Annotated in this window: 53 protein-coding genes and 1 pseudogene (2 of these 54 running past the window's edge); 18 read left to right on the forward strand and 36 right to left on the reverse strand. The window is 74.5% G+C overall.

The features are described 5' to 3' along the window. Nucleotides 1-4527: the 5' portion of a glutamate synthase large subunit gene (gene gltB, locus ABD284_RS20100; RefSeq protein WP_344145776.1), read on the reverse strand. It extends 39 nt beyond the left edge of the window; only the first 4527 of its 4566 coding nucleotides appear in the window; its start codon is at nucleotides 4525-4527; its stop codon lies beyond the left edge, outside the window. A 699-nt stretch (nucleotides 4528-5226) separates the two neighbouring features. Between gltB and ABD284_RS20105 the strand changes: the two genes are divergently transcribed. Further along, a complete protein-coding gene (locus ABD284_RS20105) occupies nucleotides 5227-6996 on the forward strand; it encodes a bis-aminopropyl spermidine synthase family protein (protein WP_344145779.1) in 1770 nt (589 codons plus the stop codon). A 91-nt stretch (nucleotides 6997-7087) separates the two neighbouring features. Here ABD284_RS20105 and ABD284_RS20110 read toward each other — a convergent pair whose 3' ends face one another. From ABD284_RS20110 to hisI, 13 genes are all read right to left on the reverse strand, one after another. Further along, nucleotides 7088-7984, reverse strand: a complete 897-nt coding sequence (locus ABD284_RS20110) for a hypothetical protein (protein ID WP_344145782.1) — start codon at nucleotides 7982-7984, stop codon at nucleotides 7088-7090. 207 nt (nucleotides 7985-8191) lie between these two features. Further along, on the reverse strand, nucleotides 8192-9316 hold the full coding sequence (locus ABD284_RS20115; RefSeq protein ID WP_344145785.1) for a hypothetical protein: 1125 nt from the start codon (nucleotides 9314-9316) through the stop codon (nucleotides 8192-8194). 9 nt (nucleotides 9317-9325) lie between these two features. Next, on the reverse strand, nucleotides 9326-10402 hold the full coding sequence (lgt, locus tag ABD284_RS20120) for a prolipoprotein diacylglyceryl transferase (protein ID WP_344145788.1): 1077 nt from the start codon (nucleotides 10400-10402) through the stop codon (nucleotides 9326-9328). 20 nt (nucleotides 10403-10422) lie between these two features. After that, a complete protein-coding gene (locus ABD284_RS20125) occupies nucleotides 10423-11439 on the reverse strand; it encodes a thioredoxin domain-containing protein (RefSeq protein ID WP_344145791.1) in 1017 nt (338 codons plus the stop codon). A 148-nt stretch (nucleotides 11440-11587) separates the two neighbouring features. Then, nucleotides 11588-12103 carry a MauE/DoxX family redox-associated membrane protein gene (locus tag ABD284_RS20130; RefSeq protein ID WP_344145794.1) on the reverse strand — a complete coding sequence of 172 codons (516 nt, stop codon included), beginning with the start codon at nucleotides 12101-12103 and terminating at the stop codon, nucleotides 11588-11590. A 273-nt stretch (nucleotides 12104-12376) separates the two neighbouring features. Continuing rightward, the gene (gene trpA, locus ABD284_RS20135; RefSeq protein ID WP_344145797.1) at nucleotides 12377-13195 is read right to left on the reverse strand and encodes a tryptophan synthase subunit alpha; all 819 of its coding nucleotides are present in this window, start codon (nucleotides 13193-13195) and stop codon (nucleotides 12377-12379) included. A gap of 59 nt (nucleotides 13196-13254) precedes the next feature. Continuing rightward, nucleotides 13255-14490: a tryptophan synthase subunit beta gene (trpB, locus tag ABD284_RS20140; protein WP_344145800.1), complete on the reverse strand. Its 1236-nt coding sequence runs from the start codon at nucleotides 14488-14490 to the stop codon at nucleotides 13255-13257. 189 nt (nucleotides 14491-14679) lie between these two features. Next, on the reverse strand, nucleotides 14680-15486 hold the full coding sequence (gene trpC / locus ABD284_RS20145) for an indole-3-glycerol phosphate synthase TrpC (protein WP_344145986.1): 807 nt from the start codon (nucleotides 15484-15486) through the stop codon (nucleotides 14680-14682). 260 nt (nucleotides 15487-15746) lie between these two features. Next, a complete protein-coding gene (locus tag ABD284_RS20150; RefSeq protein ID WP_344145803.1) occupies nucleotides 15747-16187 on the reverse strand; it encodes a DUF2752 domain-containing protein in 441 nt (146 codons plus the stop codon). After that, nucleotides 16187-16543, reverse strand: coding sequence for a CD225/dispanin family protein (locus tag ABD284_RS20155; protein ID WP_344145806.1), 357 nt, complete (start codon nucleotides 16541-16543; stop codon nucleotides 16187-16189). The genes ABD284_RS20150 and ABD284_RS20155 overlap by 1 nt, the downstream gene beginning before the upstream one ends. Nucleotides 16544-16667: 124 nt before the next feature. After that, nucleotides 16668-17027: an HGxxPAAW family protein gene (locus tag ABD284_RS20160; protein WP_344145809.1), complete on the reverse strand. Its 360-nt coding sequence runs from the start codon at nucleotides 17025-17027 to the stop codon at nucleotides 16668-16670. Continuing rightward, nucleotides 17027-17701: a Trp biosynthesis-associated membrane protein gene (locus tag ABD284_RS20165; protein WP_344145812.1), complete on the reverse strand. Its 675-nt coding sequence runs from the start codon at nucleotides 17699-17701 to the stop codon at nucleotides 17027-17029. The genes ABD284_RS20160 and ABD284_RS20165 overlap by 1 nt, the downstream gene beginning before the upstream one ends. Continuing rightward, on the reverse strand, nucleotides 17698-18099 hold the full coding sequence (gene hisI, locus ABD284_RS20170; protein WP_344145815.1) for a phosphoribosyl-AMP cyclohydrolase: 402 nt from the start codon (nucleotides 18097-18099) through the stop codon (nucleotides 17698-17700). The genes ABD284_RS20165 and hisI overlap by 4 nt, the downstream gene beginning before the upstream one ends. 161 nt (nucleotides 18100-18260) lie before the next feature. Here hisI and ABD284_RS20175 point away from each other — a divergent pair, with 161 nt between their 5' ends. Continuing rightward, the gene (locus ABD284_RS20175; protein ID WP_344145818.1) at nucleotides 18261-19256 is read left to right on the forward strand and encodes an SIS domain-containing protein; all 996 of its coding nucleotides are present in this window, start codon (nucleotides 18261-18263) and stop codon (nucleotides 19254-19256) included. Nucleotides 19257-19277: 21 nt separating this feature from the next. Here the strand turns inward: ABD284_RS20175 and ABD284_RS20180 are convergent, their stop codons facing one another. Both ABD284_RS20180 and ABD284_RS20185 read right to left on the reverse strand, forming a co-directional pair. Next, nucleotides 19278-21125: an ABC transporter ATP-binding protein gene (locus ABD284_RS20180; protein WP_344145821.1), complete on the reverse strand. Its 1848-nt coding sequence runs from the start codon at nucleotides 21123-21125 to the stop codon at nucleotides 19278-19280. Then, nucleotides 21122-23089, reverse strand: a complete 1968-nt coding sequence (locus tag ABD284_RS20185) for an ABC transporter ATP-binding protein (protein ID WP_344145824.1) — start codon at nucleotides 23087-23089, stop codon at nucleotides 21122-21124. The genes ABD284_RS20180 and ABD284_RS20185 overlap by 4 nt, the downstream gene beginning before the upstream one ends. A gap of 240 nt (nucleotides 23090-23329) precedes the next feature. Between ABD284_RS20185 and ABD284_RS20190 the strand changes: the two genes are divergently transcribed. Beyond that, a complete protein-coding gene (locus ABD284_RS20190; protein WP_344145827.1) occupies nucleotides 23330-24139 on the forward strand; it encodes a maleylpyruvate isomerase family mycothiol-dependent enzyme in 810 nt (269 codons plus the stop codon). A gap of 22 nt (nucleotides 24140-24161) precedes the next feature. On the opposite strand, the gene ABD284_RS20195 is transcribed toward ABD284_RS20190, so the two are convergent. From ABD284_RS20195 to hisD, 10 genes are all read right to left on the reverse strand, one after another. Continuing rightward, on the reverse strand, nucleotides 24162-24821 hold the full coding sequence (locus ABD284_RS20195) for a response regulator (RefSeq protein ID WP_344145830.1): 660 nt from the start codon (nucleotides 24819-24821) through the stop codon (nucleotides 24162-24164). Further along, nucleotides 24818-25972 carry a sensor histidine kinase gene (locus ABD284_RS20200; protein WP_344145989.1) on the reverse strand — a complete coding sequence of 385 codons (1155 nt, stop codon included), beginning with the start codon at nucleotides 25970-25972 and terminating at the stop codon, nucleotides 24818-24820. Before ABD284_RS20200 ends, ABD284_RS20195 begins: the two co-directional genes overlap by 4 nt. Nucleotides 25973-25986: 14 nt before the next feature. After that, a complete protein-coding gene (locus ABD284_RS20205; RefSeq protein WP_344145833.1) occupies nucleotides 25987-26817 on the reverse strand; it encodes a CPBP family intramembrane glutamic endopeptidase in 831 nt (276 codons plus the stop codon). A 488-nt stretch (nucleotides 26818-27305) separates the two neighbouring features. Then, nucleotides 27306-28076 (reverse strand): imidazole glycerol phosphate synthase subunit HisF, encoded by a 771-nt coding sequence (hisF, locus tag ABD284_RS20210; RefSeq protein ID WP_344145836.1) that lies wholly within the window; start codon nucleotides 28074-28076, stop codon nucleotides 27306-27308. Then, nucleotides 28073-28804 carry a bifunctional 1-(5-phosphoribosyl)-5-((5-phosphoribosylamino)methylideneamino)imidazole-4-carboxamide isomerase/phosphoribosylanthranilate isomerase PriA gene (priA, locus tag ABD284_RS20215; protein WP_344145839.1) on the reverse strand — a complete coding sequence of 244 codons (732 nt, stop codon included), beginning with the start codon at nucleotides 28802-28804 and terminating at the stop codon, nucleotides 28073-28075. Before priA ends, hisF begins: the two co-directional genes overlap by 4 nt. 67 nt (nucleotides 28805-28871) lie before the next feature. Further along, nucleotides 28872-29507, reverse strand: coding sequence for an imidazole glycerol phosphate synthase subunit HisH (hisH, locus tag ABD284_RS20220; RefSeq protein WP_344145842.1), 636 nt, complete (start codon nucleotides 29505-29507; stop codon nucleotides 28872-28874). A gap of 58 nt (nucleotides 29508-29565) precedes the next feature. Continuing rightward, nucleotides 29566-29721 (reverse strand): hypothetical protein, encoded by a 156-nt coding sequence (locus ABD284_RS20225; protein ID WP_344146007.1) that lies wholly within the window; start codon nucleotides 29719-29721, stop codon nucleotides 29566-29568. Nucleotides 29722-29729: 8 nt separating this feature from the next. Next, nucleotides 29730-30323: an imidazoleglycerol-phosphate dehydratase HisB gene (hisB, locus tag ABD284_RS20230; protein WP_344145845.1), complete on the reverse strand. Its 594-nt coding sequence runs from the start codon at nucleotides 30321-30323 to the stop codon at nucleotides 29730-29732. 100 nt (nucleotides 30324-30423) lie between these two features. Further along, nucleotides 30424-31503: a histidinol-phosphate transaminase gene (locus ABD284_RS20235; RefSeq protein ID WP_344145992.1), complete on the reverse strand. Its 1080-nt coding sequence runs from the start codon at nucleotides 31501-31503 to the stop codon at nucleotides 30424-30426. A 38-nt stretch (nucleotides 31504-31541) separates the two neighbouring features. Beyond that, nucleotides 31542-32852: a histidinol dehydrogenase gene (gene hisD, locus ABD284_RS20240; RefSeq protein WP_344145847.1), complete on the reverse strand. Its 1311-nt coding sequence runs from the start codon at nucleotides 32850-32852 to the stop codon at nucleotides 31542-31544. A gap of 234 nt (nucleotides 32853-33086) precedes the next feature. On the opposite strand from hisD, the gene ABD284_RS20245 reads away from it, so the two are divergent. From ABD284_RS20245 to ABD284_RS25835, 5 genes and pseudogenes are all read left to right on the forward strand, one after another. Further along, a complete protein-coding gene (locus ABD284_RS20245; protein WP_344145850.1) occupies nucleotides 33087-33647 on the forward strand; it encodes a ferritin in 561 nt (186 codons plus the stop codon). Between the two features lie 88 nt (nucleotides 33648-33735). Next, a complete protein-coding gene (locus ABD284_RS20250) occupies nucleotides 33736-34413 on the forward strand; it encodes an LON peptidase substrate-binding domain-containing protein (RefSeq protein ID WP_344145853.1) in 678 nt (225 codons plus the stop codon). Between the two features lie 98 nt (nucleotides 34414-34511). After that, complete coding sequence (ybaK, locus tag ABD284_RS20255; RefSeq protein ID WP_344145856.1) at nucleotides 34512-35000, forward strand: Cys-tRNA(Pro) deacylase; 489 nt, start codon at nucleotides 34512-34514, stop codon at nucleotides 34998-35000. A 298-nt stretch (nucleotides 35001-35298) separates the two neighbouring features. Next, nucleotides 35299-36435, forward strand: a complete 1137-nt coding sequence (locus tag ABD284_RS20260; RefSeq protein WP_344145859.1) for a TIGR04222 domain-containing membrane protein — start codon at nucleotides 35299-35301, stop codon at nucleotides 36433-36435. Nucleotides 36436-36496: 61 nt separating this feature from the next. Beyond that, nucleotides 36497-36729: pseudogene (locus tag ABD284_RS25835) on the forward strand (hypothetical protein); the annotation flags it as partial. Nucleotides 36730-36808: 79 nt separating this feature from the next. Here the strand turns inward: ABD284_RS25835 and ABD284_RS20265 are convergent. Continuing rightward, nucleotides 36809-37723 carry an NADP-dependent oxidoreductase gene (locus ABD284_RS20265; protein WP_344145862.1) on the reverse strand — a complete coding sequence of 305 codons (915 nt, stop codon included), beginning with the start codon at nucleotides 37721-37723 and terminating at the stop codon, nucleotides 36809-36811. 228 nt (nucleotides 37724-37951) lie between these two features. Then, on the reverse strand, nucleotides 37952-38581 hold the full coding sequence (locus ABD284_RS20270) for a hypothetical protein (RefSeq protein ID WP_344145865.1): 630 nt from the start codon (nucleotides 38579-38581) through the stop codon (nucleotides 37952-37954). A gap of 216 nt (nucleotides 38582-38797) precedes the next feature. Here ABD284_RS20270 and ABD284_RS20275 point away from each other — a divergent pair, with 216 nt between their 5' ends. Continuing rightward, entirely contained in the window at nucleotides 38798-39253 is a 456-nt protein-coding gene (locus tag ABD284_RS20275; protein ID WP_344145868.1) for a DinB family protein, read from the forward strand. Between the two features lie 588 nt (nucleotides 39254-39841). Here the strand turns inward: ABD284_RS20275 and ABD284_RS20280 are convergent. Beyond that, nucleotides 39842-40738: a PadR family transcriptional regulator gene (locus ABD284_RS20280; RefSeq protein WP_344145871.1), complete on the reverse strand. Its 897-nt coding sequence runs from the start codon at nucleotides 40736-40738 to the stop codon at nucleotides 39842-39844. A gap of 259 nt (nucleotides 40739-40997) precedes the next feature. Between ABD284_RS20280 and ABD284_RS20285 the strand changes: the two genes are divergently transcribed. From ABD284_RS20285 to ligD, 3 genes are all read left to right on the forward strand, one after another. Next, a complete protein-coding gene (locus ABD284_RS20285) occupies nucleotides 40998-42257 on the forward strand; it encodes an endonuclease/exonuclease/phosphatase family protein (RefSeq protein WP_344145875.1) in 1260 nt (419 codons plus the stop codon). 133 nt (nucleotides 42258-42390) lie between these two features. Beyond that, nucleotides 42391-43086: a DNA polymerase ligase N-terminal domain-containing protein gene (locus tag ABD284_RS20290; protein ID WP_344145878.1), complete on the forward strand. Its 696-nt coding sequence runs from the start codon at nucleotides 42391-42393 to the stop codon at nucleotides 43084-43086. Then, nucleotides 43083-44030 (forward strand): non-homologous end-joining DNA ligase, encoded by a 948-nt coding sequence (gene ligD / locus ABD284_RS20295; RefSeq protein WP_344145881.1) that lies wholly within the window; start codon nucleotides 43083-43085, stop codon nucleotides 44028-44030. The genes ABD284_RS20290 and ligD overlap by 4 nt, the downstream gene beginning before the upstream one ends. 94 nt (nucleotides 44031-44124) lie before the next feature. Here the strand turns inward: ligD and ABD284_RS20300 are convergent, their stop codons facing one another. Continuing rightward, nucleotides 44125-45630: a peroxidase family protein gene (locus tag ABD284_RS20300; RefSeq protein WP_344145884.1), complete on the reverse strand. Its 1506-nt coding sequence runs from the start codon at nucleotides 45628-45630 to the stop codon at nucleotides 44125-44127. Nucleotides 45631-46520: 890 nt separating this feature from the next. Between ABD284_RS20300 and ABD284_RS20305 the strand changes: the two genes are divergently transcribed. Further along, a complete protein-coding gene (locus tag ABD284_RS20305) occupies nucleotides 46521-46808 on the forward strand; it encodes a hypothetical protein (protein WP_344145887.1) in 288 nt (95 codons plus the stop codon). Nucleotides 46809-46900: 92 nt separating this feature from the next. Here the strand turns inward: ABD284_RS20305 and ABD284_RS20310 are convergent, their stop codons facing one another. Together ABD284_RS20310 and ABD284_RS20315 are read right to left on the reverse strand one after the other, a co-directional pair. Then, nucleotides 46901-47578 carry a PaaI family thioesterase gene (locus ABD284_RS20310; RefSeq protein ID WP_344145890.1) on the reverse strand — a complete coding sequence of 226 codons (678 nt, stop codon included), beginning with the start codon at nucleotides 47576-47578 and terminating at the stop codon, nucleotides 46901-46903. 353 nt (nucleotides 47579-47931) lie between these two features. Beyond that, nucleotides 47932-48360, reverse strand: coding sequence for a GNAT family N-acetyltransferase (locus ABD284_RS20315; RefSeq protein ID WP_344145893.1), 429 nt, complete (start codon nucleotides 48358-48360; stop codon nucleotides 47932-47934). 107 nt (nucleotides 48361-48467) lie between these two features. On the opposite strand from ABD284_RS20315, the gene ABD284_RS20320 reads away from it, so the two are divergent. The 4 genes from ABD284_RS20320 (at nucleotide 48468) to ABD284_RS20335 (ending at nucleotide 52359) form a co-directional block, all read left to right on the forward strand. After that, nucleotides 48468-49313, forward strand: coding sequence for an AraC family transcriptional regulator (locus ABD284_RS20320; protein WP_344145896.1), 846 nt, complete (start codon nucleotides 48468-48470; stop codon nucleotides 49311-49313). A gap of 128 nt (nucleotides 49314-49441) precedes the next feature. Further along, on the forward strand, nucleotides 49442-50155 hold the full coding sequence (locus tag ABD284_RS20325) for an AzlC family ABC transporter permease (RefSeq protein WP_344145995.1): 714 nt from the start codon (nucleotides 49442-49444) through the stop codon (nucleotides 50153-50155). Beyond that, nucleotides 50152-50466, forward strand: coding sequence for an AzlD domain-containing protein (locus tag ABD284_RS20330; RefSeq protein WP_344145899.1), 315 nt, complete (start codon nucleotides 50152-50154; stop codon nucleotides 50464-50466). Before ABD284_RS20325 ends, ABD284_RS20330 begins: the two co-directional genes overlap by 4 nt. Nucleotides 50467-50613: 147 nt before the next feature. After that, nucleotides 50614-52359 carry a thiamine pyrophosphate-dependent enzyme gene (locus tag ABD284_RS20335; protein ID WP_344145902.1) on the forward strand — a complete coding sequence of 582 codons (1746 nt, stop codon included), beginning with the start codon at nucleotides 50614-50616 and terminating at the stop codon, nucleotides 52357-52359. 60 nt (nucleotides 52360-52419) lie between these two features. On the opposite strand, the gene ABD284_RS20340 is transcribed toward ABD284_RS20335, so the two are convergent. From ABD284_RS20340 to ABD284_RS20355, 4 genes are all read right to left on the reverse strand, one after another. Then, nucleotides 52420-53328: an RluA family pseudouridine synthase gene (locus ABD284_RS20340; RefSeq protein ID WP_344145998.1), complete on the reverse strand. Its 909-nt coding sequence runs from the start codon at nucleotides 53326-53328 to the stop codon at nucleotides 52420-52422. Nucleotides 53329-53360: 32 nt separating this feature from the next. Next, a complete protein-coding gene (lspA, locus tag ABD284_RS20345) occupies nucleotides 53361-54053 on the reverse strand; it encodes a signal peptidase II (RefSeq protein WP_344145905.1) in 693 nt (230 codons plus the stop codon). A gap of 35 nt (nucleotides 54054-54088) precedes the next feature. After that, nucleotides 54089-54499: a TraR/DksA family transcriptional regulator gene (locus ABD284_RS20350; protein WP_344145908.1), complete on the reverse strand. Its 411-nt coding sequence runs from the start codon at nucleotides 54497-54499 to the stop codon at nucleotides 54089-54091. A gap of 325 nt (nucleotides 54500-54824) precedes the next feature. After that, entirely contained in the window at nucleotides 54825-55088 is a 264-nt protein-coding gene (locus tag ABD284_RS20355) for a hypothetical protein (RefSeq protein ID WP_344145911.1), read from the reverse strand. A 458-nt stretch (nucleotides 55089-55546) separates the two neighbouring features. Between ABD284_RS20355 and ileS the strand changes: the two genes are divergently transcribed. Beyond that, nucleotides 55547-56244, forward strand: partial view of an isoleucine--tRNA ligase gene (ileS, locus tag ABD284_RS20360; RefSeq protein WP_344145914.1) — the 5' portion only. 2479 nt of this gene lie beyond the right edge of the window; the window shows 698 of its 3177 coding nt (coding positions 1-698); the start codon lies at nucleotides 55547-55549; its stop codon lies beyond the right edge, outside the window.

Raw genomic sequence — 56244 nt, forward strand, 5'->3', positions numbered from 1 at the left:
GCGGCCGGCGCGCTCGGCCTCGGCCTGGGCGGCCAGCACCCGCTTGTAGTCGCGCGGCATGACCTTGCCGAACCGTGCGAGCGAGCGGTCGAAGTCGGCCAGCAGCTCGGCGGCGATGCCCGATCCGGTGGCCTCGCGGTGGCGGTCCAGCACGTCGCGCAGGAACTCCCGGTCGGCGTCGTCGAGGGGGTCGAGGTCGACCATCTCGCCGTTCACCCGCTCGGGGTCGAGGTCCAGCACGTAGGCGATGCCCCCGGACATGCCCGCGGCGAAGTTGCGCCCGGTGGTGCCCAGGATGACGGCGCGCCCGCCGGTCATGTACTCGCACCCGTGGTCGCCCACGCCCTCGGCGACGGCCAGCGCGCCGGAGTTGCGCACGCAGAACCGCTCGCCGACGACGCCGCGCAGGAACACCTCGCCGGAGGTCGCACCGTAGGCGATGACGTTGCCGGCGATGATGTGGCGCTCGGGCGCGAAGGGCACGTCCTCGGGCGGGCGGACGGCGATCCGGCCGCCGGAGAGCCCCTTGCCCACGTAGTCGTTGGCGTCGCCGACCAGCCGCAGGGTGACCCCCCGCGGCACGAACGCGCCGAAGGACTGGCCGGCCGAGCCGGTGAACGTGACGTCGACGGTGTCGTCGGGCAAGCCCTCGGCGCCGTAGCGCTTGGTGATCTCGTGGCCCAGCATGGTCCCCACGGTGCGGTTGACGTTGCGCACCGGCAGGTCCAGCTTCAGCGGCTCACCGAACTCCAGAGCGCCCTCGGCCAGCTGGATCAGCGTGTTGTCCAGCGCCTTCTCCAGCCCGTGGTCCTGGCCGCGCACCCGGTGGCGGTGGTCGCCGTCCCAGGGGTCCACGTCGTGCAGGACGGGCGAGAGGTCGAGTCCGGAGGCCTTCCAGTGGTCCACGGCGTCGGCGGTGTCGAGCAGGCCGACGGCGCCGATGGCCTCGTCCAGGCTGCGGAAGCCCAGCGCGGCCAGGTACTCGCGGACCTCCTGGGCGACGAACTCGAAGAAGTTCACGACGAAGTCGGCCTGGCCGGAGTAGCGCTTGCGCAGCTCCGGGTTCTGCGTCGCCACGCCCACCGGGCAGGTGTCCAGGTGGCACACGCGCATCATGACGCACCCCGAGACCACCAGGGGCGCTGTGGCGAAGCCGTACTCCTCGGCACCCAGCAGCGCCGCCACGACGACGTCGCGGCCGGTCTTCATCTGCCCGTCGGCCTGCACGACGATGCGGTCGCGCAGCCCGTTGCGCAGCAGGGTCTGCTGGGTCTCGGCCAGCCCCAGCTCCCAGGGCGTGCCCGCGTGCTTGAGCGAGGTCAGCGGCGAGGCGCCGGTGCCGCCGTCGTGGCCGGAGATCAGCACGACGTCGGCGTGGGCCTTGGACACCCCCGCGGCCACGGTGCCGACGCCCGCCTCCGAGACCAGCTTGACGTGGACCCGCGCGCCGGGGTTGGCGTTCTTCAGGTCGTGGATCAGCTGGGCGAGGTCCTCGATGGAGTAGATGTCGTGGTGGGGCGGCGGCGAGATCAGTCCGACACCGGGCGTGGAGTGCCGGGTGCCGGCGATCCACGGGTAGACCTTGTGGCCGGGCAGCTGGCCGCCCTCGCCGGGCTTGGCGCCCTGGGCCATCTTGATCTGGATGTCGTCGGAGTTGCTGAGGTAGTGCGAGGTCACGCCGAAGCGGCCCGACGCGACCTGCTTGATGGCGCTTCGCCGCAGGTCGCCGTTCTCGTCGGGGGTGAAGCGGTCGGCGTCCTCGCCGCCCTCGCCGGTGTTGGACTTGCCGCCCAGCCGGTTCATGGCCACGGCCAGGGTCTCGTGCGCCTCGGCCGAGATGGAGCCGTAGGACATGGCGCCGGTGGAGAACCGCTTGACGATCTCGGAGACCGGCTCGACCTCCTCGACCGGCACGGGCTCGCGCGCGCCCTCCCTGAGGCGGAACAGCCCGCGCAGCGTCATCAGCGTGCTCGCCTGGTCGTCGATCGCGGAGGTGTACTCCTTGAAGATCTCGTAGCGCCGGGAGCGCGTGGCGTGCTGCAGCTTGAAGACGGTCTCGGGGTTGAACAGGTGCGGCTCGCCCTCGCGGCGCCACTGGTACTCGCCGCCGATCGCCAGCCGCCGGTGGTCGGCGGGGTTGGCCGCGAACGCGGTGGCGTGGCGGACGGCGACCTCCTCGGCCAGCACGCCGAAGCCGACGCCGCCCAGCGGTGAGGGTGTGCCGGTGAAGCACCGGTCGACGACCTCGGGACCCAGCCCCAGCGCCTCGAAGATCTGGGCACCGGTGTAGGAGCTGACCGTGGAGACGCCCATCTTGGACATGATCTTCAGGACGCCCTTGCCGAAGGCCTTGACGGTGTTGCGCACGGCCTCGTCGGCGCCGATGCCGCCGATGACGCCGCGCTCGACCATGTCGCGCACCGTCGCCAGCGCCATGTAGGGCACGACCGCCGAGGCGCCGTAGCCCAGCAGCAGCGCGATGTGGTGGCACTCGCGGGCGTCGCCGGACTCGACCACCAGGCCGACCTCGGTGCGGGTCTTCTCGCGCACCAGGTGGTGGTGGACGGCGCCGGTCAAAAGCAGCGAGGGCACCGGCGCGCGGTCGGGGCCGGCGCCGCGGTCGGAGAGCACGACGATGTGCGCGCCGGCGGCGATGGCCGCCGACACCTCGGCGCAGATCTCGTCCAGGCGGGCCGACAGCGCGGCTCCGCCGCCGGCGGCGTCGTAGGTGCCGTTGGCGACGAAGGTGCGGAAGGCGGGGTCGGCGTCCTCGGCCGTCCCGGCACGCACGATCGCGGCCAGGCCGCCCTCGTCGAGGACCGGGGTGGGCAGCACGATGCGCCGGCAGTCCTCGGGGTCGGGCGAAAGGACGTTCTCCTCGGCGCCCAGCGCGGTGTGCAGGCTGGTGACCAGCTCCTCGCGGATGGCGTCCAGCGGCGGGTTGGTCACCTGCGCGAAGCCCTGCGAGAAGTAGTCGAAGAGCTGTCGGGAGCGGGCCGACAGGGCCGCCACCGGCGTGTCGGTGCCCATGGAACCGATCGGCTCGGCGCCGGTGCGCGCCATCGGCTGGAGGATGATGCGCAGCTCCTCCTCGGTGTAGCCGAAGACCTGCTGCTGGCGCACGAGGTCGCCGACGGGCTCGGCCTCGCCCGGTTCCAGGTCCGACAGCGCCACCACGCCGCGCTCCAGCCACTCGCCGTAGGGGTGCTCGGCCGCGAGCTCGGACTTGATCTCCTCGTCCTCGATGATGCGGCCCTGCTCGGTGTCGACGACGAAGATCCGTCCGGGCTGCAGGCGCCCCTTGCGCACGATGCGCGAGGACTCGACGTCGAGCACGCCGGCCTCGCTGGCCAGCACGACCGTGCCGTCGTCGGTGACCCAGTAGCGGCCGGGGCGCAGGCCGTTGCGGTCCAGGACGGCGCCGATGACCGAGCCGTCGGTGAAGGACACCGACGCGGGGCCGTCCCAGGGCTCCATGAGCATGGAGTGGAACTCGTAGAAGGCCCGCACACGCGGGTCCATCTCGGTGTGGTTCTCCCAGGGCTCGGGGATCATCATCAGCACCGCGTGCGGCAGCGAGCGCCCGCCCAGGTGCAGCAGCTCCAGGGCGGCGTCGAAGGACGCGGTGTCGGAGTCGTCCGGGTCGACGATGGGGAACACGCGCGCGATGTCGCCGGGCAGCAGGTCGCTGCCGAGCGTGGCCTCGCGGGCCCGCATCATGTTCCGGTTGCCCTTGACGGTGTTGATCTCGCCGTTGTGGGCCACGTAGCGGAAGGGGTGGGCCAGCGGCCACGACGGGAAGGTGTTGGTGGAGAACCGCGAGTGCACCAGGGCCAGGCCGCTGGAGTAGCGCCGGTCGGACAGGTCGGCGTAGAACGGCTCCAGCTGGGGCGTGGTGAGCATCCCCTTGTAGGTGATCGTGCGCGGGGACAGGCTCGGGAAGTACACGCCGGTCTCGTGCTGGGCGCGCTTGCGCAGGCAGTAGGCGTAGCGCTCCAGGTCGATGCCGCCGAGGCCCTCCGCTGCGGTGCCCTCCGCGCCCGCGACGAACAGCTGGGCGAAGTGCGGCATGGCCTCGCGGGCCGCGGGGCCGCAGAAGTCCGGGTCGACCGGTACCTCGCGCCAGCCGAGCACGCGCAGGCTCTCTTCGGCGGCGACGGCCTCGATCGCGGCCACGGCGATGGAGCGCTCGCCGGTGTCGGCGGGCAGGAAGGCGATGCCGGCGGCGTAGCGGCCCGCCTCGGGCAGCTCGAAGCCGCAGACCTCGCGGTAGAGGGCGTCGGGGACCTGGGTGATGATCCCGGCGCCGTCACCGTCCTCGGGATCGGCGCCGGCGGCGCCCCGGTGGTCGAGGTTGCGCAGCACCGTCAGCGCCTTCTCGACGATCGCGTGACTGCGACGGCCGGAGAGGTCGGCTACGAACCCGACGCCGCAGGCGTCGTGCTCGTAGGCGCTGTCGTACAGGCCCTCGCGGGTGGAATCGGCGTTCGGTCGGACGGACGAACGCTGCACCTGGCCAGCAGGCATCTACCCTCCTGTCGTCGTACGTATGGGCTTTCGGACAAAAGCGCATCCGGGACGACATTGGCCCTGCTGCGTCAGCATGCGAAGGCGGCCCCTCCTGGCACCGGCTTCCACGGTCGGCGCCGAGCGCCGAATCCGCGTCACGTCCTCGTGGTAACCGGTGTCGCCCCAGGTCGGCGGCCACACTCGCGAGTAGTCAGTTATACAGCGGTCCAGCCCCGACGTGAAATCGGAGGTCTAGACCGCGCACCGCCACAGTGCGGTCAGGCCCGAGGGCCCGCTCGGTGCGGGTGGGTCGGCGTCGACCCGCCCTTCGGGGCTAGCCGGGATCTTTCCAGGTCCGACTCCCCCGCAAACATCCCTTTCGCCCCGATCTTCACAGAGCGCGGCAAAGTAAGCGCTAGAACCGTATCCCGCCCCCGATCCGGCGGTGTGCACCGGGGTGAGCCGCGGTTCACACTCAGCGTACCCGCAGGCAACAGACAGGACATAAAGCCGCAGTGAGATTCGCCTGCGACCCGCGCCACACCCGCCCGAACGACGGTGAGGCCGGCGGCACCCGCGTCCGCCGGCCCGCCGCGCACTCCGGAGCACGCACCGGGATCGGCGCCGCACGCGGAGCCGGCCGCCGCCCGGCTGCACGGGCGCGGGCGCGCGCAGGCGGCGGCGAGGGCAGCGCGGCGGATACGCGATGATCGGAGGGTGCACGACGACACCGCCGCCGACCGCTCCGGCCGCCCCCACCCGCCGTCCTTTCCCGGCCCCCCGCCCGCCCGCTCCGCACCGCCCCCCGGACCCGACGGGCTCCTGGAGGGCCGCGGAGGCGGCCCGGCGCGGGCGCACCGGGTACCGGCCGCCCTCGCCGAAGGGGGCTGGTGGTCGCCGCGCGAGCTGGTGCGCCGAACGGCTGTGGCCCACCGGACGGTCCAGGGCGTGCTCGACGCGCTCGCCGGCGAGGTCGAGTGGGACGCCGACGGCGCCCGCGTACGGCTCGTGCGTCCCGGCGACTACGCCGACTACGACCGGCCCCAGACCGCCGACCCCGTGGCCCACCTGCGCGGCGGCCACGAGGAGGCCGCCGCCGAGCTCCGCCGCCTCGTGGACGGGGCTCCCGCGCCCCGCACCGACCTGGACCACGTCTCCGCCACCGCCGACACCGCGCTGCGCCGCGGCCTGATGCTGCAGGCGCGCTTCCACGCGGCCGGCACGCGGCTGCTGTGCGTCGGCGACCACGACCTCACCGCGCTCGCCGCGGCCCTCGTCTGCCCCGGGCTGCAGGCCGTCGCGGTCGACATCGACGAGCGGATGCTCGCCTACATCGACGACGCCGCCTCCCGGCTCGGCCTGCCCGTGCACTGCCACTTCGCCGACCTGCGGCTGGGCCTTCCCGACGCGGTGCGCGGCGGAGCGGACGCGGTCTTCACCGACCCGCCCTACACCCCCGAGGGGGTGGAGCTGTTCGTGCGCCGCGGTCTGGAGGGCCTCGCCGACCCCCGGCACGGCCGGGTGCTGCTGGCCTACGGCGCCAGCGAGACCACACCGGCGCTGACAGCCGGAACACAGGCGCGGCTGAGCGGACTGGGCCTGGTCACCGAGGCGCTGTGGCCCGACTTCAACCGCTATCTGGGCGCCGAGGCCATCGGCGCGGCCAGCGACCTGTACGTGCTGCGGCCCACCGGCCGCACGCCCCGGCAGGGCCGCGGCGGCACCGGTGTCCGGGCCCGCGTCTACAGCCGCGGCGCCAACGCCGCCGAGGCGGCGGGCGCGCTCGGGGAGGCCGAGGCGCGCGCCGTGGTGGAGCGTGTCGCCGCCGAGTCCGCCGTCGGCGAGTGGCCCGACGGCGCGCTGGAGCCCGTGTCCGGGCCCGGCGGCGGGGAGCCCCGCACGCCGCGCCGCGTCCTGCTCGGCACGTGGCTGCAGAGCCCGGTCGAGGCCGGGCGCGCCGCCGTGAACCTGACCGGAGGCTGGGAGGACCTGCTGGCGCGCGCCCTGCTGGCCGCACCGGGCCCCGAGGCGGCCGCCGTCGTGCCCGCCTCCCACCCGCAGGTCCGCGACCGGGCGGGCCAGCAGGAGCTGATCGGCCTGCTGGAGCCGCGCTGGAGCGTGCGCTTTCTGCGCGGGACTCCGGGGCCGCGGCTGACCACGGTGTACACCACGCAGCGCCCGGTCGGCGGCGACCCGGCCGAGCGGCTGCTGCTGCACTGCCAGCGCCGTGCCCACGGCAGGCTGGCCGCCACGCTGCGCGAGGGGCTGGTGCGGGTGGCCGCCGAGGCCGGCACCCCGGTCAACAAGCGCACGGCCCGCCACGCGGTGGCCGAGGCCGCACCCTGGCTCAGCGGACACACGCTGCTCGACCTGCCGGCGCACCGCATGCCCCTGCTGCGCGCGGCGGCCGCGGAGCTGGCCGCACGGGCGGCCACCGCGGCCGCCGGGCCGTCCAACGAAGACGCCAGGGACGGCCGGCGGGAGTGATCGCGGCGCTCCGGGGACCCGGTTCCGCCGGCGGTCCGCCGGACCCTCGGTCCGCCCGACCCGGCCGCGACCCGGCGGCGCCGCCCCGGCATCAGGACACCGCGGTGGTCCCCTGCTGGTTCTCCTGGTTTTCTTCGAAGGTCTCCAGCTGGACCTCGCGGTTGTACAGCGGGTCGCGGAAGCTGTTCAGCGCGATCAGCGGCGAGACGAGGCTCTCGCGCGCCGCCGGGTCGTCGGACTCGATGGACTGCACCCACAGCACGGTCAGGTAGTGGCCGCTGACGGTGGCCTCCGCGGCGCTGTAGCCGGCGCCCAGGCTGGAGAACGGGTCCTCCTCGGGGGTGGGCACGGAGATGAACCCGGTCTGCTTCGACTGCGTGTCCTTGGGCGGCTGGAGCGCCGTCGCCACGGCCTGCGCGGCCTCGGCGTCCTTGAGGTTGAACATCGCGACCGCGCCGACGTAGTCGGCGGAGGTGTAGCCCGCCCGCGCCGCCTGGGTGCAGTCGGCATCGGCCAGCGCGCTGCGCACCGCCTCGCCCCACACCGCCGAGGCGCAGTCCTCGACCAGCGAGGAGGTCTGCAGCTCGAAGGAGATGCCCTGGCTCTCGCTCTCGATCGTCTTGGCGTCCTCGCCGAACAGCTCGCCCTTGTTCAGGGGGCGCGAGTCGACCTCCCGCGTGGCCAGCACCTCGCTGCCCGAGTCGTGGATCTCGAACGCGGCGGGCACCGGGTCCTCCGGGGCCTGGGCACCGCCGCCGACGAACTGCAGGACGAGCACCACGGCCAGCGCCACCACGGCGACTCCGAGGGCACCGAGCAGGAGAGGCAGCAGTTTCGTGCCGGGCGCCTTGGCGCGGGAGGAGCGCCTGCGCCTGCGCCGGGCTCCTTTGCGGCGATCGGGAGGTGCGGCCAGACCCTCGATGGAGTCGGCTTCGTCGGGTTTCCTCCGCCGGCCGGGGGTACCGGAAACAGACGACTTAGAAGACACCAGAACCTCTCGGACGGTCGCGGGGGCTGTGATTCATGTAGCGGGAGGGGCGGCGGAGCCGCGGGTGACCATGCCGCCGGTCCGCAAATCCTAGCTTGCGGGCGGAACCGGGCGATCCCGGCCGCCCGCGAGCCGCCGGCCGCCGGGCCTCCGCGTCCCGGTCCCGGCGCAGGGCGCAGCCGGCGCGGCGCCCGGGCCGGCCCGGTCCTACTGCTCGGCCTCGCCGACCTGGCGGTAGACCCACGTCGAGGCGTTCATCGCCGCCACGTTCAAGGTGGAGAGGGTCTCGCCGTCGCCGGGCTGCTCGCCGTCGGTCCGCGCCACCCAGTACACCGCCAGGTAGTGTCCCATGACCTGTGCGGTGGCCTGGCTGTAGCCCTTGTGCAGGCCCTCCACGCCGTCCTTCTGGGGCAGCAGGAATCCCGGGGCCGTCGAGGAGTCGCCGGGGTCGAGCGCCGTGGACACGGCGTCGGCCGAGTCGGCGTCGGCCAGGTCGAAGAGCGTGAACTGGGCGACGTACTCGCCGTCGCCGTCCAGGTAGACGGCGCTGGCGGCGGAGGTGCACTCGCCGTCGACCAGCGCCTGTGCGGCCTCCTCGCCCCAGACCAGGGAGGTGCAGGTGTCGGTCACCCCGGTCTCGTCCCGGACGAGCTTGTGGCCGTCCAGCTCCAGCTTCTCGGTGTCGGAGCCGAAGACCTTGTCCTTTGGGATTTGACCGGAGCCGTCGCCCCGCTCGGCGATGGGGTCGAACGCCTCGTCCTGGGGCTGGGCCTGGTACAGGTCGGGCACCAGGGTGGAGTGCCCCTCGGGGGGCGCCACGATGGAGCTGCTGTCGCCGCTGCCGGGGGTGTCGCCGGACTCGGTGGCCAACTGGTAGGCGAGTACGCCCAGCAGCGCCACCAGCGCGACGACGCACAGGACGAGCAGCGTGGCCAGGAACGCGGTACCGCGCTTGCGCATGCTCTGCTCGGCGAGGGTGTAGACGACCTGGCTGGGCCGGTCGCCCAGGACGCTCACGCGCCGCAGCGCGGAGGCGGAGAACTTGGAGACGGGGTCGACGGAGGGCGCCGAGCGGCCCGAGCGGCGGCCGCGGTTCTGGGCGGTCCGGCGGCCGCCGCGCTCGGCCCGCTCGCTCTGGCCGGTGTCCTCGGTGGCGCGCGGGGCGGTGGCGGTTGCGGTGCGGCCGCCCCGGCGCGAGCCGCCCGTGTCAGCGGCGCCGCCGCGGTCGTCGTAGCCGTCGTCGGCCGCGTAGCGCTCGCGGGGCGCGCGGGCCGGCGCGTCCCGGCGCGAGCGCTTTCGGCCTGCTCGTCCGGTGGAGTCGGATTTGCTCACGTGGTCAACTCATCCATCCTCGGACGGCGCGGTGCCCCTGCCCTTCGGCCGTCCGGCTGTTCCTGTCTCCGGGTCCGCGGCTTCGGAACCGCCTTCGGATCCGGTGTCGCCGCCGTCCTGGGACGTGGCGGGGTCGGTGTCGAAGACCTCGGTCCCGACGTCGTGGCCCGCGGGGACCACCCGGCTGGAGAATGCGTCCAGGCGCCGCCCGGCCCACACGAAGTAGGCGAGTGCGGCGGCGAGCACCAGTACCGAGGTCCAGTTGTTCAGCCGCAGGCCCAGAATCTCGTGCGCAGGATCGACGCGCAGGTACTCGATCCAGAACCGTCCCACACAGTAGCCCATGATATAGACCGCGAAGAGCCGCCCGCCGTCCAGCCGGTCGCCGTAACGCCTGCCCAGCCAGGCGAGCAGCACCGCGAGTGCGAGACACCACAGCGACTCGTAGAGGAACGTGGGGTGGTAGGTGCTGTAGTACTCCGTGCTGCTTCCCGGCAGCGGCTGCATCCCCGGCCGCGGGGCGCCCTCGGAGTTGTAGGTGTAGTCCAGCGAGATGTGCACGGCCCAGGGCAGGTCGGTGGGCTTGCCGAACAGCTCCTGGTTGAAGTAGTTGCCCCAGCGGCCCAGGGCCTGGGCCAGCGGGATCGTCGGGGCGATGGCGAAGGACAGCTTGGACAGCGAGATCCCGCGGCGCCGGGCCACCCACCAGACGCCCACCGCTCCCAGCGGGATGGCGCCCCAGATGCCCAGCCCGCCGTTCCAGATGTAGAGCGCCTCGACCGGGTTGCGGCCGGGGCCGAAGTACAGCTGGTAGTCGCTGATGACGTGGTAGAGGCGGCCGCCGACCAGCCCCAGCAGCACCGCGGGCACCGCGAGGTCGACGATGGTGCCCTTCTCGCCGCCCATGGCCGCCCAGCGGCGCTCGCTCCAGAACACGGCGGCGACGACCCCGGCGAGGATGCACAGCGCGTAGAAGTGGATGGTCACCGGCCCAAGTGAGATCGAACTCACCTCGGGGCTGGGGATGGCCGCGAGGGCGCGGCCGGTCGCGGCCGCGCCCTCGGGGGCGATCAGCGAATTCGTCATCGCGCGGATCTGTCCTTGGGTCAGGGGGAGACTTCTGGCTCGGGCGAGGCTCCTGCGGACGCGCCGGCGTCCGCGGCGAGCGGTTCGGTGCTCACCTCGCCGGGCCCGGCCTGCTTCACCGCTTCGCGGACGCCGTCGCCGGAGAAGGCGGCGTCGCCCATCTTGTCGCCGTTGACGTAGACCGACGGGGTCCCGTTGAACGCGTTCGCTCCGGAAGAGTACCGGTCCTTGACCGCCGACGTGGCATCGAGGACCTCCTTGACGTAGGTGTCCTGGAGGAACGAGCTGTCGACGCCGTGCTCGTCGCCCCACTCCATGAGGCCGCCCACGCCCATCTTCTGGATCTCGTCGCCGCTCAGCCGGTTCTGCGCCTTCCGGGTCAGCTCGGGCAGGTACTCGCCGGTGAAGGTGTCGACCACCGTGCTCTCGGCCTCGACCCGCTTGGCGAAGTCGGGGTCGTCGATGCCGAGGTCGGTGCCCCACTGCTTGAGGTCCGCGGTGGAGAAGCCCTTCGACCCCTCGGCGGGCTGGTTCTCGAACAGCCGGTCGTTGTACTGGACGAACTTGCCGTAGTCGGCGGCCGCCCGCGCCGCGGCCGCGCCGCGCAGCGAGTTGTCGCTGATCGGGGACTGCGCCTGGGCGAAGATGCTGACCGGGCGGTAGTGCACGACGGCCTCGCCCTCGGCGGCCAACTGCTGCAGGGTCGGGCCGCTGGCGTCCTCGAACTGCTTGCAGGCCGGGCACTGGAAGTCGGCGTAGACTTCGACCACGGGCGCTTCGGTGCCCTTGTCGCCCAGCACGACGCTGCCGTCCTCCTGCAGCGTCTGTGCGGGCAGGTCCTCGTAGCGCTGCGCGAACGCCTGCTCCTGCGCCCGCTGCTGGGTGAAGAAGAAGTAGCCGCCGCCGACCACGATCAGCACCACCGCGAGCGCGGCGCCGCCGACGCCGAGCATCCTGTTCCGCGCGGCGCGCTTCTTCGCCTGCTCCCGTTCCCGCTTCAGTCGTTCGCGGGACGCCTCCCGCGCAGCCTTGCCCATCAGCCGATCACCGTGATCCGTAGTCTGTTCTGTCTCTTCGCGGATGTGGCCGCCGTCGCCCGGCGGGCGGCCGGTTCGTGAGCACGCCGGGAGCACGCCGCGTCCGCCCGATAGGGGCGGGGCCTCGCCGCGGCTCCCGGCGGTCTGTTCAGCGGTAGAGGCCGAACAGCCGGTCCAGCGCCAGGGGCGAGCGCGGCCAGATCGTGACGACCGCGGCCAGAGCGAGGAAGCCGAGGTCGCGCGCGATGTCGAGCCCGTAGCGGGTCTCGCCCTCGGCGACCTGGCCGCCGGTGCCGAAGCATCCGCAGTCGATGTTCAGCCCGCGCGCCCACGCCGAGGCGATGCCCGCGATGAACACCAGCATCAGCAGTCCCGAGGCGGCGCCGACGTAGCGCGTGGCCATGCCGACGACCAGCAGCAGTGCCAGAGCGAGCTCCAGCAGCGGCAGCGTGAAGCCGATGAAGCGGCTCAGCTCGGGCGAGAAGAGCTGGTAGGCCTCGACGGACTGCACCGACAGCGCCGGCGGCAGCTTGCTCACGGCGGCGAACGCCAGCACCCCGGCCAGACCCAGGCGCGCCAGCAGCGTCGCCCAGGGCTGGACCGCCGACCAGCGGCGGGCCGCGGTGGAGCTGGTCGCTGGCGCCGAATCGTGTGTTGTGTCCAATGAAGGGTTCCCGGGGGCGAGGCGGTCACTTCGGCGAGGGCACCGGTTCTTCCGGCGCGCACCGTGCGCATACTACTCTAGGTCAGCGCGACGGCACGCGCAGTCCGCTGCGGCCGCGGCCGCCGGGCGTCCTCGCCGAACTGTAACCGCGCACCCCCGCCCGGGCATGCCCGCCCAAGGCGCCGGAGGGGGCAATCTCACGGAACTCTTACCTGTCTTACCCGGCTTTACCTCCACGCCGGCGGGCGGCGGCCCGGTCGTTCGCCTGCCTGGTCAGGACCGGCCGGCGCGTACGCCCAGAGCGAGCTCCTCGGCGAAGGCGCGCACCGCGCCCGTGCCGGTCTCCAGGTCGGGTGCGTCCAGCACCCGCTGGCAGAACCCGGCTCCGGCGATGACGCCGTCGGCGTAGGCGGCCACCTCGGCGGCCTGGGACCGGTTGGAGATGCCCAGTCCCACGCACACGGAGAGCCCGGAGCCGCCGATCGCGGCGCGGGTGCGGGCGACCAGCTTCTCCGCGGTGCCCGAGACCTGCGCCCGGGTGCCGGTGACACCCATCAGCGAGGCGGCGTAGACGAACCCGCGCGAGGCCCGGGCGGTCAGCCGCAGCCGCTCGTCGGTCGAGGAGGGCGCGACCAGGAAGATCCGGTCCAGGCCCGCGGCGTCGGTGGCCGCGAACCACTCGTCGGCCTCCTCGGGGATGAGGTCGGGGGTGATCACGCCGGCGCCGCCCGCCGCGGCCAGGTCGGCGCAGAAGCGCTCCGGGCCGTAGCGCTCGACGGGGTTCCAGTAGGTCATGACCAGCGCCGCGGCCCCGGTGGCGGCGGTGGCCTCGACCACACGCAGGACGTCGGGCGGGGTGGTGCCCGCCGCCAGGGCGGTGTCGGCGGCCCGCTGGATGGTGGGGCCGTCCATCGTCGGGTCGGAGTAGGGCAGCCCGACCTCGACGACGTCGCAGCCGCCCTGGACCATCGCCTCGATGATCGCGATGGAGGAGTCGGGGTCGGGAAACCCCGCCGGCAGGTAGCCGATGAGGGCGGCCCGCCCCTCGTCCGCGGCCCGGGCCAGCGCGGCCTGCAGTGTGGTCTGGCTCATCGTCCCTCGCTCGTCTCGCCCGCCGGGCCGTGCGCCCGCGCTGCCGCTCGTCCGCCCGTTCACGCCGACTCCTCGCCGTCGACGAGGCCGAAGTAGGACGCGGCGGTGTCGACGTCCTTGTCGCCGCGGCCGGAGAGGTTGACCACGACGACGCCCTCGGGCCCCAGCTCGGTGCCGACCCGCCGCACCCCGGCCAGCGCGTGGGCGCTCTCGATCGCCGGGATGATGCCCTCGGTCCGGCTCAGCAGCCGGAACGCCTCCATCGCCTCGGCGTCGGTGACGGCCCGGTAGGTGACCCGTCCGGCGTCGGCCAGCCACGCGTGCTCGGGGCCCACGGCCGGATAGTCCAGTCCGGCCGAGATGGAGTGGCTGGGCAGGGTCTGGCCGTAGTCGTCCTGGAGCACGTAGGTGCGGGCGCCGTGGAACACGCCGGGGGCGCCGCCGGAGATCGCGGCGGCGTGGCGGTCGGTGGCGACGCCGTCCCCGCCGGCCTCGAAGCCGTACAGGGCGACCCCGGTGTCGGGGAGGAACGCGGCGAAGATGCCCATGGCGTTGGAGCCGCCGCCCACGCAGGCCGCCACCGCGTCGGGCAGCCGCCCGGTCAGGTCGAGCACCTGGGAGCGGGCCTCCTCGCCGATGACGTAGTGCAGGTCGCGCACCAGCGCCGGGAACGGGTGCGGCCCGGCCACGGTGCCGAAGAGGTAGTGGGTGGAGTCGACGTTGGCCACCCAGTCGCGGAACGCCTCGTTGATGGCGTCCTTGAGGGTGCGGCTGCCCACGGAGACCGGGACGACCTCGGCGCCCAGCAGCCGCATGCGGGCGACGTTGAGGGCCTGGCGGCGGGTGTCCTCCTCGCCCATGTAGATGACGCAGTCGAGCCCCATCAGGGCGCAGGCGGTGGCGGTGGCCACGCCGTGCTGGCCCGCGCCGGTCTCGGCGATCACCCGGGTCTTGCCCATGCGCTTGGTCAGCAGCGCCTGGCCGAGCACGTTGTTGATCTTGTGGGAGCCGGTGTGGTTGAGGTCCTCGCGCTTGAGCAGCACGCGGGCGCCGCCGCAGTGCCGGGCGAAGCGCGGCGCCTCGGTCAGCAGGCTGGGGCGTCCGGTGTAGTCGCGCAGCAGGGCGTCGAGCTCGGCGCGGAAGCCGGGGTCGCTCTTGGCCTTCTCCCACTCCTGGGCGACCTGGTCGAGCGCGGCGATCAGGGCCTCGGGGCTGAACCGGCCGCCGTAGCGGCCGTAGTGCCCGCGTTCGTCGGGCCGGCGGGAGCCGCCGGGGTCAGGTGTCGGGGATGCCATGTGGTTCTCCATGTCGGCGCGCGGCGCGCGCCCTCGGCTGTCGGAGGCCGGCGCGCCGGGCAACAGCCCCGGTCGCCGGCCGGCTGGAGGTCAGCGCGGCTGCGGGGGCCGTCGCGCGGCGGCGCGAGGGCCCCTAGGGCCATCGCGCGCAGGCGGCCGGCAGGGCCGGGGGCCGCGGCGCCTGCACGGTCAGCCCCGGTCCCGCAGCGCGGGGTGCGCGCCCGCCGTCACGAGGTCGGCGACGGCGTCGCGCGGGTGGCGGCCGCGGACCAGGCTCTCGCCCACGAGCACCGCGTCGGCGCCGTGGCCCGCGTAGGCGAGCAGGTCGTGGGGCCCGCGCACGCCGGACTCGGCGACGCGGACGCGGTCGGAGGGGATCAGCGGCGCCAGGCGGGCGAAGGTGTCGCGGTCGACCTGCAGCGTCTTCAGATCGCGGGCGTTGACGCCGACGACGGTGGCCCCGGCGTCCAGTGCGCGCCCGACCTCGTCCTCGGTGTGCACCTCCACCAGCGGCGTCAGGCCCAGCGAGTGCGCCCGCTCCACCAGGGAGACCAGCGCCTCCTGCTCCAGCGCGGCGACGATCAGCAGCACGGCGTCGGCGCCGTGCACGCGCGCCTCCCACAGCTGGTAGGAGCTGACGATGAAGTCCTTGCGCAGCAGCGGGGTGGGCACCGCGGCGCGGACTGCGTCGAGGTCGGCCAGGCTCCCGTTGAAGCGCCGCTGCTCGGTCAGCACGCTGATGAGGGCGGCGCCGCCGTCGGCGTAGTCGCGGGCGAGGGCGGCGGGGTCGGTGATGGTGGCGAGCTCGCCCTTCGACGGGCTGGAGCGCTTGACTTCGGCGACGACCTGCACGCCGGGGCGGCGCAGCGCGGCGGCCGCGTCCCGGGGCCGCGGCGCGGACTCAGCCAGCTCCTTGAGCCGCTCCAGGGGTGTGTGCGCCTGCCGATCGGCGAGATCGGCGCGCACTCCCCCGACAATCTCGTCGAGCACGCTCACGTGGGACTGCCCCCTCATATCGCCGGTGGTGCGGATCCGGACCATCCCCGCGCGCAACGGGTAGCACCGGGGTCGTCGGGTTCCCGCGGCCGAAGCGGTCGCGGCGTGGCGGGCCGGGCGCGCCCGCCGCGGTAGCGCGCCGGGGCCGGGCACCGGACCGCGGGGACCGCCTCGCGTTCGGGTACTACCGATCGTATCGAGTCCGAGTGCCGCCGTGGCCACGTCCCCCGGTTTGGCGCGCCCGGAGTCCGAGCGGTCGGCTATCCGGGTGCGAGGAACTGGCCGAAGGGCAGGTTGCGCACCACCCAGAACGCCATCAGCACGCCCAGGAACAGGTACAGCCAGCCGGGGTGCACGGCCTTCGCAGGAGCCGTGCGCGGGGGCGCCGGCCGGAAGGACCGATACAGCCAGCGGAGATAGCTGTAGGCGATGAACGGCGCGACCGCCAGCAGCAGGGCGTTCATCTGCAGGGCGCCGACGACGTCCAGTTCGGTCAGCGCGTGCACCGCCCGCATCGCACCGCACCCGGGGCACCACGTGCCGGTGACCAGCAGCCACGGGCAGGTGGGATAGTGCCCGGCCTCGTTGGGGTCCACGAAGTGCAGCAGCGTGGCGCCGGCGATCCCGGCCGCGCCCAGCAGCAGCGGCGCCGCCCCGGGATGCAGGCGGCGCCGCGGCGCTCCGGTGGTGCCGGGTGCCATCAGTACGTGGTGGTGGGCGTGTTGCTGACCACGGCGGCGATGATGCCGAAGTAGCCCACGGTCGAGAGCACGTAGACGACCACGCCGACAACCACGGCGATGATCGTGAACTTCTTGGCCCGGGCGGCGCGCTCCTGGGCTCCGGTGTAGTCGCCGAGGTTCCACTGGGCGTTGACCTTGGCCGCCGAGAGGATGGCCGGGATCGCCAGGGGCCAGCAGCAGAACATCGACAGGATGGCCGGGACCAGGAAGTCGTTGGGCGGGTCGGCGCGGGCGCCGGGAGGATAGCCGCCGGAGCCGCCGGGCGGAGGGTTGTAGTTTCCGGGGGGCGGACCGGGCGGGGTACCGTAGCTCATTTTCGGTGCGGCTTCCTGGGTCGGGGATTCTGGAGGCGGCACCGCAGCTCCAGCGCGGCGCCGTGCGAGCAGTGTGCCACGGAAGCCTACTCCGCTGCGGGGGGCGGGGCCGCGCCCTCCGCGATCAGCGGGCCGCGGCCTTCTCGCCGGACGCCTCCTCGGACGCGTGGGACTGCGCGTCCGCCTCCTCCGCCTCGTCCGACGCCGCGGTGCCGGCGTCCGCGCCGGAGCGCTGCGCCTCCCACTCCTCGCGGGTCAGCGGCGTGGGGCGCGGGTGCCTGCGGCCCAGCCCGACCTTCTTCATGATGCCGGCGACGGCGGCGCAGACGATGCTGAGCCCCAGGGCGACGGTGGACCACAGCACCACGTCCTGGTCGATCAACATGATCATCAGCGCGGCCGCGGTCCACACGACGATCCAGGACAGGGTCAGAAACCACCCCGCGAGGGTGTTGCCGTGGTCCTCGTGGTGTTCGTCGGCCATCAAGGCTCCTTCGGGTTCTCGTGGTCGGTGGGGGCGGCGGGCCGCCCCGATGCGGCGCGGCCGCTCACGGCCGCCGCCCCGGTCTCCTCGGCGGATCCGGGGTCGAGAGTAGGGTCGGCACCGCTGTCGAGCGACTTCCACAGCTCGGCGGGGTCGCTGGAGCGGGCCGCGCTCGGGGCGCTGTGGCGATCGTACCTGCTGCCCATGGCGGGCCAGGCGGCACCCCGGACCAGTGTGTAGGCGCCGGCGGCCGCCAGCAGGACGGCGCCGGCCGCCGCCAACCCGGGCCACTGCGCGACCAGGTGCAGGCCGTCGACGGCCCCGCTGGCGGTGGCGCGGTCGGCGGCGGCCTCCTGCAGGGCCGCCGTGCGGGTGCCGCGCCACACCCCGACCAGCGCGGCGAGGCCGAACAGGGCGACGACTCCGCCCAGCGCCCGCCGAAGGGGGCCGCGCGTGGCCAGCACGGCGGCCAGCGCCGCGAGTCCGGCAAGGCCCATCGCGAAGGCGGTGGGCGCGACGTCGTCGCCGGTCAGCTCGACCGGTGCGGCGGCCACCGGGCCGCCGACGTCCACTTGGGCGCGGGCCCAGGTGCGCCCGGCGGCCCCGGCGAGGGCCCCCGCACCCGCCGCCACGGCGCACAGGGCGACCGCGAACTCGGCGCGGTGCGCGGTCACCGCGCCTCCCGGCCGCGGGCGCCGGCGCCGAGGGGCAGTGCGCCCTCGTCGAAGCACGTGCGGGCACCGGTGTGGCAGGCGGCGCCGGTCTGGTCCACCCTGATCAGCAGGGTGTCGCCGTCGCAGTCCAGCGCGGCGCCCACGACCCGCTGCACGTTGCCCGAGGTGGCGCCCTTGACCCAGTACTCGCGGCGGCTGCGCGACCAGTAGGTGGCGCTGCCGGTCTGCAGGGTGCGGCGCAGCGCCTCGTCGTCCATCCAGGCCAGCATGAGCACCTCGCCGGTGTCGTACTGCTGGACGACGGCGGGCAGCAGGCCGTCGGGGTTGCGCGTGAGCCGCGCGGCGATCTCCGGTGCGAGCCGCTGTTCGGCGGCGCCTGCGGGAGGGGTGGTGCTCATGGTCCCAGCCTAGGGGCCCGCTGCGGGAGGTAGCGGCGGGGCCGGCTCCGCGCCGCCGCGCTCCCCCGCCGCCCCGCCCTGCGCTTGTGCCGGCCGGTGACCCCGTAAGGTTTCTGACGCCGCACCCGCCCCGCGCAGAGGCCTCAGACGTCAGGAGTGCTGTGTCCGCCGAGCTGCTCACCGCCGATCTGGCCGGCAAACCCGACGCGCTCGCCGCGCTCGCCGACCGGCTCTCGCGCCGGGACCCCTACCGGGCGCTGCCGGCGCTGCTGGACGACGAGCCCGCCGGAATCCTGCTGCTGGGGGTGGGGGCGGCTCGCCATGCGTGCGCGGCGGCGGCCGCGCGGATGCGGATGACCGGGCTCGGCGCGGTCGCCGAGTACGCCTCGGCGGAGCGCTCGCTGCCGCCGGGGCCGGACACGCTGGTGGTCGCCGTCGAGGCGGGCGGCGGCGCGCGGGAGCTGTGCACGGCGCTGGACGCCTACGTCGAGCAGTCGGCGGTCGTGGTGCTCACCGACGCACTGGACGGGCCGGTGGCGCGCTACGCCGACATCCTGGTGCCGCTGTCGGCGGGCGAGGAGCGCAGCGGGCTCGCCTGCCGCGCCTTCCAGCACGCGCTGGCGCTGTTGCTGCTGCTGGGCTACCGGCTGGGCTCGCCGGGCGTGGGCGGCGACGTGACCGTGAGCCTGCGGCGCTGCGCCAACGCCACGGCGGGGCTGCTGGAGCAGGCGCGGGAGTGGGTCCCGCGAGCGGCCGCGGCGCTGCGCTCGCCCGACGGGCTGCACCTGGCGGCGCCGGCGGAGCGGCTGAGCTCGGCCCAGCAGGGTGCGCTGGCGCTGCGCCGGGGGCCGGTCGTGCCCGCCCACGCGGTGGAGTCGGGCGAGTGGTCGCACACCGACCGCTACCTGGCCGCGGTCGGCGACTACCGGGCGCTGCTGTTCGCGGGCTCGCACTACGACGAGCGCACCATGGACCACCTGCTCCAGCTGCGCGGCCGGGCGGTGGCCGTCGGCGGCGACGTGCCGGGCGCGGCGATGTCGGTGCGCTACCCGGGCGACGGCGACCCCGACGTCAGCCTGCTGACCGAGCCGGTGGTCGCCGAGCTGCTGGCCGCGCACTGGTGGGCCGAGCGCGAGCGGTCGCGCGCCGCCGGCTGAGCGGCCCGCGGGCGCGGGTCCTCAGGCGGAGCTGCGCACCCAGGAGGCGTACAGGTCGGCGTAGACGCCGGGGCGGGCGGCCAGTTCGTCGTGGCTGCCCCGCTGGACGACGCGGCCGGCGTCGAAGACGAGGACCTCGTCGGCGGCCTCGGCGGTGGAGAGCCGGTGGGCGATGGCCACGGACGTGCGCCCGCGGGTGAGCCGGTCCAGCGCCCGCTGGATGCGGACCTCGGTGTCGGGGTCGACGGCCGAGGTGGCCTCGTCCAGCACCAGCAGGTCGGGGTCGGCGACGTAGGCGCGCACCAGCGCCACCAGCTGGCGCTCGCCGGCCGAGAGCGACTCGCCGCGCTGGCCGACGGGGGTGTCCAGGCCGTGGGCCAGGCCGCGGAGCCACTCGGAGAGGCCGAGCTCGCCGACGGCCGCCTCCAGCTCGGCGTCGGTGGCCTCGGGACGGGCGAAGCGGATGTTGGCGCCCAGCGAGCTGTCGAAGAGGAAGCCCTCCTGGGGAACCATCACCATCCGGGCGCGCAGCGACGAGAAGGCCACCTCGCGCAGGTCGGTGCCGTCGACGAGGACCCGGCCCTCGACGGGGTCCATCAGCCGGGTGAGCAGCTTGACGAACGTGGTCTTTCCCGATCCGGTCTCGCCGACCACGGCCAGGCGGGTGCCGGGCGCGATCCGCTCGTCGACGGAGTCGAGGACAGTGGGGCCGCCCGGGTAGGCGTAGGACACGTCCTCGAAGCCCACCGCCACCGGGCCGCGCGGCAGCTCGGCGCCGGCCTCGCCGGGGTCGGCGATGTCGGGCACGGTGTCGAGGATGCCCAGGACGCGGCGCCAGCCCGCAATGGCGTTCTGGGCCTCGTTGAAGATCTCGGTCGCCATCATCATGGGCTGGATGAACAGTGTCATCAGGAACAGGAACGCCACCAGCTCGCCCGCGGAGATCTCGCCGCCGATGCCCAGCAGCACCCCGGCCACGACCACGGCCGCGTTGCCCACGGCCGCGATGATCTCGGCGAAGGGCGAGACGGCCATCGACAGCCGCTGGGCCTTGACCTGGGCGGTGCGGGTCGCCAGCACGGTGGTGTCGACACGGCGGGCGGTGCGCTCCTCGGTGGCGTGGGCGCGGATGACCGACGCGCCCATGACGGTCTCGCCGATGGCGCCGAGCATGTCGCCGGTGCGTTCGCGGACCTTGAGGTAGGCGCGGGAGAGCCGTTTCTGCAGCCAGCGCGCGCCCAACAGCAGAGGGATGAAGCACACCCACACCAGCAGGGCGAGCTCCCAGGAGTAGACGGCCATGAGCGCGGTGGCCACGACCAGCTGGCCGATGCTCACGAGCAGCTGCAGGCCGCCCCACTGCATGAAGGTGCTGATCTGGTCGACGTCGGCGGTGACACGGGCGACCAGCGCACCCTTGCGCTCGCTGTTCTGGGTGAGCACGGACAGGTCGTGGACGTGGCGGAAGGCTTTGCGGCGCAGGGTGGCCAGCGCCGACTCGGTGGCGCGGTAGAGCCGCACGTTCATGACGTAGGCGCTGGCCATGGTGGCGACGAGCGTGAGCGCGCACAGCGCCACGGTCGTGATCACGAAGTCCATGTCGGGGCGGCCGGTGCCGGTGTCCATGCCGCGGTCGATGATCTGCTGGACGGCGATGGGCACGATGACCTTGCCGGCCGTGGCCACCACGGCCAGCAGCAGGGTCAGCCACAGGCCGCGGGCGAACTCCGGCGAGAGCTGCAGGCCGCGCCGGATGGTGGCGAGGGCGCCGTCGCCGCTGCGCTGCAGCCCGCTCTGGGGCGAGGCCTCGCCGGGGGCGTCCTCGTCGGCGGGTGCGCGGCTCGCGGAGTCGGCGGCGGGGGCTGTCAACGTACTGTCTCCCTGGTCTCGTCGGTCTGCTCGTCGCCGCCGGCCCCGCCCGGGGCCCGAGCGGGGCGCAGGCCGCGGGGTTCGGGGCCGCCCTCGTCCGGCTCGGGCTCGCCGGCCCGCTCCGCGGCGGCGCGCTCGTAGGCGGTGACGAGGCTCCGGTAGCCGGTGGAGCGCTCCAGCAGCTCGGTGTGGGTGCCGCGGTCGCGCACGGTCCCCTGCTCCAGGTAGACGACCTCGTCGGCGAGCTCGATCGTCGCGCGACGGTAGGCGACCACCAGCACCGTCGCGGCCAGGTCGGTCTCGCGCAGCCCGGCGAGGATCTGCGCCTCGACCTGCGGGTCGACCGCCGAGGTGGCGTCGTCCATGATGAGCAGCCGGGGCTTGCGCACCACCGCGCGGGCCAGGGCGAGCCGCTGGCGCTGGCCGCCGGAGAGGCTGGTTCCGCGCTCTCCCAAGCTGGTGTCGAGGCCCTCGGGCAGGGCCGCGATGAAGGAGTCGGCGCGGGCCAGCCGCAGGGCGGCCCACACGTCGGCGTCGTCGATGTCGGCGCCCAGGGTGATGTTGCCGCGGACGGTGTCCTCGAAGACGAACGTCGACTGCGGCACGAGCGCGGCGGCGCGCGCGATCTCGCCCCGGTCCAGCTCGCGCACGTCGGTGCCGTCGAGGTAGACGGCTCCGGTGTCGGGGTCGACCAGGCGCGTGAGCACGGTGGTCAGCGTGGACTTTCCCGCGCCGGTGGGGCCCACGAGCGCCACGGTGCGCCCGGGCGCGATGTCGAGGTCGACGTTGTGCAGCACGGTGCTGCGCTGGGCGGCGACGGTGTCCGGGGCGTCGGAGAGGTCGCGCATGCCGCCGGTGAAGGCGTCCTCGTAGGAGAAGCCGACGCCGCGGGCGGCGAGCCCGACGCCGCAGCTGCCGCGGGGGACGCGCCGCTCGCCGTAGGGCATCGAGCCCTCGGCGGTGAGGACGGCCTGGACGCGGTCCCAGGCCACCACGGTGCGGGGCAGGTCGCCCAGCAGCCAGCCGAAGGACCGGATGGGCAGGCTCAGCAGGGTGAACAGGTAGGCGACCTGCACCAGCTCGCCGGCCGTGATCGCGCCGGTGGACAGCCGCCACATGCCGACCAGGAGCACCGCCAGGATGCCGAAGTTGGGCAGGTGCTCCATGACGGGGTCGAAGGCGGCGCGCATCCGGCCGACGCGGATCTGGGCGTCGCGCAGCCGGTGCGCGGCCTCGGTGAAGCGCTCGGTCTCGGTGTCTTCGCGGCCCAGGCTCTTGACGACGAGGGCGCCGTCGAAGGACTCGTGGGCGACCTCGCTGACCTCGGCCCGCAGCGCCTGGGCGCGGGTCGCGGCCGGCGACACGCGCCGCTGGAAGACGACGTTGGCCACGGCCAGCGCCGGGAACACCACGAACGCGATCGTCGCCAGGACCGGGTCGGTGACCACCATCGCGGCGGCGGCGATGAGGAGCATGGCGACGCTGCCGATCGCCATGGGCAGCGGGGCGAGGGGCCGCCAGGCCTCCTCGACGTCGGCGTTGGCGTTGGACAGCAGTTGCCCGGTGGCGTGGCGGTGGTGCCAGGCCAGCGGCAGGCGCAGGTAGGTGCGCGAGACGCTGCGCCGGTAGCGGGCCTGCATGCGGAACTGCATCAGCCCGGCGAACAGCCGCCGGGCGGCCAGGCCGATCGCCTTGGCGAGGCCGACGCCCAGCAGCAGCGCCGCGGCCGCCGACAGGGCGGCGGCCGTGGTGGAGCGGTTCTCGAAGGCGGGCAGCACGACCCGGTCGGTGATCCCGCCCATGACGTCGGCCGAGGCGACGCTGACGGCGGCGTGCAGGCCGGCACCGACGACCGCGACGAGGAAGACGGCGGGCTCGGTGCGGATGGCGACCCACAGCACGTGCAATCCGCGTCTGAACACCGCCCGGTGCTGTGTGCGGCTGCTCGTACTGTCGTGCGGCATAGGTCCCCCTGCCCGTAGGCCCGAATTCGCAGCGGTCGCCGGGTGCCGTCCGATGACCCGACGGCACCGCCGCTACAACCTACTCCGGCGTGCCGGAAAGGCCGTAGCCGATTAGGTTCAGCGGACGGCGCACACGGACTATTCCGCCTCACACCGGGCGCCGGCGCGTCGTGTCCGGATCCGGACGCACGGCCGCGCGGCGGCGCCCGAACGTCTCACCCCCGGTCTAGCGTCGGCCCCATGCCCATGGACCACGACCGCCTCTGCGACCGCCTGGTGGAGCAGACCCGGCTTCTCGCGGCGCACCTCGACGGCGCCGACCTGACTCTCCCCGTTCCCACATGCCCCGGCTGGACACTGCGCAACCTGGTGCGCCACCTGTGGGGCGGGCACCGCTGGGCCGAGGAGACCGTGCGCACCCGCGCGTCCGAGCCCCTGCCGGCGGGCATCCTGCGCGACGTGGAGGACGCCTCCGCCGACCCCTCCCCCGCCGGCGCCGGAGACGGCGCGGCGGCGGGCGCCTGGCTGGTCGAGGGGGCCGAGCGTCTGGCGGCGACCCTGCGCGCGGCCGGGCCGGGCGCCCGGGTGTGGACTCCGGTGCCGGGCGCCCGGTCCGGCTTCTACGCCCGCAGGTTCGCCCACGAGAGCGCGGTGCACCGGGCCGACGCCGCCCGCGCGCTGGGGATCGGCTTCACGCTGGAGCGGGCTTCGGCGATCGACGCCGTCGACGAGTGGATGGAGCTGGAGTCGCTGCCGATGATGCTCGACGTTCAACCGCGCAAGCGCGAGCTGCGGGGTCCCGGGCGTGTACTGGCGTTCGAGGCCGACGGCACGGCGCCGGCGGAGCGCCCGCGCTGGGTGGTGGACCTGACGGGCGACGCGCTGGCGTGCGGGCGCGGGACGGGGCCCGCGGCGGTGACCGTGACCGGACCTCCCGCGGAGCTCCTGCTCGTGCTGATGCGGCGGCGCCCCGCCGAGGGTGCGGGAGTGGCGGTCGAGGGCGACCGCGCGCTGCTGGACTTCTGGCTGGAGCGCGTGGCCTGGTCCTGACCGGCGCCGCCCGCACGGGGCGTCAGGTCGCCAGACCGTGGCGGTAGGCGTAGACGACCGCTTGGACGCGGTCGCGGAGGTCGAGCTTGGTCAGGATGCGCGACACGAACGTCTTGACGGTCTCCGGGCTGAGCACCAGGGCCGCGGCGATCTCGCCGTTGGAGAGGCCGTCGGCGACCAGGCGCAGGACCTCCAGTTCACGGGGGGTCAGCGGGGTGTCCTTCCCGGAGCGCTCGGCGGGCCGGATCCGGGTGGCGTACCTGCCCACGAGCCGGCGCGTCACCTCGGGGTCCAGCAGCGCGGCGCCCGTGGCCACGGTCCGGATCCCGTGCAGCAGCTGGGCGGGCGGCGCATCCTTGAGCAGGAAGCCGCTCGCACCGGCGCGCAGCGCCTCGTAGACGTACTCGTCCAGGTTGAACGTCGTCACCACGAGCACCTTGACGGGACCGTCCACCCCCGCGCCGGCCAGCAGGCGGGTCGCCTCGATCCCGTCGAGCACCGGCATGCGCACGTCCATCACCACGACGTCCGGGCGCAGCCGGGCGGCGAGGTCGACCGCGGCCCGCCCGTCGCCGCACTCGGCCGCCACCTCCATGTCGGGTTGGGCGTCGACGACCGTCACCAGCCCGGTGCGAACCAGCACCTGGTCGTCGCAGACCAGTACCCGGATCGGCGCGGTCACGCCGCGCCGCCCGCGGGTATCCGCGCCCGCACGAGGAAGCCGCCGCCCGGCCGGCGCTCCGCGCTGAACTCGCCGCCCACGACGTCGACCCGCTCGCGCAGGCCGGCCAGGCCCCGCCCGCTTCCGCCGGGGGTCTCGGCCCCCGAGCCGGAGCCCTCTGTGCCGACCTCCACCGTGATCTCCCTTTCGCCGTGGTGCACACGGACCGATGTGGGCCTGCCGGCGGCGTACTTGAGGGCGTTCGTCAGCCCTTCCTGTACGACCCGGTAGGCCACGAGGTCGGCGCTGCCGGTCGACTCCGCCGGCGTGCCCTCTTCGGCGAACTCCACCGGCTGCCCTGCCCGGCGCGTCTGGTCCACGAGGGTGAGCAGCCGGCCGGCGGGCGGTGTCCTGGTCCCGGTGCCGTGGTCGGGGTTGAGCAGGTCGAGCAGGTGCCGCAGGTCGGTGGTCGCCCGCCGACCCGTGTCGCTGACGGCGGTCAGCGCCTGGTCGAGGCGCTCGGGCGCCGCGGTCAGATACCGCGCGGCCTCGGCTTGGACGACCATCGCCGTCACGTGGTGGGTCACGACGTCGTGCAGTTCGCGGGCGATGCTCGTGCGTTCGGCGGTGCGGGTCTGCTCGGCCACGCGGCGGCGGTGCTCGGCTTCGGCGGCCCGGGTGGAGCGCAGCCACGCCCCCATGCCCCACGGGATGACCAGCGCCAGGTAGAACGTGGCGAACTCGACGAACGTCTCGCCGGGGTCGATCCGGTCCAACGCGATCGAGAACGGCACATAGGCCGCCGACAGCAGCAGCACGGCCGAGCGCCGGTACCGCTCCAGATGGGCGCCCGAGCTCAGCAGCGCGATGGCCAGCCCGGTGCCCGCGACCAGGTGGTAGCCGCGCAGCTGGTCGACGGCGAAGCCGAGCACCACCAGGGCCAGGCACAGCGCCGGCCACCTCCGGCGCACGGCCAGCGGCAGGCACTGGAGGAGGACCGCCGCGACGGCCAGGGCGTCGAACGGGCGGTCCGGCAGGCTGCCGATCTGCGTACCCAGGCCGTGCAGCGACGGCACGAACGAGGCCGCCAGAAGCAGCAGGGCCGCCGGGAGGTCGCGCACCGTGACGTCGAGCCGGTGCCAGAACCGGAGGAGCCGCCGAGTCGGGATCACCGGGGGAAGAGCGGTCACCGGGGCAGCTTAGCGCCGGTGCCGGACCGGTCGTCGCGACGCACGGGCACCACGCGTCCGCGGCGGTGGGCCGTCCACAGGAACACCAGCGCGGCCAGCAGGCAGAAGGCGAGCGAGTACAGGCTGCCCTCCGGCCCGAACCCGCCGCCGGTGATCAGGGTCGGGCCCGACAGTTCGGCGTCCAGGAGCCCGCGGGTGGCGCCGTTGCCCGAGACCTCGGTGCTGAAGATGCCGCCGGCGGCGAAGTTCCAGCCGAAGTGCAGGCCGATCGGCAGCCACAGGTTGCGGGTGGCGGCGTAGGCGGCGGCGATCATGGCCCCGGCCACGCCCGCCACGACGAGGCCCATCGCGGTGGCGTTCTCGTTGGGCATGTGCCACAGGCAGAACAGCACGCTCGTCACAACCAGCGAGATCCAGGTGCCGGTCTTCTCCTCGATGATGCGGTACAGCACACCGCGGAACAGCACCTCCTCCGTCACCGCGGCGGCGGCCATGAAGCCGACGAGCCCCACGGCGCCGACGACCGAGCCCACCCCTTCGACCTCGTAGAACCCCAGGAAGTAGATGTTCAGGACGACCAGTGCGAAGAGGGCGGCGCCCATCAGCGTCCCCAGCGCGGTCTGGGGCACCAGGCCCGCCGGGGCGACCTCCGCGACGGCGCGCTTCTCGGTGCGCCGCACCACCCACGCGTAGACCAGTACGGTCAGCGCGGCTGTCAGAAGGCCGACCGCGAGGGTGAGCCACGGGTCGCCCTCCACCAGCATCACGACGTTGCCTCCGACGAGGCCGACGGCCACGACGGCCAGGAGCTGCCAGACCACTCTCATGATTCTCTCCTTCTCGACTCCCCGCGGCCGGACCGCCGCGGACGCCGAGAACGCTACGGAGGGGGCGGGTCCCGAATCGTCACCGTGCGGTGGACACCTGCGTGTAGCTCGCACGGGGGACAGATCGGCGGGCGGCATCGCCGCTGCGCCCGGCCGCGGGAGGCGGCGGCCCGCCCCGGGGCGCCGCGCACCGCGCCGCACGAGGCGTCGGCGGCTCACGCGGGAACCGGCGGACGGGCGGGTGCCTTCCCCGCACGGCCTCCCCCGCGGCCGCCTTCTTCGCGTACAGGCCGATCGCACGACCGCGCCGCCCGCTCGCGGACGAGCGGACGGCGCGGGTCCACGGACGGCGCGGGTCGGCGGAACGGGCGCCCGGCCCGTTCGCGGCCGCCCAGATGCCGCCGATGACCGGCGCGCGGAAGGTCAGCGGACCGACGCAGCCGTCATCGGCCAGGCAGCCGCCCGCGCCGTTGCGACGAAGCGGGGGGTCAGCGCACCGGGTTGCCGTGGGCGCGCAGCTCGGACTTGACGTCGGCGACGGTGAACTCGCCGAAGTGGAACACGCTGGCGGCCAGCACCGCGTCGGCGCCGGCGTCGACCGCCGGGGGGAAGTGGCCGACCTCGCCGGCTCCGCCGCTGGCGATCACCGGGATCCCCACCACCGCGCGCACGGCTCGGATCAGCTCCAGGTCGAAGCCCGCGCGGGTGCCGTCGGCGTCCATGGAGTTCAGCAGCAGCTCGCCGGCGCCCAGCTCGGCGCCGCGGGCGGCCCATTCGACGGCGTCGATGCCGGTTCCGCGCCGACCGCCGTGCGTGGTGACCTCGAACCCGCTGGGGGTGGTGTGCTCACCCGCGGTGCGGCGCACGTCAGCGGACAGGACCAGGACCTGGCTGCCGAAGCGCTCGGCGATCTCCCGGATCAGCTCGGGGCGGGCGACGGCGGCCGTGTTGACGCCCACCTTGTCGGCGCCGGCGCGCAGCAGCCGGTCGACGTCTTCGGGGGTGCGCACTCCCCCGCCCACGGTCAGCGGGATGAAGACCTGCTCGGCGGTGCGGCGCACCACGTCGTAGGTGGTCTCGCGGTCGCCGCTGGAGGCCGTGACGTCCAGGAAGGTCAGCTCGTCGGCGCCCTCGGCGTCGTAGCGGCCGGCCAGCTCGACCGGGTCGCCGGCGTCGCGCAGGTTCTGGAAGTTGACGCCCTTGACCACCCGCCCGGCGTCGACGTCGAGGCAGGGGATGACGCGTACCGCGAGTGTCATGCCGCGCGCACCGCCTTCAGGGCCTCCTGCAGGGTGAAGGCGCCCTCGTAGAGTGCGGTGCCCATGATGGCCCCCTCCACTCCCTCGGATGTCAGCGCCGCGATGGCCGTCAGGTCGTCGAGCGTCGCGATGCCGCCGCTGGCGACCACGGGCTTGTCCGTGCGCCGGGCGACGGTGCGCAGCAGTTCCAGGTTGGGGCCCTTGAGCGTGCCGTCCTTGGTGACGTCGGTGACGACGTAGCGGGCGCAGCCCTCGGACTCCAGGCGGTCGAGGGTGGCGTCCAGGTCGCCGCCGTCGCGGGTCCAGCCGCGGGCGGCCAGGGTGGTGCCCCGCACGTCCAGGCCGATGGCGATGCGGTCGCCGTGCTCGGCGATGATGCGCGCGCACCAGTCGGGGTTCTCCAGCGCGGCGGTTCCGATGTTGACGCGCGTGCAGCCGGTGGCGAGAGCGGCGCCGAGCGACTCGTCGTCGCGGATGCCGCCGGAGAGCTCGACGCGGATGTCGACGCGGTCGACGATGCCGGCCAGCAGGTCGCGGTTGTGGCCGCGGCCGAACGCGGCGTCGAGGTCGACGAGGTGGATCCACTCCGCCCCGGCCCTCTGCCAGCCCAGCGCCGCCTGGAGGGGGTCGCCGTACTGGCCGCCGGAGCCGGCCTTGCCCTGGACGAGCTGGACGGCCTGCCCGCCCGCCACGTCGACGGCGGGCAGCAGTTCAAGGGTGGAGGACATGGGTGGCCTTACTCGTGGGTTGCGGTCGAAGGGCGGTGCGGGCCGGTCCGGGCGCCGCGGAGCCCCGTCACAGCGTGCCGACCCAGTTGGCCAGCACCCGGGCGCCGGCGTCGCCGGACTTCTCGGGGTGGAACTGGGTGGCCGCCAGCGGGCCGTTCTCCACGGCCGCCACGAAGGGGGTGCCGTGGGTGCTCCAGGTCACCAGGGGCGGCGCGATGTGCGGGGAGGCCGGCTCCAGCGTCCACTCCAGAACACCGTAGGAGTGCACGAAGTAGAAGCGCTCGTCGGCGCCGAGGCCGTCGAACAGCCGGCTTCCCTCGGGCGCCCGCAGGGTGTTCCAGCCCATGTGCGGCACGATGGGCGCCCGCAGCCGCTCCACCGTCCCGGGCCATTCGGCACAGCCCCGGCTGGCCACTCCGTGCTCGACGCCGCGGTCGAAGAGCACCTGCATGCCGACGCAGATCCCCAGCACCGGCCGGCCGCCGGCCAGTCGCTTGCCGATGACGCGGTCGCCGCCGGCGGCGCGCAGTCCCTCGCTGCACGCGGCGAAGGCGCCGACTCCGGGCACGACGAGGCCGTCGGCCTCCAGGGCGGCGTGCGGGTCGCCGGTGACGGCGACCTCGGCGCCGGTGCGTTCGACTGCGCGCTGGGCCGAGCGCAGGTTGCCCGAGCCGTAGTCGAGGATGACGACTCGCTTGCTCACGTTGCTCCCGCCTTTCCTCGGGTCGCGGTCGCCGGGGGCCCGGCGGCGGACGCCGGCCTCACCCGCCGAAGTAGCCCAGGCGCAGGACCCCGGCCGCCACCGCCAGCAGCGCGCACACCGCGAGCGCGACCGCCAGGACCCGGTTGATCCTCCACATCGGAACCGTTCCCCCGGCCAGCAGCCCGCCCAGCGCAATGAGCAGAACGCCCCACACCGCGGTCACTACAGCGCGCCCTTGGTCGAGGGCACGCCGCTGACGCGGGGGTCGGGCTCGCAGGCCTGGCGCAGCGCCCGCGCGAGCGCCTTGAACTGGCACTCGACGATGTGGTGGGCGTTGCGCCCGTAGGGGACGTGGACGTGCAGGGCCACGCGGGCCTGGGCCACGAACGACTCCAGGATGTGGCGGGTCATCGTGGTGTCGTAGTCGCGGCCGATCACCGGCGCCATGCCCTCGGGCTCGCTGTGCACCAGGTAGGGCCGCCCCGAGACGTCCACGGTGACCTCGGCCAGCGCCTCGTCGAGTGGCACCTTGGCGTCGGCGAAGCGGCGGATGCCCGCCTTGTCGCCGAGGGCCTGGCCGAAGGCGGCGCCCAGCGCCAGCGCGGTGTCCTCCATCGTGTGGTGGGAGTCGATGTGCAGGTCGCCCTCGGTGCGCACGGTCAGGTCGAACAGGCCGTGCTTGGCGAGCTGGTCGAGCATGTGGTCGAAGAAGCCGACGCCGGTGGAGACGTCGGCGACCCCGCTGCCGTCCAGATCGATCTCAACGGCGACCTTGGTCTCCTTGGTTGCGCGCTCGACGCGGCCGGTGCGGCTCATGGCTTGCGGTCTCTCCTGCGGATCTGGGCGGGCGGGGCGGGACGGCGGGTGGGACGGCCGGTCGCGGCGGGCGGGGGCCCGATACCGCGCGCTCGCCCGCTCACCTCGCGGTCACTTCGAGCAACGCTGTGCGGAACGCCGACATTTCCTCGGGGGTGCCGACGGTGACGCGCAGCGTGTGCGGCGGCCCGACCTCGCGTACGAGCACGCCGCGCTCCAGCATCCCCCGCCACACCGCGGAGCGGTCGGCGAAGTCGCCGAAGAGAACGAAGTTGGCGTCGGATGCGGCCACGGCGAAGCCGTGCCCGCGCAGCCACTCCACCAGCGAGTCGCGCTCCTGTCGCAGCTGCTTGACCTGGCCCAGCAGCTCGTCGGCGAACTCAAGGGCGGTGGCGGCCACCACCTGGGTGATCGCGGAGAGATGGTAGGGCAGGCGCACCAGCTGCAGCGCGTCGACGACGGCGGGGTGAGCGGCCAGGTAGCCCACGCGGGCACCGGCCAGCGCGAAGGCCTTGGACATGGTGCGCGAGACGATCAGCCGGGGGTGCTCGGCGAGCAGCGTCAGCGCGCTGGGCGTGCCCTCGCGGCGGAACTCGGCGTAGGCCTCGTCGACGACGACCATGCCCGGGGCGGCCGCGGCCACCGCGGCGACGGTCTCCAGCGGCAGCGAGGCGCCGGTCGGGTTGTTCGGCGATGTCAAGAACACCACGTCGGGCCGGTGGCGGCGCACGGCGTCGACGGCGGCGCCGGCGTCGAGGCCGAAGTCGGTGCCGGTGCGGTCGACGGGGACCCAGTCGGTGCAGGTGACCCGGGAGATGACCGGGTGCATCGAGTAGGAGGGTTCGAACCCCAGGGCGGTGCGTCCGGGGCCGCCGAAGGCCTGCAGGATCTGCTGCAGGACCTCGTTGGACCCGTTGGCGGCCCAGACGCGGCCCGGGTCGAGCCCGTGGCCGAGGTAGTCGGCCAGGGCCGCGCGCAGGCGGGTGGCATCGCGGTCGGGGTAGCGGTTGAGCCCCGCGGCGGTCTGCTCGACGTTGCGGGCCAGTGCCGCCGCCAGCTCCGGCGAGGGGGCGTAGGGGTTCTCGTTGGTGTTCAGCGCGACGGGAACGTCCAGCTGCGGCGCGCCGTAGGGGCTGCGTCCGCGCAGGTCCTCGCGTAGCGGCAGGTCCTCCACGCCGATCCGATCCCGGTCGCCGCCGCCCTGGGGGCCGGCGGCGCTCACGTCTGCGCCTCCTGCCCGGCGCCGACGCGCACGGCCACCGCCTCGCCGTGGGCCGGGAGGTCCTCGGCCTCGGCCAGCGCACGCACATGCGCGGCGGAGGCGGCCAGCGCCTCGCGCCCGTACTCGACGACGTGCACCCCGCGCAGGAAGGTCTGCACGCTCAGACCGGCGGTGTGCGCGGCGCTGCCGCCGGTGGGCAGCACGTGGTTGGAGCCCGCCAGGTAGTCGCCCAGGGAGACCGGCGAGTAGTGGCCCACGAAGACGGCGCCGGCGTTGCGCACGGCGGCGGCGTGGCCGGCGGAGTCGGCGGTCATGACCTCCAGGTGCTCGGCGGCGTAGGCGTCGACGACGGCCAGGCCGTGAGCGATGTCCTCGACCAGCACGATCCCCGACTGCGGTCCGCCCAGCGCCTCGGCGACGCGGTCGCTGTGGCGTGTGGCGGCCACGCGCGCGCCCAGCTCGGCCTCGACCTTGCCCGCCAGTTCCTCTGAGGGCGTGACCAGGACGGACGCGGCGACCACGTCGTGCTCGGCCTGGCTGACGAGGTCGGCGGCGACGTAGGCGGGGTCGGCGGTGTCGTCGGCCAGGACGGCGATCTCGGTGGGCCCGGCCTCGGCGTCGATGCCGATGACGCCCTTGAGCAGGCGCTTGGCGGCGGCCACCCAGATGTTGCCGGGGCCGGTGACCATGTCGGCGCGCTCGCACTCGCCGGCGCCGTAGGCGAACATCGCCACGGCCTGGGCTCCCCCGACGGCGTAGACCTCGTCGACGCCCAGCAGCGCGCAGGCGGCGAGGACCACGGGGTGCGGCAGGCCGCCGAACTCGGCCCGGGGCGGCGAGGTGACCGCCAGCGAGCCGACGCCGGCCTCCTGGGCCGGCACCACGTTCATCACGACGCTGGAGGGGTAGGCGGCCCGGCCGCCCGGGACGTAGAGGCCCACCCGGTTCACCGGCACCCAGCGCTCGGTGACGGTGCCTCCGGGCACCACGCTGGTGGTGGTGTCGGCGCGGCGCTGGTCGGCGTGGACGCGCCGGGTGCGCTCGATCGACTCCTCCAGGGCGGCTCTGACGCCGGGGTCCAGCGCCGCCAGCGCGGAGTCGAGCTCGGCGCGGGGGACGCGGACGCCGGTGAGCCGTACGCCGTCGAAGCGCTCGGTGAGCTCGACGAGCGCCTCGGTGCCGCGCAGGCGCACGTCCTCGCAGACGGACCGGACCTGTTCCATCGCGGCCGAGACGTCGGTGTCGGCGCGCGGGAGCAGCTCCCGCGGGTCGCCGGCGCTTCCTCGGAGGTCGATTCGGGAGATCACGGCTTCATTCTAGGGGCCGCGGCGGCGCCGGCGGGCCCCGCTCGGGTGCCGGCCGGGCCCGCCGCCCGGGCCCGCGGATCCGAATTGAGGAAAGCCTTACCGAATGCCGGAGTATTAAGCTCCGCCTAACTTCGGAACACCTAACCTAAACCGCCTTGAGCAAGGTTTTCCTAAGTGTCCTGCACAACGTCCATATAAATCGACAAGCGAATTTCGGCGCGCTATCGTTAAAGCATGAACGCGATGACACGGACGCCCGAGCACGGCCTTTCAAAGTTCCACCGCCTCCTCCTCGACCAGGTAGGACACGAATTCACCGCATCGCACCAGTACTTCGCGCTGGCGGCCTGGTTCGACGACCGCGACCTTCCGGGCCTCGCCCGGGTCTTCTACCGGCAATCGCTGGAGGAGCGCGACCACGCCACCATGATGGTGCGGTATCTGATCGACAACGGCGTCTCCCCCGACATTCCCGGTGTCGGCGGAATCGAGACCGACTTCACGGGGCCGCGCGAACTCGTCGCTCTGGCGCTGCGCCAGGAGCAGCAGGTGACCGAGCAGATCAAGCAGCTCGCCAAGGCCGCCCGCGACGAGCACGACTACACCGGCGAGCAGTTCCTCAACTGGTTCCTGCAGGAGCAGGTCGAGGAGGTCTCGACCATGTCGACCCTGCTGAACGTCGTCGACCGCGGCAACGGCAACATGTTCGACGTCGAGACCTGGGTCAACCGCGAGCTGTCGTCGACCGGCGACGCCGCCGGCGCACCCGGCACCGCGGGCCCCTCGGTCAGCTGAGGCCGGCCGCCTCGACCGCGTCCCGGCCCTGCTGTGCGGCGCTCGACCCTCGGCGGGTGGGCGTTGCACAGTCGGGCATACTTGTGCAATGCCACACCGGTTGCCGCTCTTTCCGCTGAACAGCGTGCTGTTCCCGGGCGCGCCCCTGCCGCTGCGGGTGTTCGAGGAGCGCTACCGCCGCCTCATGGGCGACGTGCTCGACGATCCCGGCGACGCCGTATCGGGCACCTTCGGCGTCGTGGGGATCGAACTGGGCCAGGAGGTGGGCGAGACCTCGGCCCACCAGCTCGCCCACGTGGGCTGCACCGCCGAGGTCCGCACGGCCCGCCGGCACGCCGACGGCACGTTCGACGTGGTGGTCGAGGGCGGATCGCGCTTCCGCGTCGACTCCGTCGAGGACCCCGGCCCCAAGGGGTATCTGCGCGCCGAGACCACCTTCCTGCCCGACGAGGTCGGAGAGGGCGCCGAGGACTACGCCGAGCGGGTCGGGCACCTGTTCAGCGTCTACTGCCGGCGCCTGCGCGGCCTCGGCGTCGGCGCCGAACCGCCCCGGGACCTCCCTTCGGCCCCTCTGCCGCTGTCCTATGCGGTCGCCGCGGCCATGGTGGTGGACCAGGGCGACAAGCAGCGGCTGCTGGAGGCCGACCACGCGGCCCAGCGCCTGCAGTTGGCCGCCGACCTGCTGCGCCGGGAGAACCGCGTGCTGACCTCCCTACCCGTCCTGCCTGCGGAGCACCTCCCCCAACCCGAGGTCGGCCTGAACTGAGACCGGAACGGGTGTGCCGGGCCGGTCGGCACGCACCGGAGGCAGCACCCACCCGGGCGGCGGCCGGCACCGCCGCCCACGACAGAGCGGAGGCCGCCGTGGGCGCCAAGCAGACTCCGGCGACGGCCGCGGCGCGCCGCGCCGGCATCGACTACCGGCTGCACCCCTATGTCGCCGCCGGCGGCGACGGTCCGGGGTCCGCCTACGGCCAGGATGCGGCCCGCGCCCTCGGCGTCAGTCCCGACCGCGTGTTCAAGACGCTGGTGGCCGAGGTCGACGGGCGCCTGACGGTGGGAGTGGTGCCGGTCTCGGGCGGTCTGGACCTCAAGGCGCTGGCGGCCGCAGCGGGCGGCAAGCGCGCGACCATGGCCCAGGCGGCCGACGCCGAGCGCGCCACCGGCTACGTGGTCGGCGGGATCAGCCCTCTGGGCCAGCGCAGGCGGCTGCGCACCGTCGTCGACTCCTCGGCCGCCGACCACGGCACCGTGTTCGTCTCGGCGGGCCGCCGCGGCCTGCAGATGGAGCTGGCCCCCGCCGACCTGGTGCGCACCGCCGAAGCGACGTCCGCCCCCATAGCGGCGCACTGACCCCCGGAGCCCGCCCCGTTCGGCACCGCACCCCGTCCCCGTGAGCGCGCCCCGCTGAGCGTGCTGCGCTCCGCCGCACCGAACCCGCGCCGCACGGGCCGGGGGAAGTGGCGCGGTTCCACCCCGGGCGCCGCCCCCCGGGCACCGGCCCGCTGCGCTGGCCCTTCGCGCGCCATCGGCCCCGTGCGGGAGCGGATCCGCGTGCGAGCGGGGCCATGCGGCCTCTTTCCTCGGTGCCCCTTCCGACTTACGGTTGTCTCACCGAGGTGAATACAGCGGGGCGCGTGAAGGAGGCGCGATGGTCGCCGGGATCGTGTGGACCACGACGCTGGGCTACCTGGCAGTCGCCGCCTGCTACATCGTCACCAGGCTGGCGTACGCGCGCATCCGCCGCCGCGGGCCGCAGCGCCCGCCCGTGGGCACCGAGGACCTCGACTGCTTCGAACTGGCCATGCTCGCCGGCGGCCGCCAGCGTATGGGCGAGGTCGCGCTGGCCGAGCTGTATTTGAGCGGCCGAGCGGTCGCCCGCGGCCACGGGCTGGTCGCCCGGCCCCAGCATGCCGAGCAGCGGCCCGAGGGGCTCTCCTCGGCCCCCTTCACGCGCCTGCTCGACGCGCGGCTGGAGTCCTCCCGCTCCCTGGCGGCCGACCAGCTGGTGCGGCTGGCGGCCCGGGCCGACCCGGCCACGGCCGTGCTGTGGCGGCTGCGCCGGCTGGGCCTGTTCCTCTCGCCCGACCGGCTGGCGCGGGTCGCACTGCTGCGCACCGCCGCCTGGGGACTGCACATGCTCGTCGGCGCCCTGGGCGTGTTCGCCGGCGGCGGCGCGGTGCTGTGGGCCATGATCCCCGAGGGCGAGCGGATCGACGCGGTCCCGCTGGTGTTCGCCGGGGTGCTGATCACCTACCCGTCGCTGGTCTACGTCAGCGGGCGGCTCCTGGGCGGGATGCCGGGCGCCGTCGCCGTGTCGGCCGCGGTCGCCGCCGCCTCGATCCCCGTCGTGCCCGAACCGCGCGGTCCGGCGGCCCTGCTGGCGCTGCTGGCGGGCTGGTTGCTGCTGCACTTCCTCTACCGGCTTACCGGCAACAAGCTGGGCCCGCGCACCGCCGCCGGAGACGCCCTGCTGGCCGAGGCCCACGCACTGCCCGAAGGGGACGACTCCACCCAGGCGGCGCTGCGGTCCACCGCCCTCCTCGGGTTCCGCGCGCTGCGGCGCGGACGGCGCGCACGCCTGCGCGACGGCCCGACGCCGGAGTGCGCGGAGTTCGCGGCGGTGTGCTCGTTCGCGTCGGCGTGCGGCAGCGGGGTGGGCCGCCCCAACCACGGGCTCGGCGGCAACTTCGGCGGTGACGGCGGCCCCGGCGACTGGGGCGGCGAGGGCGCCGCTCCCCCGGCGGCCAGGCGCCGCACAGGACGCGGACCGGAGGCGGCCGCGTAGGCGAGCGAGTCCGAAGTCCGCTCAGGTCGCGGACATGGCGAAGGGGTGCCGCAGAGTCTTGATGGAACGAGACCCGGACACCCTTCCGACCGCACTCCGCGTCTTGCTGCTCAACCACGTCGTGCCCGACCGCGGGATCGGCACCCCGCCCCGCCTCTCCGGCCCGACCTGCTGTGCCCGGCCATCGCCCGGGCCCTGCTCGGCTACGGCTCCGCCCCGCTGCCCTGCGCCGCCTCGCGCGGGACCGTCGAACGCTCCGAGCCGGCCGGGCAGGCGGGATACGGCTTCTGCCGGGTCCCGACTACCCGGTCACGGTCGGCGACGGTCCTCGGGCCGGGCGGCGCGCCGGGACGGGAAGGCGCGCCGGCGGTGATCAGTCGCCGTGGACGACGATGACGATCTTTCCTCGCGTGCGTCCGCGCTGGGAGAGCGCGTGCGCCTCTCCGATCCGGTCGAGGGCGAAGACGCGCTCGATGCGCGGTGCGTAGCGGCCTCTCCGGCCCAGCTCCGCCGCTTCGGTCAACAGCGCAGGGTCGTTCTCCGCGTCGACGATGTGCGCTCCCAGCCGCGCCGCGTTGGCGTGGTCGGCGATCGTCGACACGCGCGAGGCGTCGCCGACGATCGCGACGAGGTCGGGCAGGGACCCGGAGGCGGCGGTGTCGAGCGCGACGTCGACACCGCCGGGAGCGAGGGCGGCCACGCGCCCGGCGAGCCCGGCGCCATAGGTGGTGGGGAGCGCGCCGAGCGAGGCGAGGAACGCGTGGTTGCGCTCGCTGGCCGTCCCGATGACGGTGGCGCCGTGGGCGAGTGCGAACTCGACGGCCGCGCTGCCCACGCCTCCCGCGGCGCCCTCGATGAGCAGGGTGCGCCCTTGCAGCGGGCCGAGCGCCTTCAGCCCGCCCATCGCCGTCACTGCCGCCAAGCCGGCGCCGGCGGACTGCTCGTCGCTCCACGTGCCGGGTGCGGGGGCCCATGCCGAGAGCACGGCGAACTCCGCGGTCGCGCCGGTGACACCGCCCAGGCCGAAGACGCGGTCGCCGATCTCCACCCCCTGCACCCCGTCACCGATCTCGTCGACGACGCCGGCGGCGTCACGGCCGGGGATCGCAGGCAGGTCCAGGGGCAGCCAGTCGCGCGCGGCACCGGTCCGCAGCTTCCAGTCGACGGGGTTGACGCCGGCGGCCGCGACACGGATGCGGATTTCGCCGGGGCCGGGGTGCGGTTGCGGTACCTGCTCGACCACGAGGGTCTCCACACCGCCGTACTCGTGGAAGCGAACTGCACGCATGACGTCTCCTTTGCGGAGTGCTGGGAATGCCCGGCGATCGCCGGCGTCGGCCACGCTAGGACCTGCCATGGGCGTCAGGGGCAAATCCGGTCCGCGGCCCGCACACAGCAGGCCGGTCCTGGGCGTGGGCGCCGCCGCGGACACGGGGTGAGCGCCGGTGCGGGGCGGGCCCGGCGGCGCGCCGCCGCGGCCGCCGGAGCGTCCGCGCTTCGGCGCCGCGCGGTCCGCTCAGCCGGACCCGCGCGCCTGGTCGCCGCCCTCGGGCGCGGCGTGCCGCGAGTGCACCGCCGCGGGCGGATCCGCCGCGGACGCGTCCGCACCGTCCTCGGCGAGGTGGCGCTGCGCGGGAAGGTCGCCGCGCCACAGGCTCACCGCGTCGAAGAGCGCGTACTGCAGCACCGCCACGAACGGCCAGGCCATCAGGGCGCTGAGCGCGTCCAGCCGCAGCCCGGAGCGGATCACGGCGCCCGGGCTCGCGGACTCCACCGCCCGCTGGAACTCCGCGGCGTCGATGAGGGTGCCCGTCTGCCACGCGGCGAGGGACCCCAGCAGGGATCCGGCCGCCATGCCCAGCAGGCAGGCCAGGCGCAGGTCGGTCGCGTCGCGCACCGCCAGCCGGTACTGGAGGATGTAGACGGCGTAGCCGCACACCAGTCCGGCCCCCATCATGATGAGCGCGAAGTAGCCGTCGACGGCGAAGGCGGTCTCGGAGAGGGGAAAGGGCAGGATTCCGCCGTCGCGCCCGACGGTGACCCGCGGACGCGGGGCCAGCAGCCACCACAGCAGGCCCAGCGGCAGCCCCAGCACGGCCGTACAGCCCAGGACGGTACCGCCCACGGTGAGTCTCCGGCGGGTCATCGGCCGCCGCACCCCCTTGTCCGGTCGGGTCTCTTGCCTACTTTCCGGTCTCCGCGGTGGGAAAACCGGTCGTGCCGGGTCCGGTGGGGAGCGACAATGGCCCTCATGCCACCGACCGCTGATGCCCCAGAACCCCCGTCGACGGCCGAAGCCGCCCGAATTCCCCCGCCGCCCGTACCCAGGACGGACGCGCCGACATCGGCGGACGAGCGCACCATGCTCACGGCCTGGCTGGACTGGCACCGCTCAACCGTATGGGAGAAATGTGCGGGTCTGCGCCAGGACCTCGCGGCGGCCTCCCCGCTGCCGACCTCTCCGCTGATGTCGGTGGGCGGCGTCGTCGCGCACCTGTGCTGGGTGGAGTACGCCTGGTTCGAGATGTGCCTGACGGGCCGCACCGACCGTGGGCCCTATACCGCCGAGGGCCCCGGCGGGGAGTGGCGGCGGGGCGCCGAGCGGCCGCCGGCCGAGCTGCTGGCGGCCTACGCCGACCAGTGCGAGCGCTCCCGCGGCATCGCCGAAGCGCTGGAGATGGACGACTCGGGGCGCGCGTCCGACGGACGCACGGTGACGCTGCGCTGGGTGCTGGTGCACATGATCGAGGAGACCGCACGCCACAACGGCCATCTGGACGTCCTGCGCGAACTGGCCGACGGCACCACCGGGGAGTGACAGTGGACGGGCGCTCGTGACCTCAGAGGAGCGTGGTCCACAAGCCCCGCCACAGTCGTGTCCGCCCGGCGGGCGCGTGCCGCCGGAACCGGCGACAGCACGGCGGGCGGTACCCGTCACGACCGATCACCACGCCGCCGTGGTCGACCACCCCGGCCCTGACCCGGCCGATGCGGCCCCCGGCGGGCCGCGACCGGTCCCCGTCCGGCCGCCCCGGGCACTCACGCGCGGCTGCGGGCGCGGGTCCGCGCTCTGTTTCACGCGCGGCGCGGACCCGCACCCGGCCGGGACGGCGCCCCCGCAGCCGTCCCGCATGGCGGGGGGCCCGTCGGCGCGGGGCGAGCGCCGCCGGGAGAGCCGCCCCACCCGTACATGGTCGACGGGTCGCTGTCCTGCGCGGCGCCCGGGCACCACCCACCCCCACCGCGTTCCCGCCGGTCGGCAGGGGAGACGCGTTGACTCCTTCCCCGGCCGAGCGGCACCGGTCCCCGTCCCAGCGCCCCGCGCCGGAACAACGGCGCTTCGCGCCGGGGAGCGCGGGGCGAACCCGAGCGCGCCGCCCGCCACGGACGGACCCGTCGGTCAGCCCTACTCCCTGGGGCCGGGGCCGTCCCGGTACGGCTCCTCGCCGTCGGGGCCGCCGTCGTCCTCGGACGCGTCCCCGCCGGAGCCGTCGTCCTCGGCGAGGATGCGGTAGAGGCCCCGCTTGGTCTCCGACAGCAGCCGCTTGGCGCGCTCGGCCTGGCCGTCGGTCCCGGCCTGGGCGACCTGGGCGGCCGCGGCCGCCAACTGGTAGGCCAGCGAGCTGATCTCGGCGTACCGCGCCATGGCGTCCTCGTGCTCCTCCGAGACGGCCTCCCAGGGCGGGGTGAGGTCGGCGGCGTCGCGCTCGACGTACGCGCGTCCCTCGTCGGTCAGCTCGAACGGGCGGCGCCGGCCGTGGGCGTCCTCGGCGGGGCGCACCAGCCCCTCGTCCTCCAGCTGCTGCAGCATCGGATAGACCGATCCCGAGCTCGGACGCCAGACGTTGCCGCTGCGCTCGCGGCCCTCGCGGATGATTTCGTAGCCGCTGCGCGGCTCCTCCGCCAGCAGCAGCAGGATCCCGGTACGGACGTCGCCGCGGCGGGCCCGCGGACCCCCGCGCCGCCGGCGCCCTCCCCCGCCGCCGAAAGGCCCGCCACCGGGCCCGGGCGGGAACGGACCGCCGCCCCACATCGGCCCGGGAGGCCCGGGAGGCCCGGGCGGAACGGGCGGCACCGGGCCGCCCGGCCAGCCGCGGCGCGGGCCCTGCGCCCACGCCGCCATCCTGCGCAGCGACCGGACGTTCCCGTGGTGGAAGCCGCGCGGACCGCACCAGTCGTCGGCCCGGCGCGCTCCCGCCCCGTCGTCGCGGTCGTCGGCGCTTTCGTCGCCGGGCCGGTAGGCCTCGCGCCCGGGCATCCCGGCGCGCTGTCCCCACGACCACGGCATCGACATCGCAGTCATCGTGCTACCCCCGTAGCTGTCGATACTCCTGAAACGTGTCTCGATAGATTACGCCCTATCGAGATACGTTTACGATATATCTATAACTCGGCTCCGTCAACGGTGTGTTCCGCACTCCCCCCGGCGCTCCGCGGAAGAGCCGCGGAACTGTTCATCCGGTGATCCACGCGGTGACGCCCGGCGGTGGCACGGTGGGATACCTCCGGGCACTCGGTGCTCGGCGCCTACCGCACGCACCGGATCGGAAAGGATTCCCCCCATGCCCCGCACCCGTCCCACCCTGCTCGCGCTCTCGGCTGCGCTGGCCTGCACGCTGGCCGCCGCCCCCGCCGCCCAGGCCGACCGCGGCGGCGGGCACGGCGACCCCGGCAGCGGCGGCCGCGGCGGCGGCACCGTGCGCTTCGCGACGTTCAACGCCTCGCTGAACAGGGCCGAACAGGGCGGTCTGGTCGAGGACCTGTCGAAGCCCGGCGACAAGCAGGCGCAGGCCGCCGCCGAGGTCGTCCAGCGCACCCGCCCCGACGTGCTGCTGGTCAACGAGTTCGACTACGACGAGCACGGCCGCGCCGCCGAGCTCTTCCAGCGCAACTACCTCGCGCGCCCCCAGAACGGCGCCGCGCCCATCCGCTACCGGTACCGCTACACCGCACCCGTCAACACCGGCGTGGCCTCCGGGTTCGACCTGAACAACGACGGTCGCACGGTGACCGAGCCGGGCGCGCCCGGATACGGCGACGACGCCTACGGCTTCGGCGCGTTCCCCGGCCAGTACGGAATGGTGGTCTACTCGCGCTACCCGATCGACCGCGGCGCCGTCCGCACGTTCCGGACCTTCCGCTGGGCCGACATGCCCGGCGCGCTGCTGCCCACCGACCCCGAGACGGGCGAAGACTACTACTCCGAGCAGGAGCGCGAGAAGCTGCGGCTGTCCTCCAAGAGCCACTGGGACGTGCCCGTGCGCCCGGGCCGCGGCCGGCCCGTGCACCTGCTCGCCTCCCACCCCACGCCGCCGAGCTTCGACGGCCCGGAGAAGCGCAACGTCGCCCGCAACCACGACGAGAACCGGTTCTTCGCCGACTACGTCGCGCCGAGCCGCAGCGGCTACATCTACGACGACGAGGGGCGGCGCGGCGGCCTGCACCCCGGTGCGCGGTTCGTAATCGCCGGCGACCTCAACGCCGACCCCGAGGACGGCGACGGCCACCCCCGCGCCACCCTCCAGCTGCTGGAGTCGTCCCGCGTCGACGGCCGCGTGCGGCCCACCAGCGAGGGCGCGCCGCAGGCCGCCGAGGAGCAGGGCGGCGCCAACGCCCAGCACACCGGCGACCCCGCCCTGGACACCGCCGACTTCGGCGAGCCGCAGCCGGGCAACCTGCGCGTGGACTACGTGCTGCCCTCCCGCGGGCTGCCGGTGGTCGACACCCGCGTGTTCTGGCCCGCCGCGGGCCGGCCCGGAGCCGAGGCCGCAGCGAAGGCCTCCGACCACCACCTGGTCTGGCTCGACGTCCGCCACCGCTGAGTACCGGCCGCCGGGCGGAGCGAGCCTCCCGCCCGGCGGCCGCGCCCGGAAGGACCCCCGCCGCGTGTAACGGTGCCCGGGGCGGGTAGCCGCGCCGGCGAAGGCGCGCGGCTACCGCCGTCGGGGGTGAGGCATGGACCGGCCCGCGAAGTCCGGGGAGAGGCAGGGCGCCGGGACGGGCTCGCAGCAGGGTCCGGCGCTGTCGGAGTACCGGCGCCGGCGCGACTTCGCCCGCACCGCCGAACCCGAGGGCGACGGCTCGGGCCGGCGGGACGGCGAAGGCCCGCTGTTCGTGATCCAGCGCCACGTCGCCCGGCGCGAGCACTACGACCTGCGCCTGGAGGTCGACGGCGTACTCAAGTCCTGGGCCGTGCCCAAGGGCCCCTCGACCGACCCGCGCGACAAGCGCCTGGCCGTGCCCACCGAGGACCACCCGCTCGACTACGCCGAGTTCGAGGGCTCCATCCCCGCCGGAGACTACGGCGGCGGCACCGTGATCGTGTGGGACACCGGCATCTACGCCAACACCACCGCCAAGAAGGGGGAGCCGATGAGCATGGCCGAGGGTCTGGAGCACGGGCACGTCTCCTTCGAGCTGCACGGCGAGAAGCTGACCGGCCGCTTCGCGCTCAACCGGTTCCGCTCCGGCGAGGATGAGGCGGAGGCGTGGCTGCTGGTCAAGGAGCGCGACTTTGGTGCGGACGCGCGGCGCGACCCGGTCTCCACCCAGCCGCACTCGGTACGGAGCGGCCGCGTGATCGACGAGGTCGCCGAGGAGGAGGGCCGCACCCTCAAGGGCCGTCCGCGCGACGGCGGGGAGGAGCGGTGAGCACCGCGGCGGTGCGGCCGCGCCCGGGGCGGCACCCGGTCGAGATCGGCAGACCGGACAAGGAGCTGTTCGGCGAAGGCGGTGTCACCAAGCGCGAGCTGGCCGAGCACTACCGCGCCGTCGCGCCGATGATGCTGCCGCATGTGCGCGACCGGCCCCTGGCGCTGCACCGCTTCCCCGACGGGATCTTCGCCGACGGCGGCGCGGGGTTCTTCCAGAAGCAGCTGCCCGCGCACGCCCCCGACTGGATCGGCGGCGTCCAGGTGCACCGCGAGCAGGGCGGCGACATCACCATGGCGGTCTGCGACGACACAGCGTGCCTGCTGTGGCTCGCCGACCAGGCGGTGATCACCCCGCACCCGTGGCTGAGCCGCACCGGAGCGCTGGAGCACCCCGACCGCGTCATCGTCGACCTCGACCCGGCCGGCGACGACTTCGCCCTGGTGCGCGAGGCGGCCGCCGACGTCCGCGCGGGACTGGAGGAGGCCGGGCTCGCCGTGTTCGTGATGACCACGGGCTCGCGCGGGCTGCACGTGGTCGCGCCGCTGCGCCCCGAGCTGCACTTCGACGAGGTGCGCAAGTTCGCCCGCCGCCTGGCCGACGCGGTCGCCGCGCGGCGCCCCGACGCCTACACGACCGAGTTCCGCAAGGACAAGCGCCGCGGCCGGCTGTTCCTGGACGTGCTGCGCAACGCCTACGCCCAGCACGCGGTGGCGCCCTACGCCGTGCGCGCGCTGCCCGAGGCCCCGGTGGCCGTGCCGCTGGAATGGGAGGAACTGGAGGGCATCGCCTCCGCGCGGAACTGGACGGTGCGCACGCTGGGCGAGCGGCTGGAGCGGGCACACGCGGCCGGCGGCGACGCCTGGCACGGGATGGCGCGGCACGCCCGGTCGCCGCGCAAGGCGGTCGAGCGGCTGGCGAAGCTGGAGCGGCGCTCGCGGTGAGCGCCGCCCCCTGCGCGGTTCCCGGTGAAGGCGCGAACGGCGGTCCCCGGCGGCGGCCGCGCCGCCGCCGGGGCGCCTCGGCGCCGGCGGACGATCACACCTCGTCGAGTCCGAACCCGGTGAAGCGGATCAGGTCGGACATGGTGAAGACGCCGTCCTCGCCTCCGCCCAGCGTCGGCCGCCATCCGGGGTCGTTGCTGAGATAGGAGGACGGGTCGGCGGCCAGCAGCCCGAGGAACACCTCGGCGACGATCCGGCCGCCCACCGGGCCCAGGTGCCGCCCGTCGGCCAGCAGTTCGGCCTCGCGCAGGATGTAGTACCACAGCGGCGCCCCGCGCCGGGGCGTGTCCAGCTCGGACTCGGGCAGCGGCCGCACGCCCATCGCGCAGGCCACCGCCTGCCCCGAGGGCAGTCCCAGGCTCACACCGCGCGTGAGGTTGCGCCGGGCCAGCGACGCGACGCCCTCGGCCGCCTCCTCCGGCAGCTCCATCAGCGGAGGCGCGAGGAACGGGTCGATGGCCCGCGACGGCGCGGGCTCGCTGCCGTCCGTGCCCAGCGGGAAGGACCGGCGCCACTCGATCTGCCACTTCGGCGGCAGCGCGCGGAAGCCGCCCAGGTGGGTCAGCGGGTCGCTTTCGGAGACGGGTTCGGCGGTGAAGATGGGCAGGTCCGGCACCGTCGTGTTCAGCTTGTAGCGCGCCCGGACCATCGAGTGCGCGAAGCGGTAGGCCGCGACGGAGAACTCGACGGGCATGAACGGGTTGTTGCGCCACCGGTAGTGGCGCAGGCGGGCACGCTCGACCGCGTGGTGGGGCCCCGACGGCGGCAGGGCCCGGAGCACGTCGGCGAACGTCTCCTCGCCGACGACGCGCCGCAGGAAGTCGTGGATCACCACCCACTGGTAGTGCCAGCGCACGATGCGCTGGGCGGCGGCGAAGGAGCTCTCCTCGGGCGCCCGCCCGTCCTCCCGCAGCTCGGGCAGCCGCTCCACGACCTTGTTGTGGAACAGCTGCATGGTCAGCTGCAGATGGGTGACGAAGAGGTTCTCGTCGTTGCGCGGATCGGGGATGATCGCCGTCTCCTGCGCGTTGCGCTGCAGGTCGAGCAGGCCGTCGCGGCGGGCGACCAGGAAGCGGCCGGCGTTGTCGTCGTCGTAGAGGTAGGGCTGGTCGCCGGGGCCGCGCCCGTAGACCGAGTCCAGGTCGAAGAACGGCGAGCGGAAGTTGGTCAGCGCGTCGGGATCGTTGCGGCGCACCTGCAGCGGTGACGGGTCGTGGGTGATGTCGTGGTCGATGAACTGGCCGAGGAACGTGTAGCCCGAGGGCACGTCCGGGTTGTCCATCCCCGGGTCGCCGGGGCTGCGTTCCACCATGCGCCCGGCCAGCGCCTTGATCTCGTCCTCGGTGAGCCGGAGCGCGGGCAGGCGGCGGAACATCCGCCCGAACCTGCCCTCGAACATCGGCGACTCGGGCACGTGGCCGAGCCCGCGCGGGGCGAGGCCGTGGCCGCTGCGGGCCGACCGGGGCGCGGACCGGCGCGGCTCGGCTCCGGAGTCGGTGTCCGGCTCGGGCTGGGCTGACGTTGCGGCGGTCGACTTCATGACGGCGTCCTCTTCTCCTGGCGCTCGATGATGCGGACTGCTGCGGCGCGAGGACGGGCGGCCGCCGACCGGGCCGGGAGCCGCGGAAACGGCTCCGGCGACGGTGTGCCGAGGGCGTCCGGAGCGTCGGGCGGCCTTCGCGCAGCGTTCTCTCAACCGCACGATCGGTCGCTTGGGACGCTGCGGCAATGCGGGTGGCCGACTACGGACAGTTGGTTCGCGCGGTGGAACCTTCCACCGCTTTCCGAGTCGGTGGCGGGGACTTTCATCGGATGGAATGGAGTATGCAGCGGGAGGCGCGGCCGGATCGCGCGTCGTGCGACGCCGGCGGTGGTGCGCGCCTCGCGGGACGGATGACCGCGCGCCGGTGGCCGACCGTCCGTGCCAGAGCGGGGCAAGACAGCGGCAAACGCAACCGCGCCGGTTAAACGTCGGGTAACCCGAGTAGCACGCACAGGTGCGGGTTACGGTCCATCTGGAATCCACATTTCGGATGCACACATTCACCGCTCTGTGCACACCCTCGGCTCGGCGGCTGAGCATGGGCCGCTACGGGAAGCGGGAGGCGCGGTCGAGGAGGGTGTCGGTCGACCGCCCGATACGGCAGGTCGACCTGCCGAGGATTCGCGATACTGCCGCCACCAGCCCTGTTTTATCGGACATTCGCGACGAAACCACCCACCAGCGGGCGCCGGCGCCATGATCTGGCTCATAGTCCGAGCGCAGCAGCGCCTGTCACGCCCCTGCTCCGCGCCGCCGGCCGAGATCGCCCCCATAACCCGGCGTGTCGCGGGTAGTGGAGCAGATGACAGGGACGAGGCGGGCCCCTCCCGCCCCCTGAAGACAGCGATCGACGGATCGAGAGAGCCATCCCCCGAGGAGGAGATCCCATGGGGACCCGTAGGAACTGGATCGAACGCAAGGCGCGCCAGGTCATCGGTGGCAGGCTCGACGGAATGGGCGGCGGGTCTCCCGTCACCCGCACCCATCGCCCCCACCGCACGGGCGGTGCGGCAGCGACCCGCGGCCTGGGCGGCATCGTCCGGCGCGCACGGATGCACCGCGGAACCGGTCCGCGCCCCGGCGCACGGACGCGCGGCGGCGGCATGCCCCCGGAGATCCAGCGGGGCTTCCGCCAGGTGGAGAGCCGGCTGCGGAAGGCGCTGCGGCGCCGCTGACCGCCTGACCGCACACGAGCGCCGCACGGCCCCGGGCCGTGCGGCGCTCGCACGCGTATGCGCCGGGCGTGCGGCGGTGACGCGGCGGCCGGCTAGGCGCCCCCGTCGCCGGGGAGGTTCAGGCGCACCATGATGGCGGTGCCCTCGGCGGTCACCTCGCCGTCGTGGCGGATCTCGGCGGCGACGGAGACCTTGCGGCGCTCGGTGCCGGTGACGCGCGAGGTGATCTCCAGCGGCGTGTTCAGCGGGGTCGGGCGCCGGTAGTCCACGTCGAGGTTGGCGGTCAGGCCCGGCATCCCCTCGGCGACGGCCGCCGCGCCCAGGGCCTGGTCGAGGAGCGCGGCGAGCCAGCCGCCGTGCACGAGCCCGGGCGGGCCCTGGTAGGTGCCGTTCAGCCGCACCTGCGCGCGCAGGCCCCCCTCCGGCGCGGTCTCCAGGCGCAGCGGCGGAGCGGCGGCGTTGGTCGGACCGGAGACGGCGTTGGTGAGCGTGCCGTACTCCACCCGGCCGTCGTCCCACGTGCGGCGCACCATGGTGCCGACGTCGTGCCGGGGGCCGTCCCCGAGCTGCGCGGCGGCCGCGGCCACAGCCGCGCGCGCCGCCGAAAGCTCCTCGGCCCCGGCCCGCGTGCGGGCGACGGCGTCGACGAGCGAGCGCACCTCGGCGACCAGGGACGTCAGCTCCGCGGGGATCTCCTCCTCGCCGACCACGGCGAGGCCGTAGTCGCGGGGGTCGGGGAGTTCGGCAACCGGATCGGCGTCGACCGTCATGGTTTCCTTCGCTCTGCAGTGTGTTCTGGGCTCGGCGGGCGGCACTGCGCACCCGGCCCGCAGCGAATCCGCTGCGGTCGGGCCGTGCGGACCGAGCGCCGCCGCGCCGGACGTCCAGCCATGTTACTTGCTGGTAGGTTCATAATCGCCTCCCGCACCGGGGGGAGGCAACGCGACGACCGTCACAGGGGCGGTCGGCGGCGCCGGGCGCCGCAGTCGGCCTGTTCGCGGGCCGACCCGGGGCCGGCACGAGTGCGCAGGCCCGCTCTTCGCGGCACCGACCGCCGGGCGAGGTACCGGGCGAGCGCGAGCGGCGGAGCCGCGGGAGGACGCGCATCGGCGGGGAGCCGGGCTCAGGACAGGAGCTTGTACATGTCCCGGTGCACGATGCCCGCGTCCAGGAACTCCTCGCCGCGGGCGGTGTAGCCCAGCCGCTCGTAGAAGTCCAGAGCGCGGGTCTGCGCGTGCAGTTCGACGGCTCCCAGTCCCAGCTTGCGCGCCCGGTCCTCGACGGCGCGGACCAGCGCGGCCCCGGCGCCCGTCCCGCGGGCCTCGGGCAGTACCGCCAGCCGGCCGAGGACGCCCCGCTCCCCCTCGGTGACGAGCCGGCCGGTCCCGACGGGCACTCCGCCGGCGCGCGCCAAGAGGTGGTCGGCGGCGAGGTCGCGGGAGTCCCACTCCTCGGCGATGGGCACTCCCTGCTCGGCGACGAACACGGCGCCGCGGATCGCGAAGACGGCGGCGCGGTCCTGAGGGCTCTCCGCGAGGTCGATAGTGAGCACGCGCGGAATTCTAGACCCGGCACGGGGTGCCGGTGCCGGGCGGAGGGCGCCGGGGCCGGAGCCGGACTCGGCCGACACGCCCGCCGGGGCCCGCCTAAGCTGGGGCTATGAGCGACGAGTCCGCCGATCGTGCGCGGTTCTGGCGCCATCCCGGCCTGCCGGGCGTGGAGCTGCTCAAGGCGCATTACGTACGCCACACCTTCAACCGGCACACGCACGACACCTACACCTTCGCCCTCGTCGAGTCGGGCGTCGAGGTCACCTACTACAAGGGCGGCGACGTCAGCATCAGCGCCGGCGGACTGATGGTGGTCGAGCCGCACGAGGTCCACACCGGCCACGCCGGGGTGCCCGACGGCTGGCGCTACAGGGTGCTCTATCCCGAGGTCGACGTGGTCGCCGCCGCGGCGCGCGACCTCGGCATGGACCGCATTCCGCCCTTCACCCCCGAGGAGGTCCGCGACCCGGCGTCATCGCGCCTCGTGCGGGCCGCGCACCGGGCCACCGAGCAGGGCGACCGGCTCAGCGCCTCCACGCTCATCCGCCAGGCCCTGCACCTGCTGCTCTCCCGGCACACCCGCGCGGGCACCGCACCGCACGGGCCGCAACCGCCCGGCTCCGGCCGCGCCGTCGAGCGCGCCCGCGAACTGCTGCACACCGCCCTGGCCGACCCGCCCGGCCTGGAGGAGCTGGCCGCCGCCGTGGACACCCCGCCCTTCGCGCTCCTGAGGGCGTTCCGCGCGGCGCACGGACTGCCCCCGCACGCCTACGTGAACAACGTCCGGGTGCAGCGCGCCCGGCGGCTGCTGGCCGACGGCATGGCGCCCGCCGACGTGTCCGCCGCTCTCGGATTCGCCGACCAGCCGCACTTCACGCGCCACTTCAAACGCTCCACCGGCGTGCCGCCCGGCGCCTTCCAGCGGGGAGTCCTGGGGCCGCCGGAGGCGGGGTAGCCCTCGGCCCCGGTGCGGGGCTCCGGCGCCCGGCCGTCGGCGCCCGCAATATCGTTCAAGACGGCCGTGCGCCGACGCCGCTAGCGTCGGCGGATGTGAACACCTCCACCGCTCTTCTGCCGCCCCCGGTGCGCGACGGGCTGGGGATGGGCGTGGCCGTGGGCCTGTCCGGGACCGCGTTCGGGGCCGCCGCCGTCACGGCCGGGCTCTCGGTGCCCCAGGCGTGCGTGCTGAGCCTGTTCGCCTTCACCGGCGCGTCGCAGTTCGCCCTGGTGGGCGTGGTCGCCGGCGGAGGCGGCCTGGCGGCGGGCGCGGCCGGCGCGCTGCTGCTGGGCGCACGCAACACCCTCTACGGCCTGCGGTTGGCCGACCTGCTGCACTGGCGGGGCCCGCGGCGGCTGCTCGTCGCCCACGGCGTCATCGACGAGACGGCCGCCGGAGCGTTCGCGCAGCCCACCGCGGCGTGGGCGCGCACCTCCTTCGTCACGGTCTTCGCCTCCATCTACCTCGTCTGGAACCTGACCACGCTCCTCGGCGCGCTGGCCACCGAGCGGATCGGCGACACCGACGCGTTCGGGCTGGACGCCATGAGCGCGGCGGTCTTCTTGGCCCTGGTCGGCACGCGGCTGCGCGGCAACCGGCGCGAGCAGGCCGTCGCGGTGCTCGGCGCGGCGATCGCGCTCGCCGCCGTGCCGGTCGCGCCGCCCGGCGTGCCGGTCCTGCTCGCCTCGGCGGCGGCGCTGCTCGTGCCGAGCGGGGCGGCGGGAGCCGTGGAGGGCGGCGGGCCGACCGGGCCCGGACGCGGCGGAGGGGAACCCACGGACGGGGAGGCGCGCACATGACGCTCTGGCTGGTCATCATCGGCACCTGCGCCGGGTGCTACGTGCTCAAGCTGGCCGGGCTCTCGGCTCCGCGCCGGCTGCTGGACCACCCGCTCGTGCGGCGCTTCGCGATGACCGTCCCCGTGGCGCTGCTGGCGGCCCTGATCGCCGTGCAGACCGCGAGCGACGGCGGCCGGGAACTGGTCTTCGACCCCGCGCGCATCGGCGGGGTGGCCGCCGCCGCGGTCGCCCTCCTGCTGCGCGCCCCGTTCCTGGTGGTGCTGGCCGTGGCGGCGGCGACGGCCGCGGGCCTGCGCCTGCTGGGGCTGTGACCGCCGGGCGGCGGGGGCGAGGGCCGGGCCGGGGGTCCCGGGCCTTGGGGCGCGCTACCACCCGCCTCTGCCCCGCCGCCGAGGTGACGGACCCGCCGCGGGCGGGCAGAAGTCGGTCGTGACCATCCCGCGAGCCGGAGGACGCCGATGACCGAGGAGTACGGGAACGCGGCCACCGCCGCCGAGGGCTTCGACGCCGGGGCGCACCCGCCCGGGCGGGGCGCGGCGGCGCACTGGCGCACCGCCGCCGAGGAGGTCGCCGACGTGCTGGCCGGCGCCGGCGTCCGCCACTGCTACACCGTGCCCGGCGAGAGCTTCCTGGAGCTGGCCGACGCCGTGGACCGGCACGCCGACCTGGGACTGGTCTCGACCCGCCACGAGAACGGCGCCGCCTTCATGGCCGAGGCCGAGGCCAAGCTCACCGGAGTCCCCGCCGTCGCCGCGGCCACCCGCGGACCCGGCGCCGCCAACCTGGCCGTGGGCGTGCACACCGCGCGCCAGGACTCCACCCCCATGGTGGTGTTCCTCGGCCAGGTCACCAGCGACCACCTGGGCCGCGAGGCGTTCCAGGAGGTCGACCTCACCGCCTTCTACTCCCCCATCACCAAGTGGACCACCACCGCCACCCGCGCCGACCGGCTCGCCGAGATCACCGCGCAGGCCCTGCGGGTGGCCACCACCGGCCGCCCCGGGCCGGTCGCCGTCGCGGTGCCGGGCGACCTGTTCGGGCAGCGCGTCCCGCCGGCCGCCGCCCTGCCCGGCGCGGCACCGCCGCGCCCGGCGCTCAGCGAGGACGACCGGGACCGGCTGGCCGAGTGGCTGGCCGCGGCCGAGCGCCCGGTGATCGTCGCGGGCGGGGGCGCGCGCAGCGCCCGCGAGGAGCTGGTCGCCACCGCCGAGCGCTACAACACGGGCGTCTACACCTCCTGGCGGCGCCAGGACGTGTTCCCCAACGACCACCCGCTCTACCTCGGCCATCTCGGGCTCGGCTGCCCCAAGCCGGTGCTGCGGGCGCTGGAGGAGGCCGACGCGGTGCTGGTCGTCGGCTCGCGGCTGAGCGAGATCACCAGCCAGACCTACCGGCTGCCCGCATCGGCCGGGCCGGGGCCCGGATCACCCGTCGCCCAGATCGACATCGACCCCGACCAGATCGGAGCCGTCACCGGCGTGTGGCTGGGCGCCGTGGCCGACGCCCGCTCGGCGCTGGACTCGCTCGCCGCGCTGCCCGTGGCCACGCCCGAGCGCGACTACGGCGAGGCCCACCACGTGTGGGAGCGCACCGCCACCGCGCCGGCCGAGGCCGCCACCCACCCCGGCGGGCGCATGCACCCGTGGGCGGTGGTCGAGGGGATGCGCAAGGCCCTGCCCGACGATTCGGTGATCACCAACGACGCCGGGAACTTCGCCGCCTTCCTGCACCGCGGCTGGACCTACCGGCACCCGCACACCCAGCTCGCGCCCACCAGCGGAGCCATGGGCTACGCGGTTCCGGCGGCGGTGGCCGCCAAGCTCACCGCGCCGCACCGCACCGTCGTGGCCGCGGTCGGCGACGGCGGGCTGCTGATGACCGGACAGGAGCTGGAGACCGCGGTCAGGCTGGGGCTGGCGATCACCGTGGTGGTCTTCCAGAACGGGCTCTACGGCACCATCGCGATGCACCAGGCGCGGGAGCTGGGACGTACGGCGGGCACCGACATCAGCGGGCCGCTGGACCTGGCCGCCTACGCACGCGGCCTGGGCGCGCTCGGTGCCACCGCCACGGACCCGGTGGAGCTGGCCGACGCGCTGGACGCGGCGCTCGCGTCCGAGCTGCCCACGCTCGTCGACGTCCGCACCGACCCCGATGTAATCAGCCCGGAGGCCACCATGAGCGGGCTGCTCGGCGGCGCCTGACGGCCGAGCGCGGTCTCCGTGCTCCGGCAGGGGCGGACGACCGCGCCCGGGACGGGCGGGTCACTCCTCGCGCAGCAGCTCCAGCGCCGCCTCCAGGTCGCGCGGGTACGGGCTCTCGAACTCGACCCGGCGGCCCAGAGTGGGGTGCTCGAAGCCCAGCCGCACCGCGTGCAGCCACTGGCGCCGCACGCCGAGGCGCTCGGCCAGCGCGGGATCGGCTCCGTAGAGGTGGTCTCCCACGCACGGGTGGCGCAGCGCCGACATGTGCACCCGGATCTGGTGGGTGCGCCCGGTTTCCAGCTTGATCTCCAGCAGGCTGGCGGCGCGGAACGCCTCTACGGTGTCGTAGTGGGTCACCGAGGGCCGGCCGCCGGCCACCACGGCCCACCGGCCGTCGCCCGCGGGGTGGCGGTCGATGGGCGCGTCGACGGTGCCGCGCAGCGGGTCGGGGTGGCCCTGCACGAGAGCGTGGTAGACCTTGTCCACCACCCGCTCCTTGAAGGCGCGCTTGAGCACGCTGTAGGCGGCCTCGCTCTTGGCCAGCACCATCAGGCCGGTGGTGTTGGCGTCCAGCCGGTGCACGATGCCCTGGCGTTCGGCGGCGCCGCTGGTGGCCAGCTCGACGCCCGAGGCCAGCAGGCCCTGGAGCACGGTGGGACCGGTCCAGCCCACGGTCGGGTGGGCCACGACGGCCGCGGGCTTGTCCACGACCACGATGTCGGCGTCCTCGTGGACCACGCTCAGGCCCGGCACGGGTTCGGCCCGCGCCGCGGGCGGCTCCGGCGGCGGGGGCAGCGTGACCTCCAGCCAGCTTCCCGCCTCCAGCCGGTCGGACTTGGCGGCGGCGCCGCCGTCGACCGTGACGTTGCCGTCGGCGATGAGCTCGGCGGCGCGGGTGCGCGAGAGGCCGAACATGCGGGCCATGGCGGAGTCGATGCGCTCGCCCTCGACGCCGTCGGGCACGGGCATGGCGCGGTGGTCGCCGGTCCTGGTCGGGCCGGTCACGCCGATCGCCCTCCGTCCTCACTGCGGGCCCCGGGCTCCTCCGGGACATCGGGCTCGCCGCCGCGCGCGGCGGTGGTGCCGTCCCCGCCGGTGCGGGTCTCGCCGGAGGCGCGCTCCGGCGTGTCGGGCCCGGCCGCGCCCTCGGCCTCCGGCTCGGCGCCGGAGGCCCCGCCGCCGCTCGCGGCGTCCGACTCGCGGGTGCCGTCGATGTTGATGCCGCGGAAGGCCAGCAGCACCGCGAGCGCGCCGCCCACGACGATGCAGGAGTCGGCGATGTTGAACACCGGGAAGTTGGGCACCTGGATCCAGTCCACGACCGCGCCCTGCAGCGGGGCCGGCGGGCGGAACGCCCGGTCGACCAGGTTGCCCAGGGCGCCGCCCAGGATCAGCCCGAGCGCCAGGGTCCAGGGCACGCTGGCCAGCTTGCGCGCCAGAAAGAGGATGTAGACCACCACCGCCGTGGCGATGAGGAAGAACAGCCAGGGCAGCCCCTGGCCCATGGAGAACGCGGCGCCCGTGTTGAACACGAGCGTGAACTGCAGCAGCTCGCCCACGACACGCATGGACTCACCGGGCTCGAAGCCGGCGAGCGCGGCCTCCTTGGTGGCGTAGTCGGCCCCCAGGGCCGCCGCCGCCACCGCCGACAACAGAACGAACCGCCGCGGCCGGCGCGCGGCGGGTCCGTTCACGGTCCGATCTTGGGCCCCGGGGGGCTCGACGTCACTCAGCGACGCTCCTCGCGCTGTTTGCACTGCACACACAATGTGGCGCGGGGGAATGCCTGCAGCCGCGCCTTGCCGATGGCGTTGCCGCAGGACTCGCAGACCCCGTAGGTCCCCGCGTCCATCCGCTGGATCGCGCGCTCGCTCTGGGCGAGCAGCTCACGGCTATTGTAGTTCAGCGCGAGGTCGTGCTCGCGCTGGTAGGCCTTGGCACCGGTGTCGGTGGGATCGTCGCCGGCTCCCTCGACCGAGTCCGACAGCCGCTCGGCCATCTCGGACTCGGCGGCGGCGATGCCGCTCCGCAGCTCGGCGACCTCGGACTCCAGTCCGTGGCGGACCTCGGCCAACTCGGCCTCGGTCCACGGGTCCTCGCCGGGACGAACGGGCAGATCGGCCGCGTTGGAGACACCCATGGTCGCCCCGTCCTTTCCGCCGCGGGCCTCTTCACCGGATTTACCGGTCGTGGTAGTCGACGCCATCAGGCACTCACCCCCTCGGCCGCCGCGGCACGGCGGCCGTGAACCCCGTTCTGACGTGCGATTTCACCGCCTGCAGCGGTGCCCGCACAGGATGCCGGGTAGCTTAAACGCCCGTCGGGAGCGAATCAACCATCGACAACGCAGTGTGGAACACTCCCGGCTTTCCGCGTCTATCCCCCAGGTGTTCCCGATCGAGGCGCCGATACGCTTCCGCCGGGGGCGGCGCGCCTCCTCCCGGCGCCGCCGCGCCCCCGACGCGCTACTGCGCGGTGGCGTATCCGCCGTAGTCATCGGCCAGCACGGCCAGGTGCGGCTCGTCGAAGGTCGCCGGTCCGCCGTGCGGGCCGGTCGCCACCTCGATCACCCAGTCGACGTCCTCGGCGTCGTCCTCGCCGGCCAGCATGTCGCGGTGCACCGTGCAGGGCTCGTAACCCTGGTCCTGCAACTGCTCCGCCAGCTCCTCGGCGTCCTCCCGCTCGGAGAGCGTCACCAGCACGGTGCCCTCCCGCCCGGTCGCGGCCACGGACCGCCTCCTTTCGTCGATCGCCACCACGTGCCTGCGCCGCGCCGCGCGCGGCGAACGGGCCGCCGCGAGGTGCGGCCCGGCAGGCAAGTATGCACCGCAGGCCGCAGCCCGGGGAAAGGCGCGTGCCCGTTGGGCCCCCGATCGGACGCCGCCCCGCCCGTCGTGGGCTATCCTCGGCAGCACGGCAAGGCGCGGATGGGGACGAGTACCGCCGGAAACAGCCCAGAGCGACCCGGGGACGGTGGAAGCCCGGGGGCATGACCGTCGGGAAGATCACCCCGGAGCCGCCGGAAGAACGGTGCGGCGCGCAGCGCCGACCCAGTAGACCCGGCCGCCGAGCGAAGCGAGAGGGGACGAGGCGGCCGGTCCGCCTCACCCAAGGAGGGTGGTACCGCGGGGCGCGCAGCCTCGTCCCTCCATCAGGACAACCGATGCCCTGGTGAGAGGTAGACCCCATGCACGACGAAAGCGCCGCTCGCTCCTTCCCTGCCCTCCCGGCCCGGATCGACCTGCCCGCCACCGAGCACGAGGTGCTTCGGCGCTGGTCGGAGCAGAAGGTCTTCGAACGCTCGCTGGAGCGGTCGCAGGGCAAGCCCAACTGGGTGTTCTACGAGGGCCCGCCCACGGCCAACGGCCAGCCCGGCGTGCACCACGTCGAGGCGCGGGTCTTCAAGGACGTCTTCCCCCGCTTCAAGACGATGCGCGGCTACCACGTCGACCGCAAGGCCGGATGGGACTGCCACGGCCTGCCCGTCGAGGTCGCGGTGGAGAAGGAGCTGGGCCTCAGCGGCAAGAAGGACATCGAGGAGTTCGGCGTCGCCGAGTTCAACGCCCGCTGCCGCGAGTCCGTGCTGCGCAACGTGAACGCGTTCACCGCCATGACCGAGCGCATGGGCTACTGGGTGAACATGGACGAGGCCTACCGCACCATGGACCCCGAGTATGTGGAGTCGGTGTGGTGGGCGCTGAAGACCATCTGGGACAAGGGCCTGCTGGTGCGCGACTACCGCATCAGCCCCTACTGCCCGCGCTGCGGCACCACGCTCTCCGACCACGAGCTCGCGCAGGGCTACGAGACCGTCGTCGACCCTTCGGTCTACGTGCGCTTCCCCGTCACTTCGGGCCCGCTGGCCGACCCCGCGCGGCCGACGTC

Origin of the sequence: Streptomonospora arabica (assembly GCF_039531585.1) — a bacterium.
Taxonomy (GTDB): domain Bacteria; phylum Actinomycetota; class Actinomycetes; order Streptosporangiales; family Streptosporangiaceae; genus Streptomonospora; species Streptomonospora halophila.

Bases quoted from the DNA above. Each gene is read 5' to 3' on its own strand.
- ABD284_RS20205 (WP_344145833.1), bottom strand. From the start codon at position 26,817: ATGAGAGTGGTCTGGCAGCTCCTGGCCGTCGTGGCCGTCGGCCTCGTC.
- ABD284_RS20125 (WP_344145791.1), bottom strand. From the start codon at position 11,439: ATGGGCAAGGCTGCGCGGGAGGCGTCCCGCGAACGACTGAAGCGGGAA.
- ABD284_RS20280 (WP_344145871.1), bottom strand. From the start codon at position 40,738: ATGACTGCGATGTCGATGCCGTGGTCGTGGGGACAGCGCGCCGGGATG.
- ABD284_RS20190 (WP_344145827.1), top strand. From the start codon at position 23,330: ATGCCCATGGACCACGACCGCCTCTGCGACCGCCTGGTGGAGCAGACC.
- ABD284_RS20275 (WP_344145868.1), top strand. From the start codon at position 38,798: ATGCTCACGGCCTGGCTGGACTGGCACCGCTCAACCGTATGGGAGAAA.
- priA (WP_344145839.1), bottom strand. From the start codon at position 28,804: ATGTCCTCCACCCTTGAACTGCTGCCCGCCGTCGACGTGGCGGGCGGG.
- ABD284_RS20185 (WP_344145824.1), bottom strand. From the start codon at position 23,089: ATGCCGCACGACAGTACGAGCAGCCGCACACAGCACCGGGCGGTGTTC.
- hisB (WP_344145845.1), bottom strand. From the start codon at position 30,323: ATGAGCCGCACCGGCCGCGTCGAGCGCGCAACCAAGGAGACCAAGGTC.
- ABD284_RS20265 (WP_344145862.1), bottom strand. From the start codon at position 37,723: ATGCGTGCAGTTCGCTTCCACGAGTACGGCGGTGTGGAGACCCTCGTG.
- trpB (WP_344145800.1), bottom strand. From the start codon at position 14,490: ATGGCATCCCCGACACCTGACCCCGGCGGCTCCCGCCGGCCCGACGAA.
- ABD284_RS20305 (WP_344145887.1), top strand. From the start codon at position 46,521: ATGGGGACCCGTAGGAACTGGATCGAACGCAAGGCGCGCCAGGTCATC.
- lgt (WP_344145788.1), bottom strand. From the start codon at position 10,402: ATGACGAATTCGCTGATCGCCCCCGAGGGCGCGGCCGCGACCGGCCGC.
- ABD284_RS20330 (WP_344145899.1), top strand. From the start codon at position 50,152: ATGACGCTCTGGCTGGTCATCATCGGCACCTGCGCCGGGTGCTACGTG.
- ABD284_RS20160 (WP_344145809.1), bottom strand. From the start codon at position 17,027: ATGGCCGACGAACACCACGAGGACCACGGCAACACCCTCGCGGGGTGG.
- ABD284_RS20250 (WP_344145853.1), top strand. From the start codon at position 33,736: ATGCCACACCGGTTGCCGCTCTTTCCGCTGAACAGCGTGCTGTTCCCG.
- ABD284_RS20260 (WP_344145859.1), top strand. From the start codon at position 35,299: ATGGTCGCCGGGATCGTGTGGACCACGACGCTGGGCTACCTGGCAGTC.
- ABD284_RS20340 (WP_344145998.1), bottom strand. From the start codon at position 53,328: ATGCCCGTGCCCGACGGCGTCGAGGGCGAGCGCATCGACTCCGCCATG.
- ABD284_RS20290 (WP_344145878.1), top strand. From the start codon at position 42,391: ATGGACCGGCCCGCGAAGTCCGGGGAGAGGCAGGGCGCCGGGACGGGC.
- trpA (WP_344145797.1), bottom strand. From the start codon at position 13,195: ATGAGCCAGACCACACTGCAGGCCGCGCTGGCCCGGGCCGCGGACGAG.
- ABD284_RS20350 (WP_344145908.1), bottom strand. From the start codon at position 54,499: ATGGGTGTCTCCAACGCGGCCGATCTGCCCGTTCGTCCCGGCGAGGAC.
- ABD284_RS20300 (WP_344145884.1), bottom strand. From the start codon at position 45,630: ATGAAGTCGACCGCCGCAACGTCAGCCCAGCCCGAGCCGGACACCGAC.
- ABD284_RS20155 (WP_344145806.1), bottom strand. From the start codon at position 16,543: ATGAGCTACGGTACCCCGCCCGGTCCGCCCCCCGGAAACTACAACCCT.
- ABD284_RS20320 (WP_344145896.1), top strand. From the start codon at position 48,468: ATGAGCGACGAGTCCGCCGATCGTGCGCGGTTCTGGCGCCATCCCGGC.
- ABD284_RS20335 (WP_344145902.1), top strand. From the start codon at position 50,614: ATGACCGAGGAGTACGGGAACGCGGCCACCGCCGCCGAGGGCTTCGAC.
- hisI (WP_344145815.1), bottom strand. From the start codon at position 18,099: ATGAGCACCACCCCTCCCGCAGGCGCCGCCGAACAGCGGCTCGCACCG.
- ABD284_RS20310 (WP_344145890.1), bottom strand. From the start codon at position 47,578: ATGACGGTCGACGCCGATCCGGTTGCCGAACTCCCCGACCCCCGCGAC.
- ABD284_RS20245 (WP_344145850.1), top strand. From the start codon at position 33,087: ATGAACGCGATGACACGGACGCCCGAGCACGGCCTTTCAAAGTTCCAC.
- ABD284_RS20285 (WP_344145875.1), top strand. From the start codon at position 40,998: ATGCCCCGCACCCGTCCCACCCTGCTCGCGCTCTCGGCTGCGCTGGCC.
- ABD284_RS20270 (WP_344145865.1), bottom strand. From the start codon at position 38,581: ATGACCCGCCGGAGACTCACCGTGGGCGGTACCGTCCTGGGCTGTACG.
- hisF (WP_344145836.1), bottom strand. From the start codon at position 28,076: ATGACACTCGCGGTACGCGTCATCCCCTGCCTCGACGTCGACGCCGGG.
- ABD284_RS20150 (WP_344145803.1), bottom strand. From the start codon at position 16,187: ATGGCACCCGGCACCACCGGAGCGCCGCGGCGCCGCCTGCATCCCGGG.